54 protein-coding genes (1 of these 54 running past the window's edge) are annotated in these 56306 nt (G+C 64.7%); 33 read left to right on the forward strand and 21 right to left on the reverse strand.

Annotation, left to right across the window (positions count from 1 at the left end):
• Window positions 1-120: 120 nt before the first annotated feature.
• Window positions 121-1923 (reverse strand): acyl-CoA dehydrogenase, encoded by a 1803-nt coding sequence (locus tag ACN0S5_RS15790; RefSeq protein ID WP_417209695.1) that lies wholly within the window; start codon window positions 1921-1923, stop codon window positions 121-123.
• A 149-nt stretch (window positions 1924-2072) separates the two neighbouring features.
• Between ACN0S5_RS15790 and ACN0S5_RS15795 the strand changes: the two genes are divergently transcribed.
• The 4 genes from ACN0S5_RS15795 (at window position 2073) to ACN0S5_RS15810 (ending at window position 5994) form a co-directional block, all read left to right on the forward strand.
• Window positions 2073-2447: a hypothetical protein gene (locus ACN0S5_RS15795; protein WP_417209696.1), complete on the forward strand. Its 375-nt coding sequence runs from the start codon at window positions 2073-2075 to the stop codon at window positions 2445-2447.
• Window positions 2437-3936 (forward strand): malonate--CoA ligase, encoded by a 1500-nt coding sequence (locus ACN0S5_RS15800; RefSeq protein ID WP_417209697.1) that lies wholly within the window; start codon window positions 2437-2439, stop codon window positions 3934-3936. The genes ACN0S5_RS15795 and ACN0S5_RS15800 overlap by 11 nt, the downstream gene beginning before the upstream one ends.
• Window positions 3937-4086: 150 nt before the next feature.
• Window positions 4087-4704: a TRAP transporter small permease gene (locus ACN0S5_RS15805; RefSeq protein WP_417209698.1), complete on the forward strand. Its 618-nt coding sequence runs from the start codon at window positions 4087-4089 to the stop codon at window positions 4702-4704.
• A gap of 12 nt (window positions 4705-4716) precedes the next feature.
• A complete protein-coding gene (locus ACN0S5_RS15810; RefSeq protein WP_417209699.1) occupies window positions 4717-5994 on the forward strand; it encodes a TRAP transporter large permease in 1278 nt (425 codons plus the stop codon).
• 82 nt (window positions 5995-6076) lie between these two features.
• Here ACN0S5_RS15810 and ACN0S5_RS15815 read toward each other — a convergent pair whose 3' ends face one another.
• The 4 genes from ACN0S5_RS15815 to ACN0S5_RS15830 are packed head-to-tail and all read right to left on the reverse strand — an operon-like array spanning window position 6077 to window position 11266.
• Complete coding sequence (locus ACN0S5_RS15815) at window positions 6077-7285, reverse strand: CaiB/BaiF CoA transferase family protein (RefSeq protein WP_417209700.1); 1209 nt, start codon at window positions 7283-7285, stop codon at window positions 6077-6079.
• A gap of 13 nt (window positions 7286-7298) precedes the next feature.
• Complete coding sequence (locus ACN0S5_RS15820) at window positions 7299-8831, reverse strand: carboxylesterase/lipase family protein (RefSeq protein ID WP_417209701.1); 1533 nt, start codon at window positions 8829-8831, stop codon at window positions 7299-7301.
• Window positions 8832-8833: 2 nt separating this feature from the next.
• The gene (locus ACN0S5_RS15825; RefSeq protein WP_417209702.1) at window positions 8834-9619 is read right to left on the reverse strand and encodes an enoyl-CoA hydratase; all 786 of its coding nucleotides are present in this window, start codon (window positions 9617-9619) and stop codon (window positions 8834-8836) included.
• Between the two features lie 12 nt (window positions 9620-9631).
• On the reverse strand, window positions 9632-11266 hold the full coding sequence (locus tag ACN0S5_RS15830; protein ID WP_417209703.1) for an MFS transporter: 1635 nt from the start codon (window positions 11264-11266) through the stop codon (window positions 9632-9634).
• A gap of 147 nt (window positions 11267-11413) precedes the next feature.
• Here ACN0S5_RS15830 and ACN0S5_RS15835 point away from each other — a divergent pair, with 147 nt between their 5' ends.
• Window positions 11414-12286 carry an aldo/keto reductase gene (locus ACN0S5_RS15835; RefSeq protein WP_417209704.1) on the forward strand — a complete coding sequence of 291 codons (873 nt, stop codon included), beginning with the start codon at window positions 11414-11416 and terminating at the stop codon, window positions 12284-12286.
• A 67-nt stretch (window positions 12287-12353) separates the two neighbouring features.
• The gene (locus ACN0S5_RS15840; protein ID WP_417209705.1) at window positions 12354-13319 is read left to right on the forward strand and encodes an NAD(P)-dependent oxidoreductase; all 966 of its coding nucleotides are present in this window, start codon (window positions 12354-12356) and stop codon (window positions 13317-13319) included.
• Window positions 13320-13373: 54 nt separating this feature from the next.
• Here the strand turns inward: ACN0S5_RS15840 and dctP are convergent, their stop codons facing one another.
• A complete protein-coding gene (gene dctP / locus ACN0S5_RS15845) occupies window positions 13374-14387 on the reverse strand; it encodes a TRAP transporter substrate-binding protein DctP (protein ID WP_417209706.1) in 1014 nt (337 codons plus the stop codon).
• A gap of 143 nt (window positions 14388-14530) precedes the next feature.
• On the opposite strand from dctP, the gene ACN0S5_RS15850 reads away from it, so the two are divergent.
• Window positions 14531-15571, forward strand: a complete 1041-nt coding sequence (locus ACN0S5_RS15850) for an amidohydrolase family protein (RefSeq protein WP_417209707.1) — start codon at window positions 14531-14533, stop codon at window positions 15569-15571.
• Here ACN0S5_RS15850 and ACN0S5_RS15855 read toward each other — a convergent pair whose 3' ends face one another.
• Window positions 15572-16363, reverse strand: coding sequence for an enoyl-CoA hydratase/isomerase family protein (locus ACN0S5_RS15855; RefSeq protein ID WP_417209708.1), 792 nt, complete (start codon window positions 16361-16363; stop codon window positions 15572-15574).
• 147 nt (window positions 16364-16510) lie between these two features.
• Here ACN0S5_RS15855 and ACN0S5_RS15860 point away from each other — a divergent pair, with 147 nt between their 5' ends.
• The 5 genes from ACN0S5_RS15860 to ACN0S5_RS15880 are packed head-to-tail and all read left to right on the forward strand — an operon-like array spanning window position 16511 to window position 20604.
• Window positions 16511-17401 carry an N-acyl homoserine lactonase family protein gene (locus ACN0S5_RS15860; RefSeq protein ID WP_417209709.1) on the forward strand — a complete coding sequence of 297 codons (891 nt, stop codon included), beginning with the start codon at window positions 16511-16513 and terminating at the stop codon, window positions 17399-17401.
• Window positions 17398-17796, forward strand: a complete 399-nt coding sequence (locus tag ACN0S5_RS15865; RefSeq protein ID WP_417209710.1) for a cupin domain-containing protein — start codon at window positions 17398-17400, stop codon at window positions 17794-17796. The genes ACN0S5_RS15860 and ACN0S5_RS15865 overlap by 4 nt, the downstream gene beginning before the upstream one ends.
• 4 nt (window positions 17797-17800) lie before the next feature.
• Window positions 17801-18730, forward strand: a complete 930-nt coding sequence (locus tag ACN0S5_RS15870) for an NAD(P)-dependent oxidoreductase (RefSeq protein WP_417209711.1) — start codon at window positions 17801-17803, stop codon at window positions 18728-18730.
• Window positions 18731-18770: 40 nt separating this feature from the next.
• Entirely contained in the window at window positions 18771-19304 is a 534-nt protein-coding gene (locus ACN0S5_RS15875; protein ID WP_417209712.1) for a TRAP transporter small permease, read from the forward strand.
• Window positions 19297-20604 carry a TRAP transporter large permease gene (locus tag ACN0S5_RS15880; protein WP_417209713.1) on the forward strand — a complete coding sequence of 436 codons (1308 nt, stop codon included), beginning with the start codon at window positions 19297-19299 and terminating at the stop codon, window positions 20602-20604. Before ACN0S5_RS15875 ends, ACN0S5_RS15880 begins: the two co-directional genes overlap by 8 nt.
• A gap of 74 nt (window positions 20605-20678) precedes the next feature.
• On the opposite strand, the gene ACN0S5_RS15885 is transcribed toward ACN0S5_RS15880, so the two are convergent.
• Window positions 20679-21734 carry an alcohol dehydrogenase gene (locus ACN0S5_RS15885; protein WP_417209714.1) on the reverse strand — a complete coding sequence of 352 codons (1056 nt, stop codon included), beginning with the start codon at window positions 21732-21734 and terminating at the stop codon, window positions 20679-20681.
• A 5-nt stretch (window positions 21735-21739) separates the two neighbouring features.
• Window positions 21740-22117: a carboxymuconolactone decarboxylase family protein gene (locus tag ACN0S5_RS15890; protein ID WP_417209715.1), complete on the reverse strand. Its 378-nt coding sequence runs from the start codon at window positions 22115-22117 to the stop codon at window positions 21740-21742.
• 169 nt (window positions 22118-22286) lie between these two features.
• On the opposite strand from ACN0S5_RS15890, the gene ACN0S5_RS15895 reads away from it, so the two are divergent.
• Window positions 22287-22739, forward strand: coding sequence for a CoxG family protein (locus ACN0S5_RS15895; protein WP_417209716.1), 453 nt, complete (start codon window positions 22287-22289; stop codon window positions 22737-22739).
• Between the two features lie 40 nt (window positions 22740-22779).
• Here ACN0S5_RS15895 and ACN0S5_RS15900 read toward each other — a convergent pair whose 3' ends face one another.
• The 3 genes from ACN0S5_RS15900 to ACN0S5_RS15910 are packed head-to-tail and all read right to left on the reverse strand — an operon-like array spanning window position 22780 to window position 26470.
• The gene (locus ACN0S5_RS15900) at window positions 22780-23580 is read right to left on the reverse strand and encodes an FAD binding domain-containing protein (protein ID WP_417209717.1); all 801 of its coding nucleotides are present in this window, start codon (window positions 23578-23580) and stop codon (window positions 22780-22782) included.
• A 12-nt stretch (window positions 23581-23592) separates the two neighbouring features.
• Window positions 23593-24069: a (2Fe-2S)-binding protein gene (locus ACN0S5_RS15905; protein WP_417209718.1), complete on the reverse strand. Its 477-nt coding sequence runs from the start codon at window positions 24067-24069 to the stop codon at window positions 23593-23595.
• Window positions 24070-24106: 37 nt separating this feature from the next.
• A complete protein-coding gene (locus ACN0S5_RS15910; protein WP_417209719.1) occupies window positions 24107-26470 on the reverse strand; it encodes a xanthine dehydrogenase family protein molybdopterin-binding subunit in 2364 nt (787 codons plus the stop codon).
• Between the two features lie 163 nt (window positions 26471-26633).
• Here ACN0S5_RS15910 and ACN0S5_RS15915 point away from each other — a divergent pair, with 163 nt between their 5' ends.
• From ACN0S5_RS15915 to ACN0S5_RS15950, 8 genes are all read left to right on the forward strand, one after another.
• Complete coding sequence (locus ACN0S5_RS15915) at window positions 26634-27797, forward strand: hypothetical protein (protein ID WP_417209720.1); 1164 nt, start codon at window positions 26634-26636, stop codon at window positions 27795-27797.
• 94 nt (window positions 27798-27891) lie between these two features.
• Window positions 27892-28437: a TRAP transporter small permease gene (locus ACN0S5_RS15920; RefSeq protein WP_417209721.1), complete on the forward strand. Its 546-nt coding sequence runs from the start codon at window positions 27892-27894 to the stop codon at window positions 28435-28437.
• Window positions 28430-29740 carry a TRAP transporter large permease gene (locus ACN0S5_RS15925; protein ID WP_417209722.1) on the forward strand — a complete coding sequence of 437 codons (1311 nt, stop codon included), beginning with the start codon at window positions 28430-28432 and terminating at the stop codon, window positions 29738-29740. Before ACN0S5_RS15920 ends, ACN0S5_RS15925 begins: the two co-directional genes overlap by 8 nt.
• Window positions 29737-30534, forward strand: a complete 798-nt coding sequence (locus ACN0S5_RS15930) for an SDR family NAD(P)-dependent oxidoreductase (protein WP_417209723.1) — start codon at window positions 29737-29739, stop codon at window positions 30532-30534. The genes ACN0S5_RS15925 and ACN0S5_RS15930 overlap by 4 nt, the downstream gene beginning before the upstream one ends.
• 261 nt (window positions 30535-30795) lie before the next feature.
• Window positions 30796-31539, forward strand: coding sequence for a FadR/GntR family transcriptional regulator (locus ACN0S5_RS15935; protein WP_417209724.1), 744 nt, complete (start codon window positions 30796-30798; stop codon window positions 31537-31539).
• A 128-nt stretch (window positions 31540-31667) separates the two neighbouring features.
• Window positions 31668-32900: a CaiB/BaiF CoA transferase family protein gene (locus ACN0S5_RS15940; RefSeq protein ID WP_417209725.1), complete on the forward strand. Its 1233-nt coding sequence runs from the start codon at window positions 31668-31670 to the stop codon at window positions 32898-32900.
• Between the two features lie 10 nt (window positions 32901-32910).
• On the forward strand, window positions 32911-34263 hold the full coding sequence (locus ACN0S5_RS15945; protein ID WP_417209726.1) for an MmgE/PrpD family protein: 1353 nt from the start codon (window positions 32911-32913) through the stop codon (window positions 34261-34263).
• An 85-nt stretch (window positions 34264-34348) separates the two neighbouring features.
• On the forward strand, window positions 34349-35143 hold the full coding sequence (locus ACN0S5_RS15950; RefSeq protein ID WP_417209727.1) for an MBL fold metallo-hydrolase: 795 nt from the start codon (window positions 34349-34351) through the stop codon (window positions 35141-35143).
• Window positions 35144-35159: 16 nt separating this feature from the next.
• Here ACN0S5_RS15950 and ACN0S5_RS15955 read toward each other — a convergent pair whose 3' ends face one another.
• Entirely contained in the window at window positions 35160-36548 is a 1389-nt protein-coding gene (locus ACN0S5_RS15955; protein WP_417209728.1) for a hypothetical protein, read from the reverse strand.
• 198 nt (window positions 36549-36746) lie between these two features.
• Between ACN0S5_RS15955 and ACN0S5_RS15960 the strand changes: the two genes are divergently transcribed.
• The 8 genes from ACN0S5_RS15960 to ACN0S5_RS15995 all read left to right on the forward strand — a co-directional run bounded on the left by ACN0S5_RS15960 (window position 36747) and on the right by ACN0S5_RS15995 (window position 43635).
• Window positions 36747-38015, forward strand: a complete 1269-nt coding sequence (locus ACN0S5_RS15960; RefSeq protein WP_417209729.1) for an acetyl-CoA hydrolase/transferase family protein — start codon at window positions 36747-36749, stop codon at window positions 38013-38015.
• A gap of 10 nt (window positions 38016-38025) precedes the next feature.
• Window positions 38026-38796, forward strand: a complete 771-nt coding sequence (locus ACN0S5_RS15965) for an enoyl-CoA hydratase/isomerase family protein (RefSeq protein WP_417209730.1) — start codon at window positions 38026-38028, stop codon at window positions 38794-38796.
• An 18-nt stretch (window positions 38797-38814) separates the two neighbouring features.
• On the forward strand, window positions 38815-39978 hold the full coding sequence (locus ACN0S5_RS15970) for an acyl-CoA dehydrogenase family protein (protein WP_417209731.1): 1164 nt from the start codon (window positions 38815-38817) through the stop codon (window positions 39976-39978).
• A 258-nt stretch (window positions 39979-40236) separates the two neighbouring features.
• Window positions 40237-41397 carry an FAS1-like dehydratase domain-containing protein gene (locus ACN0S5_RS15975; protein WP_417209732.1) on the forward strand — a complete coding sequence of 387 codons (1161 nt, stop codon included), beginning with the start codon at window positions 40237-40239 and terminating at the stop codon, window positions 41395-41397.
• A gap of 4 nt (window positions 41398-41401) precedes the next feature.
• Complete coding sequence (locus ACN0S5_RS15980; RefSeq protein WP_417209733.1) at window positions 41402-42205, forward strand: crotonase/enoyl-CoA hydratase family protein; 804 nt, start codon at window positions 41402-41404, stop codon at window positions 42203-42205.
• Between the two features lie 21 nt (window positions 42206-42226).
• Window positions 42227-42400 carry a hypothetical protein gene (locus tag ACN0S5_RS15985; RefSeq protein WP_417209734.1) on the forward strand — a complete coding sequence of 58 codons (174 nt, stop codon included), beginning with the start codon at window positions 42227-42229 and terminating at the stop codon, window positions 42398-42400.
• A gap of 65 nt (window positions 42401-42465) precedes the next feature.
• Entirely contained in the window at window positions 42466-43227 is a 762-nt protein-coding gene (locus tag ACN0S5_RS15990) for an IclR family transcriptional regulator (protein WP_417209735.1), read from the forward strand.
• Between the two features lie 3 nt (window positions 43228-43230).
• Complete coding sequence (locus tag ACN0S5_RS15995; protein WP_417209736.1) at window positions 43231-43635, forward strand: PaaI family thioesterase; 405 nt, start codon at window positions 43231-43233, stop codon at window positions 43633-43635.
• Window positions 43636-43656: 21 nt separating this feature from the next.
• Here ACN0S5_RS15995 and ACN0S5_RS16000 read toward each other — a convergent pair whose 3' ends face one another.
• Genes ACN0S5_RS16000 through ACN0S5_RS16010 form a run of 3 tightly spaced genes read right to left on the reverse strand, consistent with a single transcriptional unit; the run spans window position 43657 to window position 48499 of the window.
• Entirely contained in the window at window positions 43657-45186 is a 1530-nt protein-coding gene (locus tag ACN0S5_RS16000) for a carboxylesterase/lipase family protein (RefSeq protein WP_417209737.1), read from the reverse strand.
• Entirely contained in the window at window positions 45183-46886 is a 1704-nt protein-coding gene (locus ACN0S5_RS16005) for an FAD-dependent oxidoreductase (protein WP_417209738.1), read from the reverse strand. Before ACN0S5_RS16005 ends, ACN0S5_RS16000 begins: the two co-directional genes overlap by 4 nt.
• Window positions 46883-48499 carry an FAD-dependent monooxygenase gene (locus ACN0S5_RS16010; RefSeq protein WP_417209739.1) on the reverse strand — a complete coding sequence of 539 codons (1617 nt, stop codon included), beginning with the start codon at window positions 48497-48499 and terminating at the stop codon, window positions 46883-46885. Before ACN0S5_RS16010 ends, ACN0S5_RS16005 begins: the two co-directional genes overlap by 4 nt.
• 217 nt (window positions 48500-48716) lie before the next feature.
• On the opposite strand from ACN0S5_RS16010, the gene ACN0S5_RS16015 reads away from it, so the two are divergent.
• The 3 genes from ACN0S5_RS16015 to ACN0S5_RS16025 are packed head-to-tail and all read left to right on the forward strand — an operon-like array spanning window position 48717 to window position 51016.
• A complete protein-coding gene (locus tag ACN0S5_RS16015) occupies window positions 48717-49175 on the forward strand; it encodes a MaoC family dehydratase (protein ID WP_417209740.1) in 459 nt (152 codons plus the stop codon).
• Window positions 49172-50074 carry an HpcH/HpaI aldolase/citrate lyase family protein gene (locus tag ACN0S5_RS16020; protein ID WP_417209741.1) on the forward strand — a complete coding sequence of 301 codons (903 nt, stop codon included), beginning with the start codon at window positions 49172-49174 and terminating at the stop codon, window positions 50072-50074. Before ACN0S5_RS16015 ends, ACN0S5_RS16020 begins: the two co-directional genes overlap by 4 nt.
• 9 nt (window positions 50075-50083) lie before the next feature.
• Window positions 50084-51016 carry a 3-keto-5-aminohexanoate cleavage protein gene (locus ACN0S5_RS16025; protein ID WP_417209742.1) on the forward strand — a complete coding sequence of 311 codons (933 nt, stop codon included), beginning with the start codon at window positions 50084-50086 and terminating at the stop codon, window positions 51014-51016.
• Window positions 51017-51091: 75 nt separating this feature from the next.
• Here ACN0S5_RS16025 and ACN0S5_RS16030 read toward each other — a convergent pair whose 3' ends face one another.
• From ACN0S5_RS16030 to ACN0S5_RS16050, 5 genes are all read right to left on the reverse strand, one after another.
• Window positions 51092-51757 carry an NADPH-dependent F420 reductase gene (locus ACN0S5_RS16030; RefSeq protein WP_417209743.1) on the reverse strand — a complete coding sequence of 222 codons (666 nt, stop codon included), beginning with the start codon at window positions 51755-51757 and terminating at the stop codon, window positions 51092-51094.
• A gap of 22 nt (window positions 51758-51779) precedes the next feature.
• Window positions 51780-52925 carry an iron-containing alcohol dehydrogenase family protein gene (locus ACN0S5_RS16035; RefSeq protein ID WP_417209744.1) on the reverse strand — a complete coding sequence of 382 codons (1146 nt, stop codon included), beginning with the start codon at window positions 52923-52925 and terminating at the stop codon, window positions 51780-51782.
• A gap of 131 nt (window positions 52926-53056) precedes the next feature.
• Entirely contained in the window at window positions 53057-53863 is an 807-nt protein-coding gene (locus ACN0S5_RS16040) for an alpha/beta fold hydrolase (RefSeq protein ID WP_417209745.1), read from the reverse strand.
• A gap of 4 nt (window positions 53864-53867) precedes the next feature.
• Window positions 53868-54653, reverse strand: a complete 786-nt coding sequence (locus ACN0S5_RS16045) for an SDR family NAD(P)-dependent oxidoreductase (protein ID WP_417209746.1) — start codon at window positions 54651-54653, stop codon at window positions 53868-53870.
• Window positions 54654-54670: 17 nt separating this feature from the next.
• Window positions 54671-55672 (reverse strand): alpha/beta hydrolase, encoded by a 1002-nt coding sequence (locus tag ACN0S5_RS16050; protein ID WP_417209747.1) that lies wholly within the window; start codon window positions 55670-55672, stop codon window positions 54671-54673.
• Window positions 55673-55912: 240 nt separating this feature from the next.
• On the opposite strand from ACN0S5_RS16050, the gene ACN0S5_RS16055 reads away from it, so the two are divergent.
• On the forward strand, window positions 55913-56306 hold the beginning of the coding sequence (locus ACN0S5_RS16055) for a xanthine dehydrogenase family protein molybdopterin-binding subunit (RefSeq protein ID WP_417209748.1). The gene runs 1901 nt beyond the window's last position; only the first 394 of its 2295 coding nucleotides appear in the window; the start codon lies at window positions 55913-55915; its stop codon lies off the right edge, out of view.

Consider the following 56306-nt stretch of genomic DNA (forward strand, 5'->3'; position numbering starts at 1 on the left):
CGCCTTCACGCGAACTTTCACGTTGTAATCGATCACGCGCTTGACCGGGACGAGGATTTTCATCTGCGGATTCTCCCGTATTTCATTGCAAGGGTTGATGGGGGTCCGGGACCGGCAGCATCACGCGACCCCGGCTTTCAGCAGGTCCGCCGTTACGGAAAGCAGCGCCTCGGACCCGGTTTCCAGCGCCTCTTGCAGAGAGGCGACCTTGGGAAAGATCTGAAGCGCATAAAACTCGGCCAAACGAATCCGCGCTTCGTTGACGCGCGGGTTGTCGCCGGCCTGCAACTTGCGGTTGGCGGCCCGCGCGGCGTCCGCGTGGCACCACATTCCCAAGGCAAGCCCGAACAGTTCCAGCGTATTTGCTGCTGCGGCGGTGACGGCTTCGGGCTGGCGATCCGCGGTTGCGATCAGCCAGTCGGCAGTGACCGACAGGCTGTCAGCCGCGCTGCGGACCGAGGCGCTCAGCAGGCTCCAGTCGCCGATTCCGGGGGCTTCTTCTGCAAGCGCCCGTGCGCTCTCGCGCATGTCCGCGACCAGTTCGGCGACCGCGAGCCCGTCATTGCGCAGGATCTTGCGGCCCACGAGGTCCAGCGCCTGAATGCCGCTTGTGCCTTCGTAGATCGGCGTGATCCGGGCGTCCCGCAGATGCTGCGCGGCGCCGGTTTCCTCGATGAAACCCATGCCGCCGTGCACCTGCACCCCCAGCGAGGCAATCTCGACCGAGGCATCGGTCGCGCAGCCCTTGACCACCGGAATCAACAGATCGACCCGGCGGCGGTGTACTGCGCGCGTCACATCGTCGGGCGCGGCGGCGGCAAGGTCCAGCGAGCGGGCGGCGCGGTAGGCCAGAATGCGCGCGCCGCGGGTCCGGGCCTGCATGGTGGCCAGCATGCGCCGCACGTCCGGGTGCTCGAGGATCGGCGCAGCACCGTCATGACCCGGCACGCGCCCCTGCCGACGGTCAATGGCATAGCGCAGCGCATCCTGACAGGCGTGTTCCGATACGCCGATGCCTTGCAGGCCGACGCTCAGCCGGGCGCTGTTCATCATTGCAAACATATACTCCAGCCCGCGGTTCGGTTCGCCGACCAGAAAGCCTGTCGCACCGCCGGTGTCGCCAAAGGACAATGTGCACGTCGGGCTGCCATGGATGCCAAGCTTGTGCTCGATTGACACGCAGCGCAGGTCGTTTGCCGCCCCCGGCGCTCCGTCCGCGTCGGGCAGGAATTTCGGCACGACAAACAGGGAGATCCCCTTTACGCCCGCCGGCGCGTCCGGCAGCCGGGCCAGCACCAGGTGGATGATGTTCGTCGTCAGGTCGTGGTCGCCATACGTGATGAATATCTTTTGCCCGGTGATCCGGTAATGGTCGCCCTCGGGAACGGCGCGTGACCGGATCGCGGCAAGGTCGGAGCCCGCCTGCGGCTCTGTCAGGTTCATGGTTCCGGTCCATTCGCCGCTTGTCAGCTTTGACAGGTAGGTCCGGCGCAGAGCGTCCGAGCCGTAGTGCTCCAGCGCCTCGATCGCGCCCTGTGTCAGCATCGGGCACAGTTGAAAGGCCATGTTGGCGCCGTGAAACATCTCTTGCAGGCAGGCGTTGACAAGGTTGGGCAGGCCCATGCCGCCGCTCTCGGCGCGGGCCGAGGGGCTGTTCCATCCCATGTCGGTCAAGGCTGAATAAGCCTCTTTCCAGCCATCCGCGGTCCGTACAGTACCGTCCGTCATGCGGGCGCCCTGTCGGTCGCCGACGGGGTTGAGCGGAGACAGCACTTGATCGGCAAATTTCGCGGCCTCGTCGAGGATCGCCCGCACCATTTCGGGCGAGGCATCCTCGAATCCCGGCAGCGCGGCGATCTCGTCCAGCCCGCAGAGATCCTCCAGTACGAAGAGCATATCGTCTGTCGGTGCTGAATAGGTCATGCGGGGGTCCTGATGCTGCGGGACGTCGATGGGGTCCGGCGTTCTCTATATTTACATTTAGATGATTGCAATGATAATTCAGCGCAATGCCGCAGGTCCGGCGGCCCGCGCGGAGCGGGGCGGCGGGGCTGAACCACAAGGAGGCCACGATGGCACGCTACAAGATGATCGTCCAACTGGATCCGGGCGAGGGCCGGGAAGACGCCTTTCTGGACTTCTACCCGCAGACGCATGTCCGGGACATTCTGACGGTGCCGGGGGTCCTCAGCGCGCAGTTCCTGCGTCGCGTCCACGCGATTTCGGACGCGGGGCCGCATGAGTGGGCCTACATGGTCATCTACGAGGTCGAATGCGACGATCCGAAGGAATTGCAGGACGCGATGGTCGCCGGGATGAAGTCCGGCGCGATTCGGGCCGATTTCGACCTGTTGAAGGCCGAACGCCGGACGGTATTCTATGAGGCGCTGACCGACGTGCTGTCTGGCACGACAGCCGGGACTGTGGGAGGGGCCGATGTCGGGTAATCTTTACAACGCATTCCGGATGGACGGTGGCACGCGGCCGCTGATCCTTGGCGATGACGGTCTGTCCTACGACCAGATGCGGGCGCAGAGTGGCCGGCTGGCCAATGCGCTGGTCACGCTGGGGGTCAGGCGCGGGGACCGCGTGGCGGTTCAGGTCGAGAAATCGGTCGCGGCGCTTGCGCTCTACCTTGCCAGCCTGCGGGTCGGGGCGATCTTCCTGCCGCTCAACACGGCCTACACGCTTGAGGAGCTGGCCTTTTTCGTCGGTGATGCGGAACCGGCACTGGTAGTCTGTGCGCCGGAAATCGCCGGGGACGTGGCCCGGCTGCCGGGATGCGCGGACCGGGTGTACACGCTGGACCCGCAGGGGCGCGGCAGCCTGACGGATGCGGCTGCCAGCCAAGCGCCGGACTTTGCAACGCTTGCCTGCGACCCCGACGCGGTGGCGGCGATCCTGTATACATCGGGCACGACCGGGCGGCCCAAGGGGGCGATGCTGAGCCATGCCAACCTGCTGTCCAACACCGAGGCGTTGCGCGACGCCTGGCGCTTTACCGGCGACGACGTCCTTTTGCACGCCTTGCCGATCTATCATGCCCATGGTCTGTTCGTGGCCTGCAACCTGATGATGCTGGTCGGCGGCTCGATGCATTTTCTGCCGCGGTTCGACGCCGATCAGGCGGTTGCGCTGCTGCCCGCCTGCACCGCCATGATGGGGGTGCCCACCTTTTACACGCGGCTTTTGGGTCATCCCGCGCTGGCGACAGCGACCCGCGACATGCGGTTGTTCATCTCCGGGTCGGCCCCGCTGCTGCCCGAGACGCACCGGCAGTGGTCCGAGCGCACCGGCCATGCCATTCTGGAACGCTACGGCATGACGGAAACCACGATGCTGACCTCGAACCCCTATGAGGGCGCGCGGGTGCCGGGCTCGGTCGGGATGCCGTTGCCGGGGGTTGGCGTGCGGATCAGCGACCCGGAAACCGGGCAGGCGCAGCCGCAAGGCGAGGTCGGCATGATCGAGGTCAGCGGGCCGAACATCTTCAAGGGATACTGGAAGTTGCCGGAAAAAACCGCAGAGGAATTCCGCGACGACGGCTATTTCATCACCGGGGATCTCGGGCGGATCGACGCCGATGGGTATCTGTACATCGTCGGTCGCGGCAAGGACCTTGTGATCACCGGCGGGCTGAATGTCTATCCGCGCGAGGTCGAAGCGGTGATCGACGAGATCCCCGGCGTGCAGGAAAGTGCGGTCATCGGCGTGCCCCATGCGGATTTCGGCGAGGGTGTGACCGCCGTGGTGGTCCGGCAAGCCGAGGCGGAGATCACCGAGCAAGCGATCATGACCGGGTTGCAAGGGCGGCTGTCGCGCTTCAAGCAGCCCAAGCGCGTTGTCTTTCTTGAGGAACTGCCGCGCAACACGATGGGAAAGGTGCAGAAAAACCTGCTGCGCGACCGTTACCGCGCCCTCTATGCCAAGGCATGACCGCCTGTTGCCGCGTTTCCACGAGATTTCGGTTGAAATCCTTTAAATAATTAAGCACAATATCTGGAAGCCTGAACCGGGTGCGCGGTCCCGCGCCCTCGCGGGCAGGGCACAAGTGCAGCCGCGCCGCCGGGGCAGAAACCGCGGCCGATGTCACACGGCATCGGCGCAAAGCTCGGGGCCGCGACGGAGGCCGCCGAACAGGGAGGTAACACAGAGATGTCCGACGATGCCATCGTGGGCGAAGGAGCATACGGCGCGATCGACCGCGTGCTCCGGTTTTTCGAGTTCATCGCGTTGCTTGTCGCCGCGGCATTCCTGCTTGCGGCGATGCTCCTGATCTCGGCGGACGCGCTGTTTCGCTACCTGTTCAACAATCCGCTGGTTTTTCAGCTGACCGTGACCGAGGACTATCTGCTCGTCGGTATCGTGATGATGGCGCTGGCCTGGGGGTTCCGCACCGGCGGCTATATCCGCATCTCGGGTCTGGCAAACATGCTGCCCCCGGTGCCGCGCAACCTGTTGCTGCGCGCTGGCGTACTGGCCAGCGCCGGTTATGCCGCGGTCCTGTGCTGGCAAAGCTGGGGGCATTTCTGGGACGCCTTCGTCACCTCCGAAGTGAAATACGGTGTCATCGATTATCCCATCTGGCTGTCGCATGTCTGGGTGCCCACCGGGCTGGGACTGCTGGCGCTGCGCTTGCTGCTGACCGCTGTCGGTCCGGTGCAGAACCTGAGCGTCGAACATGATCCGTCCGAAGAAATCTGAGGGGAGCGCAACGTGGTTTTTTTGACCGGAACAATGATCCTGATCGGCTTTATCGCCATCGGGATTCCCATCGGCTTCGCGCTCGGCCTCGCCGGGATCGCCGCCATGTACATGCTGGTGCCCACCAAGGTGGTGCTGGCGCTGATGTCCGGCGTCGCCTTCGAGACGGTCAACAGCTATATCATCGTGACCATTCCAATGTTCGTGCTGATGGCCGAATTCCTCAGCGCTGGCGGTGTGGCGCAGGATCTGCTGATCGCCTGCAACCGCCTGATGCGCCGCGTGCGCGGCGGTATGGCGGTGGCGACCGTTCTGGCGGGTGCGGTGCTGGCCTCGGCCTCGGGCAGCAGCACCGCCTCGGCGGCGAGCATGACGCGCGCCGCCTATCCGGTGATGCGCAAGGCTGGCTATGCCAACTCGCTGACAATCGGGACGATCTCGGTGGCCGGAACCCTTGCGGTGATGATCCCGCCCTCGGTCGCCTTTGTGCTGTACGGTTTGATGACCGAAAGCTCGATCGGCAAGCTGTTCATCGCCGGTGTCATCCCCGGCATCCTGACGGCTGCGGGCTACATCCTGACCATTTACCTGATCATCCGCCGCCGCCCGGACCTTGGCCCCAAGAAAGAGCTTGAGGAAAAATTGTCGGTGCAGTCTGGCAATGGGCGCGTCTGGCCCATCGGCCTGCTGATCCTTGTGGTGCTGGGCGGGCTCTACACCGGTGTGGCCACCCCGACAGAGATTTCGGCGCTTGGCGCGCTTGGCGCGCTGATCATCTCGACGGCGACGCGGCGTATGGACGGACGCAGCTTCATTCTGGCCATCGGCAACACGCTGCGCACCACCGCAATGATCGTGACGATCATCTTCAGCGCGCACCTGTTCGGCAACTTCATCTCCTTCACCAAGATCACCGACTCCATGCTGGGCTGGATCGTCGAGACCGGAGTTTCGCCGACGACGGTGATGCTGCTGGTCGTGCTGATCTACCTGATCATGGGGATGATCATGGATCAGGCCGCGATTATCATCCTGACCGTGCCGATCACCGCGCCGCTGATGGTCGGGCTGGGGTATGACGTGATCTGGTGGGGGGTGGTCATCATCAAGACCGTCGAAATCGGTCTGGTGTCGCCGCCGATGGGCCTGAACGTCTTCGTGGCCTCGGGGGCCGCCAAGGTCAACCTGCGCGAAGGGTTCAGCGGCGTGATCCCGTTCCTTGCCATAGAGTTCGTCATTCTGGGCCTGCTGATGGCTTTCCCCGCGATCTCGCTCTGGCTGGTCGGCTGATCCCGCACGCCCCAGCGACGAAACACGAAAAGGCCGCCGGGCGACCGGCGGCCTTTTGTTACGCAAGGGCGCTCGGTCCAAGTCAGATGATGCCGTCTTTCCTCAGCGCGGCGATGCGCGCGCTGTCCAGACCCAACTCGCCCAGCAAGCGGTCGGTCTGTTCGCCGAGTTCCGGGGGGGATTTTTGCGCAACGCGCGCACGGCCGTCGATGCTCATCGGCGGAGCGACAAGCGGTACCCTGCCGCGGTCATGGGTGGGTGTCTGAAGCACCATGTCCAGATGTTTGACCTGCGGGTCGTCAAAGACAAGATCGACAGAGTTCACCGGGCCGCAGGGCACGCCCCCGTCCGCCAGGATGTCGGTCCATTCACGGCTGCTGCGGGTCCGGGTCAGCGCGGCGATTTCGGCGTTCAGGGCGTCGCGGTTCTGCAACCGCGTCTGCGGTGAGGCATAGTCCGGATTGTTCAACAGGTGATCCGCTTTGGCCAGCTTGCAGAACCTCGCAAACAGCTTGTCCCCCGTGGCTGCGATCTGGATCTGTCCGTCGCTGGTGGGAAACAGGCCCGAGGGGATGCCGGTCGGATGGTTGTTGCCCGACTGCTGCGCCACTTCGCCATCGACCAGCCAGCGCGCGGCCTGGAAATCCAGCATCCAGATCATCGACTCCAGAAGCGAGGTCTGAACCCAGCGGCCTTGCCCCGTAACCTCGCGTTCCAGCAGCGCCATCAGGATCCCCTGCACCACGAAGGCCCCGGCCGAAAGATCGACCAGCGCAACCCCGGCACGCACCGGTCCCTGTCCGGGCAGTCCGGTGACAGACATCAGCCCGCCCATGCCCTGCGCGATCTGGTCGACCCCGGCACGGCCCTTGTAGGGACCGCTCTGGCCAAAGCCGGAAATGCTGCCGTATACGATCCGCGGATTGACCTTGCGGATGCTTTCATAGTCGATGCCCAGCCGGTGTTTCACGTCGGCGCGCATGTTTTCGATGATCACGTCCGCGGTTTTGGCCAGCTCAAGAAAGATCTCGCGGCCTTCCTCGGTCTTGAGGTTCAGCGTCAGCGACTCCTTGTTGCGGTTCAAGTTCATCCGGTCCGAGCTGTTGCGTTTGCCCATCACGTCGGCTTCGGCAATGGCGGCGGGCGGCTCGATCTTGATCACCTCGGCACCCCAGTCGGCCAGGGTGCGCCCGGCGGATGGTCCGGCACGGGCGACGGTCAGTTCCAGAACCCGGAACCGCGACAGGGGGCGGTGCGCTTCGACGGTCTCGGCTTGGTCAGTCGCGGACATCAATGGATCCTTTCTAGTCGGTGGTGAAACTGCCGCGTGCCATGGCGTATTCGTAGCGCGGCACGTCGTTCAGTGCGGCGCGGGCGATGGCACCCGGGGCGGACAAGAGCCGGGGGTGCGGCTGCAACGCCATGACCGGACGGTCGGGGTGGGCGAAGGGCCGCCACTCTGGCAGCAGCGGGTTCGCTGGCGTGCCGCTGCGGGCAAACGCGGCCCAAGTGGCCATCATCATCCCGGTCATCGGCGCGATATCGGGACCCTCTCCGACATGGGCCGCCGCCCTGTCGGCCGTGCCGAAAATAAAGGGCACTTCGGAGCAATGCGGCGCGCCCAGCCGCCCGCCCTCGACCGGCGTTTCGCGCGCGTAGACGAAGGCAAAGACCGGCGCCCCGGCGTCGGCCTGCAACTGTGCCGCGTGATAGGTATTGCGCATAAAGATCTGGTCGGTGGTTACCGCCACCAGGATGTCGGTGGGCGTGGCGCCGGGCTGTGCGTCGCAATAGGCCTGGACGATCCGCGCCGTTTTGGCCGCGTCGGTGCCCAGAAACCTGACCAGCCGCCGGTGCAGGCTGTCGGTGTCGATGCCAAAGCTGTCGGGCTGGGCGCGCATGTAATAGGTGGTTTCGGTCGCGGTGCAGCCTGCCATCAACGGAATGTGCCGCGACCGGGCAGGAGCCATTGGCAGGAGCGGATGGCCCGTGAACTGGCGACCGTCGATCACCGGGCGGAACACCCGAGGCAGGGTGCTTTGCGCCTCGACCAACTGCATCTCGGACAGACTGCACAGCCCTTCGGTGTCGCCGGGTTCCAACCCGGCGGCGCGGGTCAGCGCATGGGAGATCCGGGCCGCCTCCTCGGGTCGGGCGATCTGAAGGCCGCCGGACATGCTCTGGATGATTGCCTTATGGAACAGACCCTCCGCGGCGGGCATGGCCATCAGCGCGGCGACCTTGGCGGCGCCGCCGGACTGGCCGAAGATCGTGACATTGCCCGGATCGCCCCCGAAAGCGGCGATATTGTCGCGCACCCAGCGCAGCGCCAGCGCGATATCCAGCAGACCCGCGTTGCCCGCATCGGCGAAACGCGCATCCTCGGTGTCGAGCGCCAGGAACCCGAAAGCCCCCAGCCGGTGGCTGAGCGACACGACCACGACGTCCTGGGCCTGCGCTAAGGCCGTTCCGTCCGTCCCGTCCGAACTGCCCGAAAAGCTCATCCAGCCACCGCCGTGCAGCCAGACCATGACCGGCCGCGCGGTGCCGTCGCAACCCGGAGTGAAGACGTCGAGGAACTGGCAATCCTCGGACATCGCGCCCACATCCGAATACCACGACAGGAAGGGGTCGCTCTGACCCGCACCGATGCGCTGCGGCGACGCCGGGCCGCTGCGATCGGCGTCACGGATGCCGACAAAGGGGTCGGCGGCGACCGGGGCCTGAAAGCGATGCGCCCGGCCATACCGGATGCCGCGAAAGACGCAGGCCCCGCCGACCGGCGCGCCACGATAGCGGCCCGCCTGCGTTTCAACCTCCCAAGGACGCTGCGACACGCTCACTTGCCCTCGAAGACCGGAGTGCGCTTTTCCATGAAGGCGCGTCGCCCGTTGCTGTAGTCTTCGCTTTCGAAACAGGTCTTGATGCGCGCCTCGACGCCGGCCATGTCGCGCTCTGCCGGGTCGCGCAAGACCTGCGCGGTTTCGTATTTCACCAGCTCGATGGTCAGGGGGGCATTGCGCGCGATCTCTTCGGCCATCTTGCGCACCTCGTCCTCCAGCGCCTCGGTCGGCACGGCGAAGTTGATCAGCCCGGTGGCCTCGGCGCGGGCCGCGTCAAAGCGGCGGGCGGTGAACAGCAGTTCCTTGGCCACCGCCGGGCCGACAAGGCCCACGACCTTTTCGACACTCTCAAAGGGATAACCCAACCCCAGCCGGGCCGCGGGAATGCCGTAGACGGAATTTTCCGCACCGATGCGAATATCGGCGAGAGCGGCCAGCAGCACGCCGCCGCCGATGCAATAGCCCTCGATCATCGCGATCAGGGGCTTCGGGAAATTCGCGATGCGCTGGCGCCCCGCCCGCGAAATGCGGGCGTATTCCTCGGCCTGTTCGGCGTTCTTGCGCTGATCCTCGAACTGCGAGATGTCGGCACCGGCGGCAAAGGCCTTGCCGCCCGCCCCGTGCATGATCACGACCCGCACCGAGGGGTCGGCCTCGAAGGCGGCGAAGGCGTCGTCCATGGCCTGCCACATATCCAGGCTGATCGCGTTGCGGCGGGCGGGGTTGTCCAGCGTAACCCAGCCGATGCCGTCGGTCTGGCGTGTCTTGATCTTGTCTGTCATCGGTGTCCCTTTTCAGTGCATATGGTCAGCGTTCGGCATGATCGACTGCGCTTCATGTGACGGCATTGCGGCCTGCCGTTCGATCAACCGCTGTACGCGCGGCCGGTCTCCGGCGCGGTTCATGGCAAACAGCCGGTCGGTGCCGGCGTCGTCCGCCTTGGTCCGCCGCTGGTTGTGACGGACATATTCAGTCCAGGTCGGAAACCGGTAACTTTCGATCCAGATGTCGGGCTGTTCCAGATCGCGGGCCAGAACCCAGTGCCGCGCCCCGTCGCGGATGTGGATGCGTCGGCGGTCTGCCATCAGTTGCAGGAACTCGGCCTCGTCCTCTGGCGCGATGTCAAAGGCGACCTGTATCTGGATCGGCCCGCTGCGATCGTTCAGGTCGAGCTTGACCGAGGGTTCGCGGAAGCGGTTCGCCGGGTCCAGATCCGCTGTCGCGTGCTGGGGCAGGGGCAGGCGCAGACCCACCAGCGCGGCCAGAAACAACACCGCCGCGATGGCAACAAAGGCCGTCTCCAGCGTGAAGGCTTGTGCCACCGCGCCCCAGATCCAGGCGCCCAGAGTCATACCGCCAAAGATGAAGGTCATGAAGATCGAGATCGTCCGCCCCAGCACCCAGCGCGGCGAGGCCAGCTGGATCGTCGCGTTGAGCATCGGAAAGACATTGATCCAGGCGGCGCCCGCCGCAAAGACCATGACAGCGGTCAGCACGATGTTCTGGCTGAAGGCCACCACCAGACAGGTGGCGGCAAAGAACAGGTGCCCGCCGCGGAAAACCACCTCGTTGGAAAAGCCGCCGCGGATCCGGCCGCTGTTCAGCGCGCCCAGCACCGCGCCCGCCCCGAAGGCCCCCAGCAGGACGCCGAACACGGAGGCGTCGGCCCCGAGCTTGTCGCGAGCGACAAGCGGCAGCAGGGCCTGCATCCCGATTGCGCCAAAACCGAAAGCGAACCCGCGCAGGCAGGTCAGGATCAGCGCCGGCGACAACAGGAAGTAGCGCACGCCGACGGCCAAGCCGCTGAAATACCCTTCGCGGGGCAGCAGGCGTGGTGTCGGATCGGGCCGCCAGCGGATCAGCGCGGCTATGATGGTGACATAGGATACCGCGTTGATGGCAAAGGCGATCGGCGCGCCGGCGATGGCCACGATAAAGCCGCCGGTTGCGGGTCCGACGCTGCGGGTCACATTCATGCCCATGGCGTTGCTTGCCACGGCGGCGGGCAGGTCCTGCTTGGGCACCAGCTCTCCGAAAGAGGCTTGCCACGACGGGTTGTGCAAAGCCATGCCGCAGCCGATGAGAAAGGAGAACGTCAGCAGCGACCAGGGTGTCAGAAGGTCGGCAAAGGCCAGCACCGTCAGGACGATCGAGGTGACAAACATGAAGACCTGCGCCACCAGCAGGACATTGCGCCGGTGGTAATTGTCCGCCAGCACCCCGGCGGGCAGCGACCCCAGCATCAGGGGCATGGTGACCGAGGCCTGCACCAGCGCGACCATGGCCTGCGACGGTGTCAGCAGGGTCATCATCCACGAGGCGCCGACCAACTGGATCATGGCCCCGATGTTGGACACCAGCGAGGCGATCCAGAGCGTTCGGAACACCCGATGGCGGAAGACGTGCAGGATGCCGGTCTGGCTCGCCATGCGTTTCCTTTCGTTCGGGCGCGGGTTGCAAGGCCTGCCCTCTGGCATTAACAATTTAATTCATATATAGCGTTTAGCGATACGGCCTGTCCATGGCGAAGTTCTGCACCGGCGGGTCTGGTCCTGTGCAACCCGGGAGGAAATCTGATGAAACCACGCATTCTGGGGCGGACCGGCCTGAAGGTCTCGCCCATCGCGGTCGGCGGCGCGGCCTTTTCCTATGTCCAGGACAGTTCGGGCTGGAACCCGAAGTCCGAGGAGGGTCGGCAGCTTGTCTACCGGACGATCAACACGGCGCTCGATAACGGCATCACCTATCTCGATACCGCGCCGGCCTATGGCGACGGCTATTCCGAGACGCTGTTCGGCGAGGTCATGAAGACGCGCCGCAGGGATTGCGTGCTGGCCTCCAAGGTCTGGTACGATCTGGACGCGCAGGCGGTCGCGGCCAGTGTCCACGACAGCCTGACGCGGCTGAACACGGATTACATCGACGTCATGCAGATCCACGGCCGGATCTACACGCCGGACGAGGTCCGCCACGTCAGCGAGGTCGTCGTTCCGGCGCTGGTCCGGCTGCGCGAGGCGGGCAAGATCGGCCATATCGGCATCACCAGCGAAGAACCTTTTTGCCTGATGCCCTTCCTTCAGAACGATGAGATCTCGATCTATCAGATCGCCTACAATCTGATTTACCAGGCCGCGGCGCGGCATTTCCTGATCGAGGCCGCCGCCCGGAACGTCGGCGTCGTCACCATGCGCACCATGACCTCCGGCGTGTTGCAGCACGAGATGGCGCACCTTGCGCCCGGTATGGGTGAGCAGTTCAACCTGTATGACGCCTGCCTGAAATTTGTGCTGTCCGACAGTCGGGTGCATGTGGGCATCGTCGGCCCGCGCTGGCCCGAAGAGGTGCTGGCGAACATCCGTACCGCCCGCGACTGGGTGCCGCCCTATGATTTCGCCGATGTCCCGCGCCTGACCTTCAAGGTGTACGAGGCCGAGGATTCCGCACGGTGACAGGCGCTGCCCCGACACGGGCACGACGGGAACACACCGAAAACCAACCCGCCCGGCCATCCCTGCGGTGCCGGGCTCTGAATCGGCCGAGGAGGGCCAGGGAATGAAGATCGGATTCATCGGATTGGGCGCAATGGGACGCGGCATGGCCGCGAACCTGCAAAAGGCGGGGCATGACCTTGTCGTTCATGACCTGTCGCGGGACGCGGCGCAGCCGTTCATCGACAAGGGGGCCGTTTGGGCGGCGACGGTCAAAGAGCTGGCGCAGGACTGCGCGCTTGTCTGCACGTCGTTGCCGACACCCGCAGACGTGGTTGCGATCTGCGACGCCGAGGACGGGCTGGCTGCGGGTCTGTCCGAAGGCTCGGTCTGGTTCGACTTCACCACCAACTCTGTCCACACCGTGCGCGCGTTGCACCAGAAACTGGCGGCGCAGGGGATACATTTCCTCGATGCGCCGATCAGCGGCGGCCCGGCGGGCGCGGCCAGCGGCAAGTTGGCGATCCTCGTTGGTGGCGAACGGGCCGCCTATGATCGCTACGAAGCCGTCTTGCAGGACATGTCGGACCAAGTCCAATATCTCGGAGAGGTCGGTGCCGGAACCATCGTCAAGCTGGCGCACAATCTGGCCAGCACGGCGATCAAGGGTGTCGTGGCCGAGGTGATCACCATGGGTGTCAAGGCCGGGATGGAGCCGCTGACCCTGTGGCAGGCGATGCGCAGCGGCGTCGCTGGCCGGTCGCGGTCCTTCGACAATGTCACCAAATTCCTCGAAGGCGACATGGATCCGCCGGGCTTTGCGCTGCGCCTGCTGAAAAAGGACATCACTCTGGCGCTCGACATCGCCCGCGACATGGAGGTGCCGATGCCCATGTGCGAACTGGTCGAGAAGGACATCGAAACTGCGCTGGCACGCGATTGGGGCGGTCGTGACGCGCAGTCCATCCTGCTGTTGCAGCAGGAACGCGCGGGAATCGCTCCCTTGGCCCTGTCAAAGGAACAGGTGTCTGGCGCGGTCGCTGCGGGCAAGTGACAAAAAAACGGTCGGGCGCCCGCCCGACCGTTTCATCCACCATGGCGGAGCCTGTTACTTCAGCAGGCCGCGATAGGTCTCATAGGTCTCGCGGGCCTTGTCGACACCGCGATCTTCCAGCTTGGTGACGTATTCTTCGCCCACGGTCGCCAGACGCTCATTGATCTGCGCCAGCACGTCGGGCGGAAATTCGTAGGTTGTGATCCCCTTGGAGACGAATTCTTCCTTCAGCTTCTCGTTTTCGTCGTCGACCGCCGCGCCCATCGAGACCTCGATTTCCCGGCCACAATCGTCGATGGCTGCCTGCAACTCGGGGGCCAGCGAATCGTATTTTTCCTTGCTCATCGCCCAGACCGCCATGCCAGAGCCGAAGCTGCCGTTGGTGGAGGCGGATTTCAGGATATCGGGCAGGCCATAGGCGGGTGCGCTGGTCAGCGACAGGATCGTCGCGTCCATGGTGCCGCGCTGGAGGGCGACAAACATGTCGGGCGAGGCCATTTCGACCGGGACCGCGTCGACCGAGGCGACGGCCAGCACAGCCGTCCCGCCACCGGCGCGGATCTTCTTGCCTTTCAGTGCCTCCATCGTTGTCCAGGGGTCGTCCATGCTGAGGATCTGGTAGGCCGGGGTGAAGACTGGCATGATGGCGTGAACGCCCTGTTCCTCCCACTCGGCGACAAGCGCGCTGTCGTTGTCCAGCATGGCCCGGTAGCTGGTGTTCATGGCGGTCGCGGTCGCGCCAAAGCCCGGCAGCATCCCCATGTTGGTCAGCGGCAGCTTGCCGGATTCGTAACCGGGGATCACCGCGGACACATCCGCGAGACCATTGACCAGCGAGGTCATCGATTCCTTGTGGCCGGAAATCTGCCCCGAGGGATAATGGTCAAAGGTGAGGCCGCCCGCCGACTTTTCCCCGACGCAGGCCAGCCAAGGTTCGATGCCGTTCTTGAAAACGGTGTGCGCGGGCACGTAGCCATGCGCCACGGTCAGTTGTTCGGCACCTGCCGGGGCGGCCAGCCCCGCGCCGCAGGCCAGGGCGGCGGTTGCCAGTCCGGTTGTCAGTTTCATCACGTATCCTCCCAGATGTCGCGCGGTGGTCGCGCCAGTCTTGTTGCGGCGCGTCTCCGTTCCTCGCGCCTCGGTACTTGCACCTTTGCAAATTATTTAAATGAATGCAATACATGAGGCTGGCGATCAGCGAGGAGGCCACCATGATCCAGACCGCAGGTTTTCCGAAACGCGACGAGGGCGGAACAGAACAGATTGTCGATCCGTCGCTGCCGATCGTCGATGCCCATCACCATCTGTTCGACCGTCCGGCGCTACGCTACATGTTCGAGGATTATCAAGCGCATGCCGGGCTTGGGCACAACATCGTCGGATCCGTCTACATCGAGACGCAGGCCATGGCCCGCGCCGACGGCCCGGAGGTGTTGAAGGCCATGGGCGAGGTTGAATTCGCCAGCGGCGTGGCCGCGCAAAGCGCCAGTGGCCAGTACGGGCCTCGGCGCGTCGCCGCCGCGATGGTCGGATTCGCGGACATGACGCTGGGCGAGGGAATCGCCCGGTTCCTTGATCGCGCCCTGGCCGCGGCCCCCGAGCGATTCCGCGGCGTGCGGCAGATCGCGCTCGCCCACCCGGACCCGGATGTCCTGCGCTATCTCACCCACAAGCCGCCCGCCGACCTGCTGGGCAGCGCGGGTTTCTCAAAGGCTCTGGCGGAGCTGGGCAAACGCGGCCTGCGCTTTGACGCCACTGTCCTCCACCCGCAACTGCCACAACTGGCGGCCATCGCGGATGCGCACCCTGACGTGCCTATCGTGCTGGATCACATGGGTCTGGCGACGGCCAGGGCGCGCACTGCCGAGGCTCGGGCCGAGGTCTTTGCGGACTGGCGCGACGGCATTCGAACGCTTGCCGAACGCCCGAACGTAACCTGCAAAGTCGGCGGGCTGGGCACCTCGTACTGGGGGTTCGACTTCTACCTTGGCGAAACGCCGGTCAACTCGCGGACCTTGGCCGATGCCTGGGCGCCCTATGTCGAAACGGTGATCGACGCGTTCGGTTTTGACCGATGCATGGCGGAAAGCAACTTTCCCAACGACGGGCGCTCGGCCGGATTTGTGCCGCTGTGGAATGCCCTGAAACTCTGCGTGGCCGGGGCGTCCGGCTCTGAAAAGGCGGCGCTGTTCCACGGCACCGCCATCCGGGTCTACGACATCGACCTGCCACAGGGTGTGCTGGCCGGATGATCAGCGCCCTTTGAACGTCACCGGGGTCTTGTCGACAAAGCCCCGCGTGGCGGCCCGGAAATCCTCGGTCCCGGTGGCCTGCATAAAGCTGTCGCGCTCCATTTCCAGTTGTGCCGCCAGCGGCTGCTCTGCATCCATCAGGCGCTTGAACAATCCGAAGGCACGGGTCGGGCCCGCAGCGATCCGTTGCGCGCGCGCCTGCACCGCGTCCGCGAAATCCTCGATCCGGGCGACCTCGTTCACGATACCCCAGTCCTGCGCCTCATCGGCGCTGAGCGCGCGGCCCGTCAGCATCAGTTCGAAAGCGCGCAGCCGCCCCAGCTTGCGGGACAGGAACCAGGTGCTGCCGCAATCGGGCGAGGTGCCCAGCTTGTCATAGGCCAGCACCAGTTTCGCGGCGCTGCTGGCCACGACGTGATCCGAGGCCAGAACCAGCCCGAACCCCGCCCCGGCCGCAGTCCCGTTCAGGGCGGTCATGACGGGGGCGTCCAAGCGGCGCAGGGTCAGGATGGCCGGGTGCATGTGTTTGAGGATCAGCGACAATGTCCGGTCCGCATTGTCGGGATCGGCGGCAAAGGCACCCACGTCGCCCCCCGCGACAAAGGCCTTGCCCGCACCGGTCAGCACGACGCAGCGCAGACCCGTCAGCGTCGTCAGCCAATGGGCGGTCTGCTCAAAGGCCTTGGCGGTGGCGATGTCGAGCGCGTTGAAGACCTCGGGGCGGTTGAAGGTCAGCGTTGCAATGCCGCGATCGGCGTCGAACCGGCGCGTGACCAGATCAGTCTGTTCCATGATGTTTCCCTTTTTCACGAATGGCGTTTGCGGCAGGGCGGGGGCCTGAAAAGGGCAACCCTTCGTATCCCGCAAACGCCAACTTGACATTATATTGATTTATATGATTTGAAGTTCAAGACTGTTGCGTCTGAAGGGGAGGTCGGAATGCACGACGGGGAGTTTCCGCAACTCGAGAGCTCTGCGGAGGACGTTTATCAGGTCTATCAGCTGTGCTACGGGCGCGATCCGGGGCGCCGGGTGCACAACAACTTCGTCATGGTGGACATGCACGACGGACCCATGCCGGTGGATTTCAACATCTGGATTCTGCGCAACCGGCACCGCACCGTCATCGTGGATACAGGGTTTGGCCCGCGCGCTGCGGGCGAACGTGGCAGGCCGCTGGACATCGACCCGATCGACGCGCTGGTCAAGATCGGCATCGACCCGGACGAGATCGAGGACGTGGTGATCACGCATCTGCATTTCGATCACGCCGGAAATATCGACCGCTTCGGCAAGGCGCGGTTCCATATTCAGGACAGCGAGGTCGAATTCGCCACCGGACGCTGCATGTGTGATGCCTTTATCCGCCGCCCCTTTGACGTCGAGGACGTGGTGGCGCTGGTGCGCAAGACCTACGCCGAGCGGGTGGTCTTTCACAACGGCGACGACGACCTTTTGCCGGGCCTGACGCTGCATGTCTTTCCCGGCCACAGCGCAGCGGTGCAGGGGGTTCGGGTGAACACGCCGCGCGGGCCTGTTCTGCTGGCCTCTGACGCCACGCATTACTTTGCCAACGTGCTGAACATGAAGCCTTTCAACCTGACGGTGGACAGCGTGGCAACGCTGGACAGCTACCGCAGGCTGATGGCGCTGTCAGGCGGGGCCCACCGCCTGATTCCGGGGCATGACCCGAAGATCCGCAACCTCTACCCCGCCGTGATGGTGGGCGGGCAGACGCTTTGGGCGCTGCACGAGGAACCGTATCCCTTCGATCCCGCCGATCTGGCGCGGACCGACAATTTCGAACAACTCGCAGGAGAGACGTCATGAAGATAACCCGCGCCGGGTCGGCCAAGACCACATGGGGTTCGTCAGAGACCTTTACCGGCAAGGTCCGGGTCGAGGTCTGCTTTTCCACCGATGCGCCAGCCCGCGCCAAGGGGGCCTATGTCACCTTCGAGCCGCAGGCGCGGACGAACTGGCACAGTCATGAACTGGGCCAGACGCTGATCATCGTCCATGGCTCGGGCCGGGTCCAGCGCGAGGGCGGACCTGTCGAGGTGGTGAATGTCGGTGACGTGGTCTTTTTTGAGCCCGGCGAACGCCACTGGCACGGCGGCGGACTGGAAAGCGCGATGACCCACCTGACCGTGGGCGAGGTGCTGAACGGCAAGTCGGCGGACTGGTACGAACCGGTGACCGACGATCAGTACAAGGGCGCCTGAGCCCATGCGGATCGGCTTTATCGGTCTCGGCCTGATGGGTCGCGGCATGGCGGCCAACTTGCAAAAGGTTGCCGAAACCTTCGTGGTGCACGACCTCAGCCAGGATGCCGCCCGACCGTTTCTTGACGCGGGCGCGGACTGGGCGGACTCGCCCAGGGCGCTGGCGGCGACCTGCGATGTCGTCTTCACCTCGTTGCCGAAACCGGCGGATGTCGAGGCGGTCGGCTTTGGCGAGAACGGGCTGGTCGAGGGCTTTGCCAAGGGTGCAAGCTGGTTCGACCTGTCGACCAATTCGGTTGACGTGGTGCGCGACATCCACGCGCGGCTGGCCCAAAGAGGCGTGATGTTCTTCGACGCGCCGGTCAGCGGCGGCCCGGCGGGCGCGGCCAGCGGCAAGCTGGCGATCTGGGTCGGCGGCGATCGCGCGACATTCGACAGGCTCGAGCCGGTGCTGGCGGCCATGGCCGATCAGGCGCGCTATATCGGCGAGATCGGTGCCGGATCGGTGGCCAAGCTGACGCACAACCTTGCCAGCGCCGGCATGACGCAGCTTCTGGCGGAATGCATGACCATGGGCGTCAAGGCCGGACTGGAGCCGCTGCAACTGTATGAGGCGATACGCGGCGGCGCTTATGGACGGATGCGTTCCTTCGACCTGATCGCGCGGCGCTGGCTGCCGGGCAAGCTGGACCCGCCCAATTTCGAGCTTCAGCTGATGCACAAGGACGTCAAGCTGGGCGTGCAACTGGCGCGGGATGTGGATGTGCCGATGCGGCTTTGCAACCTGGTCCTGGAGGAACTGACCGAGGCGATGAACCGCGGTTGGGAACGGCGGGACGCGCAGACCTACCTGCTGTTGCAGCAGGAACGGGCCGGCGTCGCGCCGTTCGAGGCTCCCATCGAGGATATCGAAGACGTGATGAAACGGACCTGACGGGGCGGACCCGGACGGGCCAAAGACGGAGGGCGACAGTGTGAAGTGGCTACTGGAGCGGCTGTCGTCGCTGGCCTTGATCATCTCGGGGGTGTTCCTGTTCGCGATGATGATCCATGTCGCCAGCGACGTGGCGCTGAAATACGCGATCAACAAGCCGATCCCCGGCACGCTCGAGGTGGTCTCGGCCTATTACATGGTGGCCGGGGTCTTTCTGCCCATCGCGGCGGTGGAACTCACCCGCCAGTCGATTGCCGTCGATGTCGCCTACCAGTTCATGCCGCGCTGGATGCAGGTCTTCTGTATGGGGCTGGTGCTGACGGGTTCGGCCGCGGTCTACTTCATGCTGGCCTACACAGGCTTTGGCGACGCCATGAAGTCCTGGCGCATCAACGAGCAGTTGATGGGGCAGGTGGCGGTCATCGTCTGGCCCAGCCGGTTCGTCCTGCCCATCGGCTTCGTTCTCGCGGGGCTGGTCTGCGCCTGGTATCTCTACGGGTTCCTGACCTCGGCGCAGATACGCGAGCGGCTTCTGGCTCTGCATGACATCGACGAGGAACTGGATCATGGATAGGTTCGACATCGGCCTGATCGGCGTCGCCGTGACCTTTTTGCTGGTCCTGTGCCGGATGCCCATCGGCGTGGCGCTGGCGACCACCTCTTTCGTTGGCCTCTGGGCCATGACCAACATCAATGCCGCCTTTGGGATGCTGAAGGCCGTCCCCTACCAGTTCATCGCGAACTGGTCGTTCAGCGCCATCCCGATGTTCCTGCTGATGGGCTATATCGCCAGCAACGCCGGGCTGACGACCGGCCTGTTCCGGATGATGCGCGTCATGTTGCACCGGGTTCCGGGCGGTCTGGCCTGTTCCACTGTCGGGGCCTGCGCCCTGTTCGCTGCGGCGTCCGGATCTTCGGTGGCGACCGCCGCCGGCATGGGCAAGATCGCTATCCCCGAGATGCGCAAGGCGGGCTACGACTACGGGCTGGCCACCGGCTGTGTCGCGGCGGCGGGAACGCTGGGGTCGCTGATCCCGCCCTCGGTGATCATGGTGATCTACGGGGTGTTCACCCAGGCACCCATCGGCAAGCTGTTCCTGGCCGGATTTCTGCCGGGCATCCTGACGGCGCTGCTGTATATCGTGATGATTGTCACGCGGGTGCGCATCACGCCAAGTCTGGCCCCCAGCACGAACGACACGCTGGCACCGGGCGAATTCCGCGCCGCGATCTACGAATCCTGGCCGCTTCCGGTGCTGGTGATCGGCGTGATCGGCGGCATTTATGCCGGGATCATGACGCCGACCGAAGCCGGGGCCGTCGGTGCCGCGCTGGCCACGCTGATCGCATTGTTACGACGCGCCATGACGCCGGGCATCATGATCACGGCATTGAAGGAAACCGCCCTTGGCACCTCGGCGCTGTTCGTCATCGCCATGGGCGCCAGCATGTTCACCACCTTCATGGGGCTGGCGGGCCTTCCGACCACCATCGCGCGCAACATTCTCGACATCGGGGCGGATCCGCTTGTCCTGATCCTTGTCATCTCGCTGCTGTATCTGGTGCTGGGCATGTTCATCGACGCCCTGGGCATCATGCTGCTGACCCTGCCGATCCTGATGCCTTTGCTGGATGGCGCAAATATCGACCTGATCTGGTTCGGTGTGCTGGTGGTGAAATTGCTGGAAATCGGGCTGATCACGCCGCCCTTCGGGCTGAACGTCTTTGTCATCAACTCGTTGATGCGGGGGGCGGTCAGTCTGGGTGTCGTGTTCAAGGGCGTGCTTTGGTTCATCGCGGTCGAGATCGTTGTGCTGGCGCTGCTGATCGGCTTTCCGCAGATCTCGCTCTGGTTGCCCAACCAGATGAACTGAGGCGTCGGGCGACACGAAAAAACCGGGCAGAGCGGCCTCTGCCCGGAGTGTCCTGTGCCAGACATGCTGGCCGTTCAGTCGTATTCCAGCACGATCCGTCCGGTGACGCGGCCATCCTTCAGCCGGTCGAAGGCCTCGTTCACCCGGTCGATCGGCATGCGCTCGGTCGGGACGGGGGCAAGCTTGCCGGTCTGGGCAAGGGCCACCACGTCTTTCAGGTCCTGGATGCTGCCCATGGCAGTGCCCATGACGGTGCGCGGCACAAAGACCATTCCCGCCAGCGAGAGCGTCAATTCGCCCCCGGCGACGCCCACCATGACCATCCGGCCGCCTTTCCCGAGACTGTCGAACACGGCCCGCGCGGTGGTGTCGGTGTTGACGAAATCCACGGCATAGAGAAGCGGACCGCCTGCGGCTGCGCGCAGCGCGCCGGTCAGGTCCGCGGTCGCGCCATCGACAAAGGTGGTGGCCCCGGCCTCCAGCGCGGCCTGCTGCTTGTCCGGGTTCACGTCGACGACCACGATGGTCCGGTGCCCCTTGGCGCGCAGCATCGCCACCGCCGCAAGGCCAAGCCCGCCCGCCCCGACCAGCACCACCGGCGAGGATGGATCGCGGATTTCCAGCTTGCGAATGGCGCCGTTCACGGTGATGCCCGAGCAGGCGTAGGTCGCGGCGAGACCGGGATCGAGGGTGCCCGGATCAACGAGGTAACGCGGATGCGGCACCACCACCTGTTCGGCCATGCCGCCATGGGTGATGACCCCGATCGGCTTCATCGTGGCGCAGAGGTTTTCCTCTCCGTCCCGGCAGCGGTCGCAATGGCCGCAGCCGATCCAGGGGTAGACGATCCGTGTGTCGCCGATGGCAACGCCGGTGGCATCGGGGCCGATGGCAACCACGGTCCCGGCGATCTCGTGGCTGGGCGCGCGCGGGAAGGACACCCCGCGTTCGAGGATGTTCATCCGCTTGCCGCCGCCAAGGTTGTACTCGCCCTCCCACAAATGCAGGTCGGAATGGCACAGTCCGCAATGGGTCGTCCTGACGATCACCTCGGTCCCGGTCGGGGTCGGATCCGCGACCTCGATCCGTTCCAGAGGTTTCTTCGGGGCGGTCATGGCCCAGATCTTCATCCGGTTTACTCCATCATGCCTTTTTCGCGCAGGACTTCTTCGGCCACACGAAAGCCGTCGATGGCCGCGGGCAGCCCGGCATAGACGGCGCAATGCAGGATGATTTCCTTCAGCTCGTCTTTGGTGCAGCCGTTGTTGATGGCGCCCAGCACATGGCTGCGCAACTGGTTTGGCCGTCCCAGCGCCACCAGCATGGCGATGTTGAGGATGCTGCGCTGCTTGCGGTCAATGCCGGGGCGCGCCCAGACCGTGCCAAAGCAGACCTCGTCGGCATAGTCCTGCACGGCCTCGTTGAACTCGTTGCGCGAGGCCAGCTTCTTTTCCAGAAACTCTTCGCCCATCAGTTCCGCGATGATCTTGCGGCCGTCTTCGATCTTGCTCATGTCTTATCCTCTGAAAAGCCGGTGGATGCCCCGCCGGACAATGGTTGAACCGGGCCGCTTCAGCTTGCGAAACGGACCGTCGGGTGGCATATTATCATCTAAATTGTTTAGTGGAATGTCGGGCGGCTTTCCAGTCCGCATTGCGCATTTGCCCCCGAGGAGACGTAAAATGGCAATCGACATGAGCGGCGAGGCGCTGCTGCCCGCCGAGAAGGCGGTGGTTTGGGAGATGCTGAACGACCCGGAGGTGCTGCAAGCCTGCATTCCGGGTTGCGAAGAGCTTGAGCGCACGTCTGACAACGGTTTTGCAGCCGTCGCGCGGGTCAAGATCGGGCCCGTCAAGGCGCGCTTCAAGGGTGCTGTGACGCTGGAAGACATGGACCCTCCCAACGGCTACCGCATCGTCGGCTCGGGCGAGGGCGGCGTGGCTGGCTTTGCCGAAGGTGGTGCCACGGTGCGGCTGGAAGAGGCAGAGGGCGGGACGCTTCTGAAATACGAGGCATCGGCCAAGGTCGGTGGCAAGCTGGCGCAGATCGGCAACCGCCTGGTGGGCGGGGTCGCCAAGAAGATGGCGGACCAGTTCTTTGCCAATTTCGAGGAAGCGGTAAAGGCGCGGGGCTGAACGGGGGCGGGGAGCGTCGTTGGACGCCCCCCCTGACAGGTCAGCCCTGCAACCGGCCCACGGCCTGAAGGGTCATGACGCGGATCAGGTTCGCGCGGTAATCGGCCTGGCCATGAATGTCCGACATCAGCGTGTCGGGGTCGACCTCGATCCCGTCCAGCGCGCCGGTCGAGAAATCCGCGGTCAGCGCCTGTTCGGCGGCTTCCCAGCGGAACACCCCGTCCTGGCCCGAGCCGATCACCGCGACCCGAACGCCTTGGTCCAGGCGTGCCACGCAGACCCCGGCCAGCGCATAGCGTGACGCCGGATTGCGGTGTTTGGCATAGGCCATGGCCTTGGGGATCGGAAAGCTGACACGGGTGACGATCTCGCCTTCGTCGAGCGCGGTCTCAAACAGGCCGACAAAAAAGTCGTCGGCGACAATCTCGCGCTTGTTTGTGGTGACCGTCGCGCCAAGCGCAAGCAGGGCGGCGGGGTAATCCGCGGCCGGGTCGTTGTTGGCGACAGAACCACCCAGCGTGCCGCGATGGCGCACATGTGGATCGCCGATCAGACCGGCAAGCTCGGCCAGTCCGGGAATGGCGTCGCGCACGATATCCGAGGTTTGCACCTCGGCGTGACGGGTCATGGCGCCGATGGCCAGCCTGTCGCCCTCGCGCGTGATCCCGCGAAGATCGTCGATACCGCTGATGTCCACCAGCTTGCTGGGCGCGGCGAGCCGCTGCTTCAGTGTCGGGATCAGGGTCTGACCGCCCGCGATCAGGGTTGCATCTTCGTCATCGGTCAGAATCTGCGCGGCCTGTTCGGCCGAGCCTGCACGGGTATAGTCGAAATTGTACATCGGATCGGCCCCCTATGCCTGCTTGCCCATCGCGGCAGCGCCGGCGATGATCGACTTGACGATATTGTGGTAGCCGGTGCAGCGGCAGATATTGCCTTCCAGCTCATGCCGTACGGTCGCTTCGTCCAGGTCGGGGCCTTTGCGCCGGACCAGATCGACCGCCGCCATGACCATGCCGGGCGTGCAGAAGCCACATTGCAGACCGTGGTTGTCGCGAAACGCGGCCTGCATCGGATGCAGGTCGTCCGCATCTGCAAGCCCCTCGATCGTGGTCACATCCGCGCCTTCACAGCGCAGGGCGAGCGTGGTGCAGGCCTTGACCGCCTCTCCGTCGACGATCACCACGCATGCGCCGCACTGGCTGGTGTCGCACCCCACATGGGTGCCGGTCAGGCGCAGATTTTCCCGCAGGAAATGCACCAGAAGGGTGCGGCCCTCGACCTCGCCGGAAACCGGGCTTCCGTTCACGGTCATTGATACATTCGGCATTCTTGTCTCTCCAGTCTTCGGCGCCCGTGCGCTTGGCTCAGGCGGCATTCTGTCGGGCGTCGCGGATCGCGCGCCAGAGTTTCTCCGGCGTCGCCGGCATGTCGATCGCGGTGATCCCCAGCGGTGACAGCGCGTCGATCACGGCGCTCATCACGCTGGTGTGCGAACCGGCGCAGCCGGACTCGCCAACGCCCTTGACCCCCAGAGGATTGCTGCCGGTGGGCACGTTGTGGTGGTGAACAGCGTACATCGGCACGTCATCGGCGCGGGGCATGCAATAGTCGGTGAACGATCCCGACAGCAATTGGCCGTCACCGTCGTAGACGACGTTTTCCAGCAGGCACTGGCCGATGCCCTGCGTCACGCCGCCATGGACCTGACCCTCCAGCAGCATCGGGTTGACCACCACGCCCATGTCGTTCACCGCGGTGTAGCGCACCACGCGGGCCGTGCCGGTGGCCTCTTCGATTTCGATTTCGCAGACATGGCAGCCGTTGGGAAAGGTGATCGCAGCCCCCTCGGTGACCAGCGAGACATCGAGCGTTTTGGGAAGGCCCTCGGGCAGGGTATCGGCCTCGCGCACCCGGCGCGCCAGATCGATCAGGTCGATGCCCTCGCCGGTGCTGACAACCACGACACGACCGTCGCGGAACTCGATGTCGTTGGCGGTGGTGTCCAGCGCCCAGCCCGCAAGCTGTAGCGCGGTTTCACGGACCCTGGCGCTGGCCTGTACCGCAGCCGTGCCCGAGGCGATGGTCGACCGCGACCCGCCAGAGCCGCCGCCGAACAGCAACTCGTCGCTGTTGCCCTGCAAGAGCCGGATGCGGTCGAAAGGCAGGCCAAGTTGGTCACACAGGATCTGCGCATAGGTGCTGGCATGGCCCTGCCCGTAATCGAGCGTGCCGGTGATAAAGGTCACATCCCCGTTTTCCTCGAACCGGATGCCGCCCATCTCGACCGTCCCGGCAGAGCTGGCCTCAAGATAACAGCCCACACCCAGTCCGCGCAGTTTGCCCGCCTTGGCGGCCTCGGCGCGGCGTGCCTCGAACCCATCGGCATCGGCAGCGTCCAGCGCCTGATCCATCAGGGCGGTGAAATCGCCGCAATCGTAGGTCAGCCCGGATTGGGCCGTGTAGGGAAGCTCGTCAGGGCGCAACTGGTTGATGCGGCGCAATGCGATCCGGTCAATGCCCGAGACGCGCGCGGTGGCGTCCAGCACCCGCTCGGTGATGTAATTGCCCAATTGCCGCCCCGCGCCGCGATAGGCGCCGATGGGCGGCAGGTTGGTCATGACGCATTTGGTCGAGACCTCCATCAACGGCAGCCGGTACATGGAACAGCCGTTGATCAGCACGTTCATGGTGGGCATCCCGATCGCCGCCTCGGTCAGGTAGGCGCCCATGTCGGCATGGCCGCCGATCCGCATCGCCAGCATCCGCCCGGCGTCGTCGATCGCCAGTTCGGCGCGAAAGCTGGCGGCGCGGCCATGGGTGTCGGTCAGGAAACTCGGGGTGCGCTCTTCCAGGAACCTGACGGGACGCTGCAATGCGCGCGCGGCATGCAGGACGAAAAGCTGCTCGGGGAAGGGCATCATCCGCATCCCGAACGAGCCGCCGACATGGCCGGTCAGCACGGTCAGCCTGTCCCGGTCGATCCCCATGAAATCCGCAAGGTTGTTGCGCATCTGGAACACGCCCTGCGACTGGGTCCTGAGGGTGAAATGATCGCTGGCCGCGTCGTATTCGGCCAGATAGGCGCGCAGTTCCATCGGGTTGATGATCACGCGGGATTCGATCAGGTCGACCGTGCCGACATGGGTCGCGCCGGCAAAGGCAGCCGCGACCGCGTCGCTGTCGCCCACATGATAGTCGAAGGCCACGTTGTCCGGCACGTTTTCGAAAAGCTGCGGCGCATCGGGCGCGTCGGCCCGCGTCATGTTCAGGACCGGCGGCAGCTCTTCAATATCCATCTCTACCGCCTCGGCGGCGTCCTTGGCCTGCGCCGCGGTTTCCGCGACGACGAAAGCGACCGCCTCGCCGACGAAACGCACGCGGTCCGTGGCGGCGGCGCAGCGTTCGGGCTGGCGGTAGGGGGTGCCGTCGCGGTTCTCGAACTTGAACCAGCTCTGCGCCCAGCCATATCCGGCCGCCTTCAGATCACCCCCGGTCCAGACGCCAAGCACACCCGCCATGTCCGCCGCTGTGGAAATGTCCACCCCGCGCAGGATGCCATGGGCGACCGGGCTGCGGACCACGGCCAGATGAACTTGCCCTTCGGCCCCAAGATCATCGGTGTAGCGGCCCTCACCCCGCAAGAGGGTGGGGTCTTCCTTCCGGGGGGCGGATTGACCGACGCCAAAACGCGCGCCGCCAAAGTCTTTCGATCCGGGGTGGGAGGTCATGCGGTATCCATGTTGTCTGCTTGGGGCGGGCGGTTTCAGGGGAAGCTACCGCCGCACGCCCGCAACGTCAAACCATTTAAATGAATGCATCACGTTGGATTTTCTTGACGCGCACTAAACCATTGTGTTGATCTAAAGGAAATTTAAGGGGAGGACCTTTCCGATGACTAACACGAATCCGACATGGGGCCTTGCTGTGGCAAGTGTTGCGGCGTTCGGACTGGCCGCCAGTCAGGCTGCGGCCGATCTGCGCTTTACTTTCGGGCAACCCGAAAGCTACGCCACCTACGAGGCCACGAAGGCCTTTGTAGACACGCTCGGCGAAGCCGGCGTACCGGGCAAACTGTTTACCTCCGGGTCGCTTTTGACACTGGGCGAGACCACGCCCGGCGTGCGCGACGGCCTGGCCGATATCGGCTTTGTCGTCCTGCCCTACACACCGGCCGAGTTTTCCGAATCGATCCTGATCGCGAACCTGTCGCTGCTGGCCACCACCGGCGAGATCGGCGAGGCGCTCGAAGTGCCCGGCGCCAGCATGAACGGCGCGACAATGGAATACATCATGCTGCACTGCCCCGAGTGTCAGGCGCAGATGAAGGCGCAGAACCATGTCTTTACCAGCGGCACCTCGTCGCAAGACTACGTTCTGGCCTGCACGGCCCCGATCCGCTCTCTGGACGACTTTCAGGGCAAGCGCATTCGTACGGGCGCAGCCAATTTCACCCGCTGGACAGAGTATCTGGGCGGCGTTCCGGTCCAGATGCCCGGCAATGAAACCTACGACGGGCTGAGCAAGGGTTTGCTGGATTGCACGACCATCGGTCTGGCGGATTTCTACGGCCAGAAGCATATCGAAGTGACCAATGCGGTGGTGATCGGGGCGCCCGGCGGGGTCTATGCCTCTTTGGGATTCGCCAATTTCAACCGTGACAGCTGGCAGGCGCTGAGCGCCGAACAGCGTGCCGCGGCGCTGAATGCCGCGGCCTACGGCTCGGCCGCGTCGGTGATGGCCTATTCCGAATTCGACAAGGTCGGCTACGACGCCACCGTCGAGGGCGGCAAGCACGAGATCATCGAGGCCTCCGACGATATCGTGGCCAAGACCGTGGAGTTCGCCGAGGCTGACCTTGCCACGATCGAGATGGAAATGTCGAAGAACTACGGGGTCGAGAACGCTGCTGAAAAGCTCGCCACCGCGCGCGCTTTGATCGAAAAGTGGAAGGGTCTGACCAAGGACATCAAGCGCGGCGACACCGAGGCGCTGGCGCAACTCTACCGTGACGAGATCTACTCCAAGATCGACGCGGCGACCTACGGCATGGACTGATCCCCGCAGGACAGGGCGGGCGCGTCACACCCGGCGCGCCCGCCCCGGCCGGGGCCGATAGCTTTTCACAAGGGGCAAGAGAACGATGCGGCGAATGGCGCGCGTGGTGGATTTTCTGACGCTGGTCCTGGCGGTGATCGCCGGGATCGCCGTGGTGTCGTTGATGATCCATGTCACCACCGACGTGGTCATGCGGGGGCTGTTCAAGAAGGCGCCCACCGGCACCATTGTCTTTGTGTCGAACTATTACATGGTGCTGATCGTCTGTCTGCCGCTGGCTCTGGTCGAATTGCAGAAGAGCTATATCAGCGTCGACGTGATCACCGGGCTGCTGCCCGCAAGGGCGCAGCGCCATCTCTACGCCTGGACCCTTCTGGTGTCGGCCTCGATCTTTGGTCTGGTCGCCTGGGCCAGTTGGCAAGAGGCCGTTACCCAGTACCGTCTGGGCAAGTTCGTGATCGAGGGCGGCATTCGCTTTTCCACCTGGTACGGCTATTTCGCCATGCCCCTCGGCTATGGCTTTGGCGCCGTCTACATGGTGCTGAATTTTCTGAAATACCTCACCGGTCAGGATGGCGATGACGGCACCATCGACGCGGAGTCCGAGACCGAGAAATTCGAGCAGGTGATGCATGACTGATCCCCAGATCGGTGCGATGGCCATCGGCGTCCTGTTTCTCCTGATCGCACTGCGTGTGCCCATCGCCGTGGCCCTGACAGGGGTGCCGTTCTTCGGCATCTGGTATCTGATCAACTTCAAGGCGGCGGTCGGCGCGCTGAAGGTGATCCCCTATTCCTTTGCCGCCAACTGGCTGCTCAGTTCGGTGCCGATGTTCCTGCTGATGGGCTACCTGGCCTATCACACCGGCATCACGAGGGGCCTGTTCAACGCCGCCCGCATCTGGCTGGCGCGGCTGCCCGGCGGGCTGGCCATCGCGTCGGTGATGGGGGCGTCCGGTTTTGCGGCGGTCACCGGATCGTCGGTGGCCTGCGCCGCGGCGATGGGCCGGATCGCGGTGCCCGAGATGCTGAAGAACCGCTACGATGCCGGGCTTGCCACCGGCACGGTGGCCGCTGCTGGCACCATCGGCGCGCTGATCCCGCCCAGCATCCTGTTCATCATCTATGGCATCATCGCAGTGGTCCCCATCGGCGACCTCTTTCTGGGCGGTGCCATCGCCGGGCTGCTGACGGCCTTGTCCTATGTCGCGGTCATCCTGATCCGGGCCAAACTGACGCCGGGCCTGGTGCCAACGCTGGATGAAACCTACACCGCGCGACAGCGCATGGCGGTGCTGCTGGAGATTTCTCCGATCCTGCTTTTGGCCTTGCTGGTTTTCGGCGGCCTGTTCGGCGGTTTCTTTACCGCGACCGAAGCCGGGGCGGTGGGCGCGGCGATCTGCGCGGTCATTGCCTTCTTCAAGGGCGGGCTGACCTGGCGGGCAATCAAGGCGTCCGTGTCCGAGACCATCACCACCACAGCCGCGATCTTTGTGATCGCGATCGGGGCCAACCTGCTGGGCCGCTTCGTCGCGATTTCGCAGGCGGATGTCTGGATTTCCGACCTTGTGGGGCTGTTCGCTTCGAACTTTGTGCTGCTGATGGGGATGATTGTCCTGCTCTATCTCGTGCTGGGCATGTTCCTCGATCCGCTGGGTGCGATGCTGCTGACCATGCCGATCCTTCTGCCGGTGATGCGCGATCAGGGACTGGACCTGCTTTGGTTCGGCGTCATTCTGGCCAAGCTGCTGGAGATCGGGATGATCACGCCGCCGGTGGGCCTGAACGTCTTTGTCCTGAAAAGCGTGGTTGGCGACGCCGTGCCCATCGGCACGATCTTTCGCGGGGTGGCCTATTTCCTGCTCGCCGACCTGATGATCGTGATCCTGCTGATCGCCTTTCCCGAAATCGTTCTCTATCTGCCAAGGGTGTTCGACCAATGACACAGGAAAACGCATATGGGCTGGCTGGACAGGTCTGCGTTGTGACCGGCGGCGCCAGCGGCATTGGCCGCGGCATCGCCCTGGCCTTTGCCCGCGAAGGCGCGCGGGTGGCGGTACTGGACGTGGACGAGAGCGGCGCGGCAGAGACTGTCAGGCTGGCAGACGAAGCCGGGGCAGAGGGGGTTGCCATCCGTTGCGACACCGCCGACCCGCAGAGCATCGACGCCGCGCGGCGCGCTGTCGAGGCACGGTTCGGCGCGGTCGGGGTTCTGGTCAACAATGCCGGAATCCTCGGGCGGGGCGGACCGCTCATGGACCTGCCGGTCGCGGACTGGGATCGCCTGATGAATATCAACCTGCGGGGCTATTTCCTGTGTGCGCAGGCCTTCGGCGGCCAGATGACCCGTCGCGGCAGCGGAGCCATCGTGAATGTCGTGTCCATCACCGCGGAAACCGCCCTGCCGAATTCCGGGAACTACGGCATCGCCAAGGCCGGTGCGGCGATGATGACCAAGTTGCTCGCCGCCGAGCTTGGGCCGCATGGCGTGCGGTGCAACGCCGTGCATCCCGGCATCATCCAGACCGCGCTGAACCAGGCGAGTTTCGCGGACCCCGCGATCGCGGCCCATCGGAACCGCAGCGTTCCGATGGGGCGTGTCGGTCAGCCTCGGGACATCGCCGAGGCGGTGCTGTTCCTTGCCAGCCCGCGTGCGGGCTACGTGAACGGTGCCGAACTTCTGGTGGACGGCGCGATCCGTCAGGGCCTGCTGGCGCTTGCGTCCAAGCCGTCCTGACCATCGCATCGGTGCCGCTCTGCCGGCTGGTGCAGACGGACTGTCGGCTGCGAAACGCTCCAGTCGGCACCGGTGTCGCCGCCACGACGCCATCTGGCGTCAGGCAGGGGCCGAAACGCTGGACAAACCGACCGGCCTGCGATCTAGTTAGATCAATAAGGCGCCATTCGACTGTTGAAGCATTGCGATCATCTCAATAGAAGCGGACAACCCGCAAGGCGCAGAAGTCGAAGGCGTCGAGGAACAATCAGGAGAAAAAGCGTGGCATCAGTTCCGAACAGCAAGGCCGAATATGTTGCCCAGCTTCTGCTGGACAAGATCGTCACCGCCAATCTTGAGCCGGGCACCAGCTTTGGCACCGAGGCCGATCTGCTGCAACAGTTCGATGTCAGCCGCCCGACCCTGCGCGAGAGCCTGCGCATCCTCGAATCCCAAGGCGTGCTGGAACTGCGGCCCGGTCCCAAGGGTGGTATCATGGTGCGCCGCCCCGGCACTGATATTCTGGCGCACGGGCTGTCTATTTATCTGCGGATGCACGACGTGCCGTTCTCTGCGGTGTTGAAGGCGCGCGAGGCGGTTGAACCGGCTCTGGCCGCCGAGGCTGCGGTCAATGGCAGCGAAGAGGATTTCGACGCCATGCAGGCCTCGATTGACAATATGGCGACGATCAAGGATCCCGCCGCCTTCATCGAAGAAAACCGTTTGTTCCATTCGCTTGTCGCCAAGGCAAGCGGCAACAAGGTGATGGAAATCTTCTGGGCCACGATCAGCATCGTCGCCGTCGGCGAAGAGCATGGCGTCCGATACACGCCGCGCAGTCAGAAACATGTCATCGAGGCGCACCGCCAGATCCTTGAGGCGCTCCGGGCTCGTGACAGCGATCAGGCCGCCGAGCGGATGCGGGAACATGTGGGCGAGCTCGAGATGTTCGTGAAGAAAAACTATCAACATCTGCTGGATCAGGCGACCAGCATCGTCGCGCGTCAGGGGCGCCGGGTCAGTTGATCCGGTAAATCCCGGTTGGATCCGCCGAAAGTTCGCGGACCGGGTTGATTATATCCATCTTTTCCATTTAAATGATTTAAGCGGACCGGTTTCCCATGCCGGCCGGTCATTGATTCGGAGGATGGCACATGAAGATCGATGTTTCTCAGGCCGAAGGGGCGCAGCAGGGTGCGCCCTATCCTCTGGACGGGATCACGGTTCTCGATCTGACGCAGATCTATAACGGTCCCTACGCGACCTTCCTGATGGCGCTGGCCGGGGCCAACGTCATCAAGATCGAGCCCAAGACGGGCGAGAACCTGCGCAGCCGTGGCGACCTGGGCGGCGTGGCCTATCCCTTTGCCATGCTGAACTCCAACAAGAAGCCGGTGACGCTGAACCTGAAGTCCGAGCAGGGCAAGGAGATCCTGCGCGAGATGGTCAAAAAGGCCGATATCCTGATTGAAAATTTCTCGCCCGGTGTCATGGACCGGCTCGGCGTCGGGGCAGAGGCTCTGCAAAAGATCAACCCGCGGCTGATCTACGGGTCGAGTTCCGGCTACGGCAGCGATGGCCCATACCGCAATTATCCGGCGATGGATCTGGTCATGCAGGCGATGTGCGGCGTGATCAACTCCACCGGCTTCCCGGACGGGCCGCCGGTCAAGTCGGGCGCGGCATTGTGCGACTTCTTCGCCGGAATCCACCTGCATTCCGCCATCATGATGGCGCTTTATGCCCGCGAACGCACCGGCACCGGCAAGGTCGTCGAAGTGTCGATGCAGGATGCCACCTACTGTTCCCTGGGATCGAACTACGGCATGTTCCACGCCCGTGGCGACGCTGCGCCCGAACGCACCGGCAACCGGCACGGTGGTCTTGGCGTGGCCCCCTACAACGCCTATCCGGCCAAGGACGGCTGGGTGGTCGTCAATGCCCCCGCCGATCACCATTGGCGCGCGATCTGCGAGGTTATCGGGCAACCGGACCTTGCCGATGACCCGCGGCTGGCCACCCGCACCGACCGGGTGGTGAACTTCGAACTGGTCGACGAGTTGCTGGAAGCCTGGATGAAGACGCAGACCAAAGGCGATGCCGCGGCGGCCATGCTGGCCAGATCGGTGCCCTGTGCGCCTGTGCGCAACCTCAAGGAAGTCATGAACGATGAGAACATGCTGGCGCGCGGGTCGCTGCAACCCCTTGATCACCCGGAACTGGGTCGGATCAACGTGCCGCATTCGCCTTTGAACATGAAGGGCGTGCCGCGCATCCCGTTGGAGCCGCACCTGCCTCTTGGGGCAAAGAACGACGAGATTTACGGCGAGTGGCTGGGCCATTCGAGAGAAGAGATCGACCGGATGAAGGCCGACGGCGTCATATGACGGCGTCGGGATGACCAATCCCCGCCCGATCACCGCCGAGCTTGCCCGTTACGCGGTGCAAGCCGATTACGACGCTCTGCCCGGAGAGGTTCAGGTCGAGGCCATGCGTGCCTTCCTGAACTGGATCGGCTGCGCTCTGGGCGGCAGCCGGGAGGATGTCGCGCTGCACGCCGCTCAGGCGGTGGCCTGCACCGGCGGGCCCGCGCAGGCGACGCGGATCGGTCATGGCATGCGCACCGACATGGCCAGCGCGGCGTTCCTGAACAGCGTCGCCTCCAATGCGCTGGCCTATGATGACACGCATCTGGCCACCGTCACCCATCCGTCGGGGCCCGTCGCCGCCCCGCTTTTTGCCCATGCCGAGACAGAGCCGGTCAGCGGCAAGGCCTTCCTCGCCGCGCTGGCCCTGGGAATCGAGGTGCAATGCCGTCTCAGCAACGTGCTGCTTTTGCCGCCGGCGGAGGGAAACGTCGCGCTTTACATCACCGGCCAGACCGGTCCGATCGGCGGCGCTGTCGCGCTTGGCAAGGTCATGGGCTTCGACGAGACGCGCATGGGCTGGGCCATCGGCTACGGCGCGACGCAGGGGGCGGGCATTCGCGCGACCCATGGTGCGATGAGTGCGCTGGTGGTGCCGGGCATCGCCTCGCGGGCAGCGATGTTCGCGGCTCACCTTGCCAAGGCCGGGCTGGAATGCATGGGCGACACGCTGGAAAGCCCCAAGGGGTTCTTCGCGGTCCATGCGCGCGGGGCCAGCCATGATCGGGCGGTCGAGCGTCTGGGCACCTACCACGAAATGCTCGCCAACACATACAAACCCTATCCCGCCGGGATCGTGGTGCAACCCGCCATCGACGCGTGCCGCGATATCCTTGAACAGGCGGGCGGGACAGAGGTCGTCTCGCTCACGCTTCGGGTGCATCCCCTGACCATGACCCTGGCCGACCGCCGTCACCCGAAAGACATGTTTGAGGCGCAAGTCAGCCTGTATCACTGGGCCGCCGCGGTGATCCTGCGCGGCGAATGGGGCGTGGACGTCACCCGCCAGGCGATGATCTCCGACGCCGAAATCGCCCGGTTCCGGGAGCGCGTGGTCGGTGTGGCCGACCCGTCTCTGGGCCGGGATCAGGCCCGCGCCGAGGCGGTGCTTGCCGATGGCCGGCGGTTGACAGCCTGTGTCGAGGCGGCGCGCGGCAGCATGGCGCGAAAGATGACCGATGCCGAGCTTGACGCGAAATTCCTCGGGCAGGCCCGAACCGTATTGAAGGGCGACCGCCCGGAACACCTTTTGGCGCTGCTGCGCGACCTTGCCTCGGTGCCTGACGTGGCGGCCGCCGTGGCCCCGGCCCTTGCCCCATCCTGAGGCCGTCTGACCAAGCCTAACCCGAGGAGTTGAGACACTGGCTTTTCTCTAAGAACCCGAACCCGCGCGTGGAACTGCCCAGCAGGTGGTCGACGGCCTGTCCCGGATCGTCGCGCGCAACCCCAGCCGAATGACCTACCACGGCACCAACACCTACCTTCTGCCGGAAGAGGACGGCTTTCTTGTGCTCGATCCCGGCCCGGCCGACGACCCTGCGCATGTTGCAGAGGTGATCCGCGCGACGAAAGGGCGGATCACCCGCTATGTGGTCACCCACGGGCATCACGACCATGTCGGCGCGTTGCCCGAGATGAAATCCCGTGTCCCGGCCCCGGTCTACAGCTTTGTCAAACCGTTGAACCTTGACCAGCCACGGCCCGATGTGCCGATGCGTGACGGCGACCGGGTGGGAGAGCTGAGGGCGGTGCACACCCCCGGCCATGCGCCGGATCACCTGTGTTTTCAATGGCGCGACGGAATGATCTTCACCGGCGACCACGTTATGGGATGGTCGTCCAGCGTCGTCTCGCCGCCGCTGGGCAGCATGGCGGACTATATTGCCAGCCTTGACCGCCTGCTGGCCCGCGATGACCGGCTGTACCTGCCCGGACACGGACCGGCGCTGGCGTCGCCGCAGGCTTATGTGCGGGAGTTGCGCGACCGCCGCGTCACGCGCGAACGCGAGATCCTCGATGCCCTGCATCGGGAACAGGTGACGGTCGCGGAACTGTCCCGCAGGCTGTACGCAAAGACCGACCCGATCCTGCAAAGCGCGGCGGAACGCAATGTGCTGTCGCATCTCGAAAAGTTGCAGGCCGAGGGGTTTGTGCGAGAAGAGGACGGTTTCTGGTATCCGTCCCACCGGCCCGGCGGATCCTGATGCGGCTTGGGCCGCGTCATGCCACGACAAAGGCGTAGATCAGCGTCCACAGGCAGAGCAGCGCCATGGTGATCACGAAATAGCTGCGGTTCCAGACCCAGCCCACCGCGATCGGGCGCACGCCGCCGAAACGCCCGATCAGCAGGTTGGTTGCCGTAAAGGGCGAGGTGATCCCGGTGAGCGTCCAGCCACAGATCAACGCAACCGCCAGCGCGACAGGCGAAATCCCCAAGATCTCGGCGGGCGGGAGCAACGGCCCGACCAGTGACATGGACAGGATCGGGTTGGCCCCCAGCTGGCCGAGCACCGGCATGATCCAGACAAGGCCGAGCAGAAGCACCCAGACCGGCAGCGCGGTAAGATCGATGCCGGAGGCTCCGATATGGGGCGCCACGAGGACCGAGGCCGTCGAGCCGATGTAGCCGGCTGTCGCGATCAGCAGGATCTCGGCGCGGTAGCCGGGTATCTCTTCGGTGACATAGCTCCTGAACCGCTTCTTCAGGCCGCCGGGTGCCGCCGGCTGGAGCAGGACCCAGACGAACGAGACCGCCGGCACGATCATCAGCACCAGCCCGACCACGCGGATCGGCAGCAGGTAGGCAAGCCCCACCAACAGCCCCAGAACGAGCGCCAGCAAGACGAGCAGCGGGAACAGCGCGGTCCAGCGCCCCGGAGAGCCGGTGGGCTGTGGCCGACGCCCCGCGACCTGCGGTTTGAAGATCGTGTCGACTGCCCAGCCCGTCAACAGGATGATGGCCGAGGTCACCAGACCCGGCACGGCAATGCTCCCCCAGCTAGTGCCCGGGATGACCGCTACGGAAATCGCGATCGAGAAGGACAGCGGCGACCACGACAAAGACGAGGCGAACCCGCGATGGATGGCCAGCAGCATCCGGCGAATCCGGATCTTGCGGATGGTCTCGTCCGGCTCGGACTTGGCGCTGTTCACCGCCAGCGTGCCCAGCAGCTGGATGGCGCCGTAATTCAGCAACACGGCAAAGGCCTGCGCCCCGGCGGTCAACGCCAGATAGCGACGGCCTGGGGGTTGGCGGGCCAGATAGTCTCCGGCCCGCTCCATCGACGGAGATCCGCCCGATGCGTTGCGCAATGCCGTCAGCGCGCTGAAGAAGGCGACGAAGAACCCGGATGTCAGCAGCGCCTTCCAGATCGCCGCTTGCCAGCCCGGCTCCAGCGCGATCAGGGTGAGGGTGGTTGCGGCCGACACGATCAGAAAGATGCGCCCCACGGCCCGTGCGGTCAGCAGCATCACCGCGACGAGGCCAAGCAGACAGCCGACAACGCCAAAGCGGAACACGGTCGCCTGCGTGACTTCTGCGCCTGCCTGACATGCGACCAGGGCAAGGATGAGCACGCCGAACAGGGGCCCTTTTTCTGACGTGATCACGGCGGCTCCAATCCGGCTTGCGACATCCCTGAACGCGGGCCCTGTCGGTTTGGCGCGTTTTGGGAGGGGCGGCAAGGCGCTGGTCCCTGCCGGGTTGCATTCCTTGACCCTATCCGATTGACAAGCGTTGCTCAATCTATATTCATATAGATGATATCACTCGTTATCTTTTGGGCGACAACGGGCGGAAGGCACACCGTGACGACGACACTTCAGCATAGCGCGGACTTCGATTTTTCGACCGTCCTGCAAGCAGGCGATCATGTGATGTGGCCGCAGGGCACCGGTGAGCCGACCGGCCTCAGCGGTCGGCTGGTGCGCAGCGCGCCCGACCTTCCGCCAATGACGCTTGTGCTGGGTATGGTGACCTCCCCGACTCTGCGAGAGATCCGAGGCGACACCATCGACTTCCTGTGCCTGAACGGCGCTGCCGAAACGCGGCGCGCAGTCGCGGCCTCAAAGGGGCGGGTCATTCCGGCGCATGTCTCGGCCATTCCGGAGTTGATCCGGTCGCGGCGAATCCCCGTCGACGTGGCGTTGATCCGGGTCCGCCCGGTCGAGAACTCCTATATGTTCTCGTTGGGCGTGATGGTGGACTTCGTCCACGAGATGATTGCCTCTGCGCGGGTCGTGATCGCGGAAATCGACGAGCGGCTGCCGCTGACCGCACAGGACGCGCTGATTTCGGCGGACAGTATCACGCATCTTACCATCGCCGACGGGCCAGAGCCCTCATTGCCGGACCCGGTGCCCTCGGACAATGACCGGGCGCTTGCCGCGCGCGTTGCGGAACTGATCCCCGACCGCGCAACCATTCAACTGGGGGTCGGCGGGCTTCCGGTGGCCGTCTGCGCGGCACTGAAGGATCACCGCGATCTGGGTCTTCATTCCGGTGTGATCCCGGATGCGGCGGTCGACCTGATGCAGAGCGGCGCGATCACCAACGCCCACAAGGGGATCGACCAGGGCGTGACGGTGACTGGCGGGCTGTTCGGCAGCCGGCGGCTGTTCGATTTCGCCCATGACAACGACGCAATTGCGCTGCGACGGGCGACCTATACGCATTCGGCGCGCGTGCTGGCGCAGATCGACAGGCTGCATACGATCAACTCGGCGGTTGAGATGGATCTCTCAGGTCAGATCAATTCCGAGATTGCCGGGACGCGCTACGTGGGGGCCGTCGGCGGTCAGGTGGATTACGTACGCGGCGGCCGCCTGTCCGAAGGCGGACGGTCAATCATTGCCATGGCCTCGGCCACGCCTGACCTGAAACATTCCAAGATCGTGGCCAGTCTGCGCGGCAAACCCGTGACGACCGCCCGGTCTGACGTCGATCTTGTCGTCACCGAATACGGCGTCGCCGACCTGTGGGGGCTGGACCTTCATGCGCGCGCAAAGGCCCTGATCGCGGTGGCACATCCCGATTTCCGCGAGGCGCTTGAACGCGATTTCGCGGGGCAGGCATGAGGAGAGCTGTTTGACCGATCATATGTTGCAGGAATGGCCCTCGGAGCGGATCTGCGTTCTGCGGCTGAACCGGCCCGAGGCCTATAACGCGCTCAGCCGGGCGCTGACCGACGACCTGAGAGAGGCCGTACGGGGCCTGTCGGACACGCGGGCGCAGGTGTTGATCCTGACGGCCAATGGCAAAGGATTCTGCGCCGGTGCCGACCTGAAAGAGCGCAAGCTTATGTCAGATGACGAAAAATATGCCCATAACCGTGCGATCAACGATCTGGCGAACGAGATCGCTGCCGCGAAGTTTGCCACCGTGGCCGCGATCAGCGGCACCGCGTTGGGCGGCGGGATGGAGATCTCGCTGGCCTGTGACCTGCGTTTTGCCGCCGCGGGATGCAAGATGGGCCTGACAGAGGCGCGAATCGGCGCCATGCCCGGTGCCGGGGGCACCCAACGCCTGCCGCGTCTCATCGGCACCGCCCGCGCGCTGGAAATGATGTATACCGGCGAGCCGATCACCGCCGAGCAGGCCGCCGACTGGGGGCTGGTGAACGACGTTGTGCCGATCGAGGGGTTGATGGACCGGGCCATGGCCTTTGCGGACCTGGTGGCAGCCCGGTCGCGCCGCACCACGGCGCGGCTCAAGGATACGGTCTATCGCGGCCTCGACGGCCCGCTGGCGGGCGGTCTTGAGATAGAGCGCACGGCCATTGTCGAAATTCTGAAATCCGAGGACTACCAGGAGGGGCTTGCCGCCTTCGCGGAACGCCGCGCTCCGGTCTTCGGCTGAACGTCGAAAGGGACACCCATGAAACTGGAACTGAACGCCGATCAACGCGCGATGATCGACACTGTGCGCCAACTGTCGCAGCAGAAATTCAAAGGCCGGGTCCACAAATGGCAGGACGGCACCTTTCCACACGAGAACCTGAAGGATCTGGCCGAGATCGGTGTGCTGGGCATGGCCGTCCCGGAGGAATTCGGCGGGCTTGGCCTGCCGGTTCTGGACTGCGTTCTGGCGCTCGAAGAGGTGGCCAAGGTCTGCTATGCCACCTCAATGGCGGCGATGAGCGCCATGGGTGCCCAGAATCGCATCATCGCGAACTACGCGCCCAAGCACATTCAGGAAAGGCTTTTGCCCGGAGTCGTCACCGGCGATGTGATTCTTGCCATCTGCATGACCGAGCCGCATGCCGGAACGGATGTGGCAAACTACAAGACCAATACCGTGATCAAGGGTGACACCGTGATCCTGAACGGCACCAAGACGTTGATCAGCCGCGCGGACGAGGCGCATTGCTTCATCATCTTCACTCGGGTCGATGGCGTTCCGGGGCGCGAGGGGATCGGTTGTGTGCTGCTCGACCCGGCCACGCCCGGATTCGAGGTTACTGCGCGCTATCACACCATGGGTGGCGAAAACCTGGCCGAGATCCAGTTTCACGACATCGAACTGCCGCGCGAGAACCTGATCATCGAGCGGGACGGGATGAAGAAACTTCTGACCGCGTTCAACACCCAGCGTTGCATGAACCCGTCCGTTTCCCTGGGTCTGGCCGAGGGCGCCTTTGAAGAAGCCGTGAAATACACGCGCGAACGCACCATTTTTGGCAAGCCGACCGGTTCCATGCAGGGGATGCGCTGGCACTTGGCCACGATGGCGCGCGAAATCGAGGTCGCCCGCTCGATCCTGTACCGCGCTGCGGCCACCGCGAATCCCTTTCCCGATCCCTACCTGGCCGCAATCGCCAAGATGGAAGTCAACGAAATGGCAATCAAGGTCACGTCGGACGCCTTGCAGGTGCATGGCGGCTATGGCTTTACCGACGAATACCCCGTGTCGCATTTCTACCGGGGCGCACGCTACGGCACACTTGGCGGTGGCGCCACGGAAACGCTTAAGGATCTGGTTGGCAAGCGCATCCACGACGTCTTTCCCGAAGACGGGTTCCTGTCCTTCGGCATGATGTAACCCCCCTCCTTTCACGGAAAAAACCGGGCCGGGACCGTCAGGTCGACCGGCCCGGAATGCGTTGCCATAGGTCATTTTCCGTGGGCGGCGGACCGGCTCTGCGCTCACGCCATTCCCGCGCCGGTTTCAGCCGTTCCGACGGCCAAGGGCCGCCCGGTGCAAATAAGAGTCTTGACTCAACACCAGCCTTCACCCCATTCTCCGTTCACAGTTACGAATTAATGTTCGTAATTATGAACGTCAAAGGGGAGGGGCGCGATGTCCGTTGACGGCGGCATTACCAAGGAGCTTGCCAAGGGCAAATTCACCGACGAGATGATGGGCTACATGCGGTCCATGATCGGGACCGAGTTGCGGACCGAAGGCTGCGTCAACAACGAATACGCCACCCGGCTGGCCATCATGCGGTTCTGCGAGGGGATCGGCGACGACAATCCTCTCTGGACCGACCCGGACTATGCCGCTGCCTCCCGTCACGGCGGGATCATCGCCCCCCCCAGCTTCATATTTGCCTGCCTCGCCTCGGTGCAATTCGGCTGGCGCGGGCTGGGCGGCTTTCACGCCGAAACCCTGCTGGAGTTCAACGCCCCGATCCGCGTCGATGACCGCATCACCGCCCGCGTCTGGTTCGACGGCTTCGACGATCCGGTAGAGAGCAACTTTGGAGGCCGCCGGATCAAGGACTATGTCCGCCAGGAATACTGGAACCAGAACGACGAACTGGTGGCGAAATTCACCTGTTCCCGGATGCGCTTTGAACGCTCTGAGATGCAGAAGCGCCGCGAAGGCCGCAAGATCGAACTGCCGCATCCCTGGACTGACGATGAAATCGCCGGGATCGAGGCGGATATCCTCGCCGAGAAGGAACGCGGCGCGACGCCGCGCTACTGGGAGGATGTGCAGGTCGGCGACGAGATCGACACGCTGACCAAGGGACCGATCGGCCTGACCGACGAGATCGCCTTTGTCGCCGCCGGCGCCGCACCGATCCCGCGGGTCGCTGCCCACAAGGTGTCGCTGAAGCGGTATCACAAACACCCGAAATGGGCCTTCCGCGATCCCAATACCATGGCGCTGGAGCCGGTCTATTCGGTACATTACAACGACTACGCGGCCAGCCTTCAGGGCGCGCAGGCAGCCTACGACGTGGGTATCCAGCGCACGTGCTGGCAGATCCATTCGCTGACCCACTGGATGGGCGACGATGCGCGGATCAAGGCGGCCACCACGCAATATCGCAGCCATGTCTACCTGTCGGATGTCGTGCGCCTGTCCGGCAAGGTCGAGGCCAAGGAGGTCGATGCCGACGGCGATCACGTTGTCCGGCTGACGACATGGGCCACCAACCAGCGCGGGCAGAATGTCATGCCGGGAACCGCAACCGTCGCGCTGCCGACGCGCGCCACCAAGGGGGCCTGAGCCGATGTCTGAACAAAAGATCCTGATCGAACGCCGCGACCGCGTTGCCATCGTCACGCTGAACGAACCCGAAACCCGCAACCCGCTGACCCCCGGTATTGTCAGCGAACTCTGCGATTTTCTTGCCCGTGCCAATGCCGATGAAAGCCTGTCCTGCATCGTCCTGACCGGGGCGGGCAAGGGATTTTGCTCGGGCGGCAACATCAAGGACATGCGCGACGGCAACGATCCGATGTATCGCGGCACCGCCTATGACATGACCGACGGCTACCGCAACGGCGTGCAGATGATCACCAAGCTGTTTCACCGGCTGGACGTGCCCGCCATCGCCGCGGTCAACGGGGCGGCGATCGGCGCTGGCTGCGATCTCGCCTGCATGTGCGACATCCGCATCGCCTCGGAACACGCGAAATTCGCCGAAAGCTTTATGCGTGTCGGGATCGTCTCCGGCGACGGTGGGGCCTGGCTGCTGCCGCGGATCGTGGGATTGCCACGGGCGCTGGAAATGGCGCTGACCTGCAACGTGCTGGACGCCGAAGAGGCAAGGGCGTGGGGCCTCGTTACCCATGTGGTGCCCGCCGCCGACCTGATGGACAGGGCCTTGGAGATGGCCGAGGGCATCGCATCCTTTCCGCCCCGCAGTATCCGGCTGAACAAACGACTGATCAAGCAGTCCATGGACATGACGCTGGACGGCTCACTGGAGCTGTCGGCGGCCTATCAGGCGATTGCCCAGAACACCGCCGACCAGAAAGAGGCGGTTCTGGCCCTCATAGAAAAAAGAAGACCGCGTTTCAGCGGCAAATGAGCTCAAATCAGGGAGGATTACATGAGCTATCTTGAACCCATTCCGACTGAGAACCAGACCCCGAAAGACGCCCCCGCTGCGGATTTCAACTGCGGCTGGTCCTTCATGTCCTATCTGGTGCGCATGTCGGCACAGGCCGACCTGCGCGAGCAGGCCGATACCGCCCACCGGCCTGACTGCGTCGCATCGGTTTGACAAGCCGGCCCGGTGAAAATAGCGTCGTTCATAATTATGAACGACGCACACGGACGCTTTTTGCCATGAATACGTCAGCCAGGCCGCCCGCATCGGACGGGCATCGGACGATCAACCGCGTCACGCAGATCGTCGAAGTGGTCGTTGCGCGGCCCGGTATCACCTTTGGCGAACTGGTGCGCACGCTGGGTGCGGCCAAGAGTTCTGTTCACGGGTTTGTTCAGGGTCTGCTGGCGCGAGGCTGGATCTACGAAACCGGAGGCGGTTTCTACCTTGGGCCTGCGGTTTATGCGCTGTCGATGGCCAGCGGCCACATCCGGGCCGGCGTCGTGACCTATGACGATCTTCATGCGCTGCACGAGGCCACCGGGGTTGCCGCCTTTCTGGGCGTGCGGGCCGGTGACAACCTGATTTACGTGGCCGAAGCGGGCAGCGACCCGGTCACCGGATTCGAGGCCCAGACCAGTATCCGGCGCACGCTGCTACAGACCGCGGGCGGAAAGGCGCTGCTTGCAGCGATGCCGCGCGCCGAGGTCAACGAATTCCTGCGGCGGCGTTCCGAGGACGAGGGCGAGTTCGTTTCGAAGTTCCTCAGCGAATACCCTGATATCGTCGCGACCGGCATTGCCCACAACACCCGTCAGCAAGGGGCGCGTTCGGCCATCGCCACGGTGGTCTACGACCGCAACAACGATGCCACCGGCGCCATCACGCTGGTCGGCCCGACCGCGCAGTTGCAGCCCCGCCGCGCAGAGTTGGCACAGATCCTGAAGGAACACGTCGCCCCCATGCAGCAGCGCAAGATTGCCTCGCGCGAGGCAATCTGACGGATGATGACGGACGACGCATGGATCGATATGGAGGACGACGGCTTTATCGGGCTCGTCGGTCCGATCCAGCACCGGCCCTACCGCGACGACGGACGCGGCTATTTCCGCTTTGTCGCGGGCGACAAACATCGCAACCGGAACGGTGTCGTTCAGGGCGGGATGCTGATGACCTTCGCCGACCGGGGCCTTGGCTTCACGATCCGGCAGAACGAAGTGAACCTCAAACAGGCCACGGTGCAACTGGACGTTCATTTCATCCGCGCCGTTCCGATCGGATCGACGGTGGAACTGGCGGCGCAGGTGGTGCGCAAAGGCGGAAGCATGGTGTTCGTTGACGGCGTGCTCAGCGTCGAGGGTGAAACCGTCGCCACCGCCCGCGGCGTGTGGCGACGGTTCAGCGACTGACGGCTCTCGGGGGCCGACCCCTCAGGGCTGCGAGATCGCCGACAGATTGTGTTGGTAGCCAAACGGCGCGACGAGGTCGAGCGCGGCCCGTGCCGCGCTGCCCGGATCGGACTCCACCCGGCATTCAGTATCCAGGATCATCGTTGCGCGATCCGTCGCGCTGTATTGTGGCCACGCGGGCAGGCTGGCGTTGTTGGGATCGCCTTGCCGCGCAAAGGCGGCCCATGTGGCCATCATGCGCTCGGCCAGCGGCTCTACCTCGGGGCCGTCACCGATGCAGGGGCGCGCCGCTGCCGTGGTGCCAAAGACAAAAGGCACCTCCAGCGTGTGGACCGCGCCCATGCGCCCGCCTTCGACCGGCGTGTTCCATTCAAAGTGGAACGCCCAGGCGGGCGCTTGGCGCGACTGCATCTCGGCCATGCCCCAGGTTGTCTTTTTGAAGATGAAGTCAGAGGCCGCAAGGAACATCAGCATGCTGTGGCTTTCGTCCGGGTAGACCGAACGATAACGTTTGTGGATCTGCGTGGCCGTTTCCGGATCTGTTTCCAGCAGCGACCTGAGCCTGCGGATCACCTCGTCCCTGGGCAAGTCGAAATTCGCGGGATCGTCACGCATGTAATAGGTGGCCTCGGTCCGGGTACAACCTGTCATGACCGGCAGGCCCGCGGCCTCGGGTGGCGGTGCGCCGTCGAACGGGTGGTGGGTGAAGGTCCGGCCATCCAGCGACGCGCGATAACTGATCCCGAGCGGCGTGATGGCTGACAGGATGCGGTCCATCGGCAGCGCCTGCAAGGCGGCGGGGTCTGGCCGGTCCACCCCCAGCGATCCGGCCAGTGCACCTGCAAAGCCGAGCGCCTCTTCGCGGGTGGCAAGCTTTAGCCCGCCGCCGCTGCTTTCGATGATCGCCTTGTGGAACAACCGTTTGGCGTGGCGGGTCGCCATCAGTGCCGCAATCTTCGACGCGCCGCCGGATTCGCCGAACAGCGTGACATTGTCCGGGTCGCCTCCGAAGGCGGCGATATTGTCGCGCACCCACTCCAGCGCCGCGACGATATCGAGAATGCCCACGTTCGCGGAATCGGCAAAGCGGGGATCGTCGGTCTCCAGCGCGAGAAACCCGAAGACATTGAGCCGGTGATTGATGGTGACAACAACAACGTCCTGCGACTGTGCCAGCCGCGATCCGTCAAAGCCCGGCGCAGAGCCGGCGTATTCCCGCCAACCGCCGCCGTGGATCCAGAACAAGACCGGCCGCCGGGCCGCATCGGAAGCAGGGGTGAAGACGTTCAGGAACAGGCAATCCTCGCTGACGGGTTCGATCTGCGAATACCATGAAAAGAACGGGTCGGTGTTGTGGGGACGGGGCAGTTGCGGTGCCGAGGCGCCGGGCCTCACCGCTTCGGTGATGCCGGGTTGCGGAGCAGGGGCGACGGGCGGGCGAAACCGGTTTTCTCCGCCGGTGTCAGCGCCGTAGCGGATGCCGCGAAAGACGTGAACGCCGCCATTGTCCTGCCCGCGCAGCTTGCCCAGTGTGGTTTCGACTACCGTCATGTTTCGTCCGCCTTCTGTTCGATGTCCCGGATAGCGGCATAGGCAAAGACCACCGCCGCTCCGATGTTGATTCCGCCGCCCGGATAGTACCCCCGCATCACCGAAGAGATGTCCTGCCCCGCGCCATACAGCCCCGGAACAGGGGTGCCGTCGCTGCCGATCACCTGGGCGCGGTCGTTGGTCTTCAGTCCGATTGCCGTGCCCAGCGTCGAGGGCACGACCCGCAGCGCCACGAAGGGCGCCGTCCGGATCGGTCCAAGCGTGGGGTTGGGCGTCACGCCTGGGTCGCCCAGCATCCTGCGGCCAAAGGGGTTTTCCCCGCGACGGAACTCTGGGTCCGTGCCGGATTGCGCGTAGGCATTTATGTTGGCCACGGTCTGCGCCAGTCCGCCGGGGTCGACGTCGATCCGGCGGGCCAGATCCTCGATTGTGTCGGCCATCTGGATATAACCCTGCCGGACGTAGGGCCGCAGGCTGGGACGGAACGGCCGGATCATCCCCAGCCCCCAGCGCCAGACGAACCGGCGGTCGGCGATGAAATAGAACCGGTTGCCCTTGGCGGCCCCGGCCCTGAACATCGCCGCGACGATATCGTGATAGGTGCTGGATTCATTGACAAACCGACGACCGGACCGGTCCACCGCGATCAGACCGGGTTTGCCGCGTTCGAGATAGCCGTAGAGGATCGTCTCTTCGCGCCCATCCGGGTGCGTCAACAGCGACGATGGCTGCCAAAGGCCCGGCCCTGCCACCTCATGGTCGATGAGCGCACCGATCCTGCGGGCGGCATTGATGCCTTCGCCCACGTTGTCCTGCCAGCCGACCGAATGGTGATGCGGATGGTCGGGGCCCAGTTCCTCGCGCATCTTCGCGTTGTGCGGGAACCCCCCGGTGGCCAGAACCACGCCGCGCCGCGCGCGGATGCGTGTCAGGGTTCCGTCGTGATCCACCACCGCGCCCGTGACCCCCGTACCGTCGTGGATCAGCTCGACCAGCGGCGTCTTGACCCGGATCTCGGCACCCATCTTGCGCAGGCTCAGCAGCATCCGCGCGATCAGCGCGTTGCCCGCGCCGATATCGGTCCCGCGCGAGTAGCGCAGCCGGTCCGCGGCAAAACGGGCGAGCGTGGCGACCACCCGGCCAAACCCGCGCGCAGAGCGGAACGGGTTGAGGAAATCGTCGACCTTGCGCTTGTCGATCGACATCCCGCCCAGCAGCATCAGCCGCCGGATCGGGGGGCGCACCAGTTCGAAATCCGCGCCCAATCTGCGCCCGTCAAAGCGGCGCGGCTCCAGCGTGCGGCCCTCGACCACGCCGCCGTCGGTCTCGGCGTGATAGTCGGGCCATGTGACATAATCCCAGGCCACGTCGGTGCCGTCCTGAATCTCGGCCACCGCCTTTGGTCCGGCCTCCAGAAACGTATCGACCAGATCCGCGCGGTAGTGATTGCCCAGCTCGTTCTTCAGATAGATCCGCGCCTTTTCGACGGAATCCTTGGCCCCGGCGGCCCTGGCCTGGTCCGTGTTCGGCACCCAGATGAACCCGCCCGAGGTTGCCGTGGTCCCGCCGACCACGGCGGATTTCTCGCAGATCAGGACCTTCAGTCCCCGCTTTCGGGCAAAGATCCCGGCAGAGAGCCCGGCGGCGCCGCTGCCCAGGATCAGCACATCGGTTTCCACGTCCCAAGGATGTTCGGTCATGACTGGCCCCCGGCACCGCGCAGGGTGTCCACAACATCCAGCGCCGCCTCGGCCCGGTTGCCGCGCCAGCCGACATGGCCATCGGGGCGCACCAGCACCAGCTTGCGCTGATACAGCGCCGCAATCGCCGGATCGTCGATCCGCTCGACCCGGAACGGAACGCCACGGGCGCGAAAGGCTTTGGCCAGAGGCTCTGCCTCGCCGCCGGGGAAGGTCAGGCAGACGAATCCGTCGCCGAACAGGTCCAGTGTCGACCGGCCGTCCGGCAGCCAGGCATGAGGCGCGCGCGAACCGGGCCGTGCCGTCGGCTGGTAAAGGCGGAAATCGTCGGGCGGCTCGGGCGAGCCGTCGGGAACGACGATCGAAGACCCTTCGTAGCGATGCCCGATCTGAAGCCCCAGCGATTCCCACTCCACCCGCGTCGCGGCGCGCATCCTTGCGCCGACCGCCTTGCGAAGGGATACGCCGCGGGCTGTGTCTTCAAGGATGGCGGAGGTGTCCGGGACGTCGCGCCAGGCGTTGTAATTGGTGGTGGAAAAGCTCAGGTTCCGGGCTGCCACGGGCCGTCGCTCGGCCTCGTAGCTGTCCAGCAGGCCAGGGCCGGCCCAGCCCTTCAGATCGCCTTCCAGCTTCCAGCCGAGGTCCATGATTTCCTGCATCCCGGTGTTCATGCCCATGCCGCCGGTGGGCGAAGTCGTGTGTGCCGCGTCGCCCGCCAGCAGCACGCGCCCGTCGCGGAACCGGGCCGCCAGCATCTCGCTGCGCCGCCACGGCACGACAGAGGTGACGGTAAAGTCGATCCGGTCATTGCCCAGGGCGCGGCGCACCCAGTGTTCGGCGTCGAACGTGTCGAGGTCCATCTTCTCCGCGCCGCCCAGCACCGTCATCCGCCATGTGTCGCGCCCGTCGATCACCGTCACATTGCCCCAGGTGCCTTCGGGGCCGACCAGCAGGTAACGCTCTGCCTCGCCCATGGCGTGCTTTTGCGCCAGATCCGGGGCGGTGAAGAGGATGTTTATGGAGTAGCCCAGCAACCGGCCTTCGAAGGGAATGCCCAGAGTCTGACGCACGAAACTGCCCGCGCCGTCGCAGGCCAGCAGATAGTCGGCGCGGATGGTCGACGTCGCGCCAGTGGCGGTGTCAGCGACCTGCGCCGTCACGCCGGTCTCGTCCTGCGCGAACCCGGTCAGGGTCTGGCCGTAACGGATGTCGTTGCTACGGAAAGAGGCGGCGGCCTCGGTCAGGATCGGCTGCATCCAGGATTGCGGGCAACGCTGCTTGTGCTCCGGCGCTTCGGGCGGAAGCGGCGTATCCGCCATGCCGGGATAATATTCCTTGTCCAGCAAGAGCCCGTCGAGCGCGGTGCAAAAGACCATCGACAGCTCGTAGTCCGGCGGAAAGCCAGCCGTCTTGATGGCATCGGCCAGGCCCCAGCCGCGCAGCATCTCCATGGTGCGCACCGCCATCAGGCCGGTGCGGGGGTGGGCGATTGTGCCATCACCCTGTTCGACCAGAACGCAATTGATGCCGCGCCGGGCCAGTTCGATCGCCATGCCCAGCCCGACAGGGCCAGCGCCGACAATCAGCACCTGTGTCGCGCTGTCACTCGTCATGCATCCTCCGGAAAAATGGTGCCTTAAATAATCTAAATGATTGCGTTCTGTTTGCAAGCCCTTTCACAGATGATCGTTGGCCTTGGCTTGTGCGGCGCAGACCGCAGCAGCGCTTGCGCGACGCCGCTTTACCGCTTACAAAGAGTTAGATGAATATGATGGTTTTGGGCATTTGCCCGTTTTCCGCCAACCTGGACAACGCAACGGAGGGCCGACAGTGGCAGGGCTATATTTTGAGCAGTTCGAAGAGGGAAAGGTCCTGACACATACCATGCGCAGGACCGTGACAGAGGCTGACAACGTCTGGTACTCGACAGCCACCTGCAATCCGGCCGCGATCCATCTGGATGAGCAGTATTGCAAGGAACACACCGAGTTCGGCACGCGGATCGTCAATTCCGGCTTCACCCTCGGACTGGTGATCGGGCTTTCGGTCGGCGACACGACGCTGGGCACGACGGTGGGCAACCTCGGGATGGATGACGTCCGTTTTCCCAGCCCGGTATTTCACGGCGACACGATCCGCGCCGAAACCGAAGTGCTTGAAAAACGCGAAAGCAAGTCGCGCCCGACCCAGGGCATCGTGACCATGATCCACCGCGGCTACAATCAGCGCGACGAGGTCGTCTGCACCATGAAACGCGCGGCGCTTGTCTATAAGGAGCCCACCGCATGACCCTGCCCCTGAGATCCATCCTGTTCGTTCCGGGCGACAGCGAACGAAAGCTTGAAAAGGCGCTCGGCTCCGAGGCCGACGGTCTGATGATCGACCTCGAGGATTCCGTCGCGCCGGCACGCAAGCCGGTGGCCCGCGACATGGCGGCCGCGTTCCTGCGCGCGGGCAAGACCCGGCCCGAGGTACAGGTCTGGGTCCGTATCAACCCGCTGGGCGGTGACTTCGCGCTGGACGACCTGGCCGCCATCGTGGGCGCCCGTCCCGCCGGGGTGTTGCTGCCCAAGGCCGAAGGTGCCGGGGACATCCGCCGGCTCAGCCATTACCTGGATGCTCTGGAGGTGCGCGAGGGTGTGCCGTTGGGATCGACCCGAATCATGGCGGTGGCCACGGAAACCGCAGCCTCGACCTTTGTGCTGCACGAGTATCGCGGCGCAGGGATGGAACGGCTGTACGGGCTGACCTGGGGCGCCGAGGACCTGAGCGCCGATATCGGTGCCTCGACGAACCGCGACCCGGACGGCCGGCTGGCGCTGACCTACCGGATGGTGCGGTCCAACATGCTGTTGGCCTCTAGGGCGGCGGGGATCTTTGCCTTCGACACCGCGCATCCGAATTTTCGCGACATCGACGCCCTGCGCGAAACCCTGGACGCCTGCCGGCGCGAGGGCTTTCACGGCGGCTTTGCCATCCACCCGGCGCAGGTCGAACCGCTGAACACCGCCTTCAGCCCCTCGGATGAGGACATCGCCGTCGCCGAAAAGGTTGTCGCGGCGTTTGACGAAAATCCCGATGCGGGGACGCTGGGGATTGACGGCAAGATGTACGACCGTCCGCACCTTGTGCAGGCGCAAAAGATCCTGGCCATGCGCGATGCGTTCGCCGCACGGGCGCAACTGTAGGACGGACCCATGGCCAAGCAACGCAAGACCATTATCACCTGCGCCATAACCGGGGCGATCCACACCCCCACCATGTCGGACGCGCTGCCCTATACGCCCGACGACATCGCGCGGCAGGCCATCGAGGCGGCGGAGGCGGGCGCGTCCATCCTGCACCTGCACGCAAGGCGCGCGCATGACGGCGGCGTTTCCGTCGATCCCGACGATTTCGCCGCCTTCCTGCCCCGTGTCAAACAGGCGACGGACGCGGTGGTGAACATCTCGACCGGCGGCAGCCTGACCCTGTCCATCGCCGACCGGGTCAAACCTGCGACGACCTTCAGCCCGGAAATGTGCAGCCTGAACATGGGGTCGATGAATTTTTCCTTTCACCCGCTGGCCAAACGCTATGACGACTGGAAATTCGACTGGGAAAAGGACTACGTAGAAGGCTCTGAGGGCAACATCTTCCGCAACACCTTTCGCGACATCCGCGAAGCGGCAGAGACGCTGGCCCCGCACGACATCAAGTTCGAACACGAATGTTACGATGTCGGGCATCTCTACAACCTGAAGTTTTGCATGGACATCGGCCTGTTCAAGGCCCCGATCTTCATCCAGTTCATTTTCGGTATCCTTGGCGGGATTGGGCCTGAGGTCGACAATCTGGTGTTCATGAAGCGCACCGCCGACCGGCTGTTCGGTGACGACTATCGCTGGTCGGTTCTGGGGGCAGGGGGCGCGCAGATGCCGCTGGCCACAACGGCCAGCCAGATGGGCGGCAACCTGCGGGTCGGGCTGGAAGACAGCCTTTTCATCTCGCGCGGGACACTGGCGGACTCGAACGCCCAACAAGTCGCCAAGATCCGGCGTCTTGTCGAGGATCTTGGCTGCACGGTGGCGAGCCCGGATGAAGCGCGCGAGGTGCTGGGGCTGAAGGGCGGCGACCGGGTGAACTTTTAACCCGCGGGACTGGTCGGAAGCGGACCTCCGCGGCGCTTGGCGTCGCGGGGGTCGTCATCGGTTCGGGCCTGCGGTTCAGCCAAAGGTCCGACGCAATCGCTCCAGCGTCGTGTTCGCGCGGAATGGCGGCGTCCCGCGCTGGAACAGCACCCCGGTGTCCAGACCGCCCACGACCAGCGGTTGGCAGTCCGCGTCGTGGACAAGCTGCGCGGCGATGGCGACCGCCTCGGCGTCATCGCCCGCAAGCGGTACGGCCAACGGAACGCTGGACCGCCCCCAGGACTCTGCGATCCGGCTGGCGTCCACGGCGCTGAAACAGCGCACGACGCGGGCATCGGCAAAGATCCTCTGGGTCGTCGGCCCGACGCCGCGAGAGGCACATTCCTGCGCCAGGGGATGATCGGGATTCCAGGGCGGATTGCACGCATCGAGCAGGACCTTGCCAGCCAGCGCATCGCCGCAGGCCTCGGCCAGGACGGGCAACGGCTCATAGGGAACCGAAATCAGGACCACCTCGGCAAAGTTTGCGGCGGCCCTCGGCGTGCCGGTGCTGACGTTTTTTCCAAGCCGGTTGGCCAGCGGGGCCAACCGCGAGGGGTGGCGGCTCGACAGCATGACCTGGTGCCCGGCGCGGGCCCAGTTGCTGCCGACAGCGCTGCCAAGCCAGCCCGCGCCGATAACACCCAGGCGCATGGGGCGAAAGGGTTTGGCGACAGGCGTGTCCAGTGCAAGGTGTATCATCCGTCCGTTCCGTTCCACCGGGTCAGAGCGCACCACGCAGCAGCGCGACCAGGTCCTGCGGATCGCTGACCTTGCGCGGGTTGCCGGTCAGGAACCAGTCCAGCATCGATCGCTCTGCGATCTCGTCAAAGGCGGCTTCGGGGATCTCCAGCTCGGTCAGCGTGCGGGGCAGTCCCATCGTGGTGTTGAAGGCTTCGAGCGCGGGGGCCACCCCATCCGCATTGTCGACGCCAAGCGCCAGCGCAAGATTGGCAAAGCCCGCGTCGTTGTGCCCGGCATTGAAGCGCATGGCATGCGGCAGCAGAGTCGCCTTGACCGTGCCGTTCTCGACGTGATGGTTGGCGCCGATGGCGTGGCCCAGAACGGTTGTCACGCCAGCCCCGGTGTGATCGGTGCCGCGACCGCAGAGCAGCGCCGCCATGGTCAGTTCTTCGCGCAACGCGGGCGTGTCGCCGTCTTTCAGGCGCGGCAGCCCGGCCATCAGCAACCGCACCGCATGGATCAGCAGCGCGTCGGCAACCGGATCGCCGGTGCGCGAAATCAGCCCGTCAATGGCCAGAGACAGCGTGTCGAGGCTGGCGCTGAGCAGCAGGTCGGCGGGCGCGGTGGCCAGCATGTCCGGTTGAACGAACACCGCGCCGGCCCGCGTCTTGGGGTCGAACAACGCGTGGCGGCGCGAGTCCGCCGGGTCGAACACCGCCGTCCCGGCCTTGACCACGGCGGTGTTCGGCGTCGTCGGCACGATCAGTTGCGGCAGTTTCGGTTGTGACAGGCGTGGACTGTTCATACGGCCCGTCTCGTCGCGGAAGGTGGCGATCTTTGACAAGTCGTCACCTTCGGCCAGAAAGATCGTTGCGGCGCGGGCGCTGACGACGGCAGAGCCGCCTCCGACCGCCACCACCGCGTCAGCGTCATGCGCGCGCAGGAACGCGGCACCCTCGGCCACCGCCGGGACCGGCGAATGCGCCTTGACCCCGGCAAAGGTGCCGGCGTGGCGCGCGCCCATGCCTTCGCGGACCATCTCGATCAACGGCGAGGCCGACAGGGTCCGGCCGCAGAAGATCACCGCGCGGCTGGCGCCCAAGCGGGCCAGTTCGCGTTCGATCCGGGACAGGCTGTCAGGCCCGGAGAAGATCCGCAGCTCTGTCGACACGTGTGAAAATGGCATGGCTGGCTCCTATGTGGCAGACGCGGCTTCCGGCGATCCGGATGCGCAGCGACACGCAGGGTTCGAAGGGAAGAGGGCGCGCTATGGCACCCCGTTTCGGAATTGCGGCCCTCGCGCACGGCGCTCAGTAATCATCTAAATGAATTGGCGTGCACCTGCAAGGCAAATGCCCGTATCGCCTCGGTCACGGTCTCGGCCCGATCATACATCGGAAAATGCCCGGACCCGACAATCGTGACGATCCGGGCAGCCGGCACATGGCGCTGCACCAGTTCGCTGAAGGCAGAGCGTTCGCCCTCTTGCAGGGCCACCCTGCGTCCGCTGGCATCTATCCTGGAACTTTGCAGCACCAGCACCGGGCATGTCAGCGCCTCCAGCGTCTGACGGCTGCGGTTGGCGTCGAAGGCGACCGCCGATTGATAGATCCCGCAGGCGAAATCGGCATCCATGCCTTGGGCGCGTCGGATCGCCTCGTCGCGCAGGCGCATGTCGCCGGGGTTGTCTGGCACCGCGCTGAAATAGTCGCGCACGAAGGCCGGAAACCCATTGGCCTCGACATAGAGACGGACACCGGATTGAACCTGATCGGTGTCGGACCGGTGAAAGCCGCCGTCGATCAGGATCAGCCCGGACACGCCTTCGGGCGACCGGACACAGGCCTCACGGATCACCTTGACGCCCAGGCTGTGGCCGATGAGGATCACCGGGTCCGCGACGTGTGCCCGCACCGCGTTGACCGCATCGGCCAGCGCCGCAACGGTGGCCTCGGGCCCCGGCGGCGTCGCGCCATGGCCCGGCAGGTCCAGCGCGATGCAGCGGAACCGGTCCCGCAAACCTGGAATCTGCGCGTCCCAATCCTCTTTGCCGCAGGTGTAGCCATGCACAAACAGCAAGGTCGGTGCGCCAGAGCCGCAATCGGTGAAGGCCGGGCCGGTCATCGCGTCACGTGGCCGATAGCCCCCCGTCGACCGACATGATCTCGCCGGTGACGTAGGACGCTGCGTCGGAGGCCAGAAACAGCGCCGCCTGAGCGATTTCTTCGGGTTCGGCAAGACGGCCCAGCGGGGTCTTTTCGGCGTAGAGCTTTGAGACCTCCTTGGTCTTCTCCGCATCGAAACCGTCGTCCTTGCCGCGATTGGTGAAGGCGGGCCACAGCGGGGTTTCCGCCGCGCCGGGGCAGATCGCGTTGACCCGCACGCCATAGGGCGCAAAGCTGACGGTCAGGTTCTTGGTCAGCCCCACCAGCGCGGTCTTGGCGATGCCATAGACCGGCGAGGCGCGAGAGGCCTTGATCCCGGCCAGCGACGAGGTGAACAGCATGACGCCGCGCCCGCGCTTTTTCATGTCCTCGATGGCATATTTCGCGCCGAAGAACCCCGCCTTGACGTGAATGTTCATCGTCTGGTCGTAGGTCTCCTCGGTGACCGTCTCGACCGCGCCGGGGCCGACGTTTCCGGCGTTGTGCCAGAAGATGTCCAACTGCCCGAAGGCGCTGATGGTCTCAGCCACCATGTTTTCGACATCGGCAGAGCTGGTCATGTCGGCCTTGATGAAGACCGCCGTGCCACCTGCATCCGCGATCTCGGCGGCGACCTTTTCGCCGGTCTCGGCGTTGATGTCGGCGATGGCGACCTTTGCGCCTTCGGCGGCGAACAGGATCGCGCCGGCGCGGCCAAAACCGGACCCGGCGCCGGTGATCAGCGCCACCTTCCCGTCAAGTGCTCCCATGTTCCGTTCTCCTCTTTTCAACGTGCGTCCAAGCCTTTGGCGGCAAGGAAATCCGACAGCAGGTCGGCGATCTGGATGTTGTTCAGGTCCGAGAAGGGAAAGTGCGTGTTCCCCGTCACGCCGATTTCCGGCAGATGCACAACCGTCACGTCGCCGCCGTGGCGGTTGACCGTCTCTGCCCAGACCCGTGCCATGTCGATGCGCACCCGCCATTGATCCTGGCCGCGGTTCTCCGACCGTTGCCTGGGGATGTAATCGCCGTAGTAGATGACGATCGGAATCCGGGTGAGCTTGCGGAACTCGGCCAGCGGCACGCAAAGGGGCGCCAGAGGACCGGCCGAACTGTCCAGCGTCGCGGGCACTTCGCCTTCGGGGAAGGGAAAGTTGCTGCCCGGCTCATAAGAGGCGATCGCGTGGATCTTGTCGGTCTTCATGCGGGCATGCCAGCCAACGCCGCCGCCCTGCGAATGCGACACAAGGATGCCCGGCCCGATCCGGTCGAACAGGGCCGCCACGGCCGCAGCCGAAACGTCGAGGTCGAAGGGGCCCGTGTTGGGCGTGGACTGACGGAAATACTGGTTCAGCGTCTCGGGATCGCGGGCGAACTGCACGCCGTCGAAATAGTCCGGCCAGATGCCGACCCGGAAGGTGTTGAACCAGAACTGGTCTTCGCGGGCGGCGGGCAGGGTGCCGGGCTGGGTGCTTTGTCCGCCGCGCCCGCGCCGGGGCTGGTCGATCAGGTAGACCCCGTAACCGCGCCGCAGGAAAATCGTGTCGAACCCTTCGCGTCCATCCGGCGTGGTCTCGTAGGTCTTGGAGAATTGCAGATGCCCGTGGAGCATCGCAATCGGCAGCTTTCGGGCGTCCCGCGGGATCTGGTAGCTGACATAGGCATGGTCGCCGTGCAGCGTCTGGCCCTCCGGGCCGGGGGCCGTAGGGTCGTAGGTGCCCGTATTGCGCACCACCACGCCGCCGGCGGCAAAGCTTCCCTGACGCGCGATGGTCAACGGCTCGGTCATGGCGTCAGGCTCCCTCTCGTGCAATGTCCGCGTCCCCAGTCCCGCCCGCCATACCTCGGTGGTTCTGGCCAGCGGCCGTGACGCGGATGTCGGGGACACTGGTCCAACAGGGGTCCGAATGCAAGATTAAAATGAGTTGGATGATTATATTGAATAGTGCTAACCTCCGCGGGACGATTTGACTTCGCCACGCGCGGTCTCCGGGCCGTGCGGCGGGCAAAACACCAGAACGAGGACGCCATGAACGAGATCAAGTCACCCGCAGCGATGACCGCTTCGCTTCGCCATGTCGGCACCCGTCCAGTGCGTCCCGACGGTGTTCCCAAGGTCACCGGAGCGGCGCGCTATGGCGCGGATTACAGCCCGCCGGGACTGCTGACCGGCGCGGTTCTGCGCAGCCCGCATCCCCATGCGCGCATCCTTGCCATCGACACCGCCCGCGCCGCAGCGCATCCCGGCGTCTTTGCGGTGATGACCGGCGCCGACCTGCCGGACTTTCCGTTCCGCTTTGTCGGGCCAGAACGGATGCAGCGCAACGCCTGGTACGATGTTCGCAACATACTTGCGCGCGAAAAGGTCTACTACGAAGGACATGCCGTGGCCGCCGTTGCGGCGCAGGATGAGGCCACGGCCC

The sequence above is a fragment of the Antarctobacter sp. genome, from assembly GCF_048262615.1.
GTDB lineage: Bacteria > Pseudomonadota > Alphaproteobacteria > Rhodobacterales > Rhodobacteraceae > Antarctobacter.

What these genes read in the sequence shown, in the direction of transcription:
- ACN0S5_RS16020 (WP_417209741.1), top strand. Translation starts at nt 49,172, where the DNA reads ATGACCCTGCCCCTGAGATCCATCCTGTTCGTTCCGGGCGACAGCGAA.
- ACN0S5_RS15915 (WP_417209720.1), top strand. Translation starts at nt 26,634, where the DNA reads ATGACTAACACGAATCCGACATGGGGCCTTGCTGTGGCAAGTGTTGCG.
- ACN0S5_RS16010 (WP_417209739.1), bottom strand. Translation starts at nt 48,499, where the DNA reads ATGACGAGTGACAGCGCGACACAGGTGCTGATTGTCGGCGCTGGCCCT.
- ACN0S5_RS15990 (WP_417209735.1), top strand. Translation starts at nt 42,466, where the DNA reads ATGAATACGTCAGCCAGGCCGCCCGCATCGGACGGGCATCGGACGATC.
- ACN0S5_RS15895 (WP_417209716.1), top strand. Translation starts at nt 22,287, where the DNA reads ATGGCAATCGACATGAGCGGCGAGGCGCTGCTGCCCGCCGAGAAGGCG.
- ACN0S5_RS16035 (WP_417209744.1), bottom strand. Translation starts at nt 52,925, where the DNA reads ATGCCATTTTCACACGTGTCGACAGAGCTGCGGATCTTCTCCGGGCCT.
- ACN0S5_RS15890 (WP_417209715.1), bottom strand. Translation starts at nt 22,117, where the DNA reads ATGAGCAAGATCGAAGACGGCCGCAAGATCATCGCGGAACTGATGGGC.
- ACN0S5_RS15910 (WP_417209719.1), bottom strand. Translation starts at nt 26,470, where the DNA reads ATGACCTCCCACCCCGGATCGAAAGACTTTGGCGGCGCGCGTTTTGGC.
- ACN0S5_RS15850 (WP_417209707.1), top strand. Translation starts at nt 14,531, where the DNA reads ATGATCCAGACCGCAGGTTTTCCGAAACGCGACGAGGGCGGAACAGAA.
- ACN0S5_RS15900 (WP_417209717.1), bottom strand. Translation starts at nt 23,580, where the DNA reads ATGTACAATTTCGACTATACCCGTGCAGGCTCGGCCGAACAGGCCGCG.
- ACN0S5_RS15860 (WP_417209709.1), top strand. Translation starts at nt 16,511, where the DNA reads ATGCACGACGGGGAGTTTCCGCAACTCGAGAGCTCTGCGGAGGACGTT.
- ACN0S5_RS16040 (WP_417209745.1), bottom strand. Translation starts at nt 53,863, where the DNA reads ATGACCGGCCCGGCCTTCACCGATTGCGGCTCTGGCGCACCGACCTTG.
- ACN0S5_RS15885 (WP_417209714.1), bottom strand. Translation starts at nt 21,734, where the DNA reads ATGAAGATCTGGGCCATGACCGCCCCGAAGAAACCTCTGGAACGGATC.
- ACN0S5_RS15830 (WP_417209703.1), bottom strand. Translation starts at nt 11,266, where the DNA reads ATGGCGAGCCAGACCGGCATCCTGCACGTCTTCCGCCATCGGGTGTTC.
- ACN0S5_RS15930 (WP_417209723.1), top strand. Translation starts at nt 29,737, where the DNA reads ATGACACAGGAAAACGCATATGGGCTGGCTGGACAGGTCTGCGTTGTG.
- ACN0S5_RS15975 (WP_417209732.1), top strand. Translation starts at nt 40,237, where the DNA reads ATGTCCGTTGACGGCGGCATTACCAAGGAGCTTGCCAAGGGCAAATTC.
- ACN0S5_RS15800 (WP_417209697.1), top strand. Translation starts at nt 2,437, where the DNA reads ATGTCGGGTAATCTTTACAACGCATTCCGGATGGACGGTGGCACGCGG.
- ACN0S5_RS16005 (WP_417209738.1), bottom strand. Translation starts at nt 46,886, where the DNA reads ATGACCGAACATCCTTGGGACGTGGAAACCGATGTGCTGATCCTGGGC.
- ACN0S5_RS15815 (WP_417209700.1), bottom strand. Translation starts at nt 7,285, where the DNA reads ATGTCCGCGACTGACCAAGCCGAGACCGTCGAAGCGCACCGCCCCCTG.
- ACN0S5_RS16000 (WP_417209737.1), bottom strand. Translation starts at nt 45,186, where the DNA reads ATGACGGTAGTCGAAACCACACTGGGCAAGCTGCGCGGGCAGGACAAT.
- ACN0S5_RS15790 (WP_417209695.1), bottom strand. Translation starts at nt 1,923, where the DNA reads ATGACCTATTCAGCACCGACAGACGATATGCTCTTCGTACTGGAGGAT.
- ACN0S5_RS15940 (WP_417209725.1), top strand. Translation starts at nt 31,668, where the DNA reads ATGAAGATCGATGTTTCTCAGGCCGAAGGGGCGCAGCAGGGTGCGCCC.
- ACN0S5_RS15905 (WP_417209718.1), bottom strand. Translation starts at nt 24,069, where the DNA reads ATGCCGAATGTATCAATGACCGTGAACGGAAGCCCGGTTTCCGGCGAG.
- ACN0S5_RS16045 (WP_417209746.1), bottom strand. Translation starts at nt 54,653, where the DNA reads ATGGGAGCACTTGACGGGAAGGTGGCGCTGATCACCGGCGCCGGGTCC.
- ACN0S5_RS15865 (WP_417209710.1), top strand. Translation starts at nt 17,398, where the DNA reads ATGAAGATAACCCGCGCCGGGTCGGCCAAGACCACATGGGGTTCGTCA.
- ACN0S5_RS15985 (WP_417209734.1), top strand. Translation starts at nt 42,227, where the DNA reads ATGAGCTATCTTGAACCCATTCCGACTGAGAACCAGACCCCGAAAGAC.
- ACN0S5_RS15970 (WP_417209731.1), top strand. Translation starts at nt 38,815, where the DNA reads ATGAAACTGGAACTGAACGCCGATCAACGCGCGATGATCGACACTGTG.
- ACN0S5_RS15805 (WP_417209698.1), top strand. Translation starts at nt 4,087, where the DNA reads ATGTCACACGGCATCGGCGCAAAGCTCGGGGCCGCGACGGAGGCCGCC.
- ACN0S5_RS15880 (WP_417209713.1), top strand. Translation starts at nt 19,297, where the DNA reads ATGGATAGGTTCGACATCGGCCTGATCGGCGTCGCCGTGACCTTTTTG.
- ACN0S5_RS15980 (WP_417209733.1), top strand. Translation starts at nt 41,402, where the DNA reads ATGTCTGAACAAAAGATCCTGATCGAACGCCGCGACCGCGTTGCCATC.
- ACN0S5_RS15835 (WP_417209704.1), top strand. Translation starts at nt 11,414, where the DNA reads ATGAAACCACGCATTCTGGGGCGGACCGGCCTGAAGGTCTCGCCCATC.
- ACN0S5_RS15795 (WP_417209696.1), top strand. Translation starts at nt 2,073, where the DNA reads ATGGCACGCTACAAGATGATCGTCCAACTGGATCCGGGCGAGGGCCGG.
- ACN0S5_RS15995 (WP_417209736.1), top strand. Translation starts at nt 43,231, where the DNA reads ATGATGACGGACGACGCATGGATCGATATGGAGGACGACGGCTTTATC.
- ACN0S5_RS15925 (WP_417209722.1), top strand. Translation starts at nt 28,430, where the DNA reads ATGACTGATCCCCAGATCGGTGCGATGGCCATCGGCGTCCTGTTTCTC.
- ACN0S5_RS15870 (WP_417209711.1), top strand. Translation starts at nt 17,801, where the DNA reads ATGCGGATCGGCTTTATCGGTCTCGGCCTGATGGGTCGCGGCATGGCG.
- dctP (WP_417209706.1), bottom strand. Translation starts at nt 14,387, where the DNA reads ATGAAACTGACAACCGGACTGGCAACCGCCGCCCTGGCCTGCGGCGCG.
- ACN0S5_RS15920 (WP_417209721.1), top strand. Translation starts at nt 27,892, where the DNA reads ATGGCGCGCGTGGTGGATTTTCTGACGCTGGTCCTGGCGGTGATCGCC.
- ACN0S5_RS16030 (WP_417209743.1), bottom strand. Translation starts at nt 51,757, where the DNA reads ATGATACACCTTGCACTGGACACGCCTGTCGCCAAACCCTTTCGCCCC.
- ACN0S5_RS15825 (WP_417209702.1), bottom strand. Translation starts at nt 9,619, where the DNA reads ATGACAGACAAGATCAAGACACGCCAGACCGACGGCATCGGCTGGGTT.
- ACN0S5_RS15855 (WP_417209708.1), bottom strand. Translation starts at nt 16,363, where the DNA reads ATGGAACAGACTGATCTGGTCACGCGCCGGTTCGACGCCGATCGCGGC.
- ACN0S5_RS16050 (WP_417209747.1), bottom strand. Translation starts at nt 55,672, where the DNA reads ATGACCGAGCCGTTGACCATCGCGCGTCAGGGAAGCTTTGCCGCCGGC.
- ACN0S5_RS16025 (WP_417209742.1), top strand. Translation starts at nt 50,084, where the DNA reads ATGGCCAAGCAACGCAAGACCATTATCACCTGCGCCATAACCGGGGCG.
- ACN0S5_RS15945 (WP_417209726.1), top strand. Translation starts at nt 32,911, where the DNA reads ATGACCAATCCCCGCCCGATCACCGCCGAGCTTGCCCGTTACGCGGTG.